The 43,197-nt window shown below is 67.7% G+C and carries 35 protein-coding genes, 1 tRNA gene and 1 pseudogene; 19 read left to right on the forward strand and 18 right to left on the reverse strand.

What is annotated here, in order from left to right:
• A pseudogene (locus A5712_RS31460) lies at positions 1–1,510 on the forward strand (PE family protein); the annotation flags it as partial.
• Between the two features lie 29 nt (positions 1,511–1,539).
• Here the strand turns inward: A5712_RS31460 and A5712_RS20570 are convergent.
• Positions 1,540–4,161 (reverse strand): LuxR family transcriptional regulator, encoded by a 2,622-nt coding sequence (locus A5712_RS20570; RefSeq protein WP_068108893.1) that lies wholly within the window; start codon positions 4,159–4,161, stop codon positions 1,540–1,542.
• A 71-nt stretch (positions 4,162–4,232) separates the two neighbouring features.
• Between A5712_RS20570 and A5712_RS20575 the strand changes: the two genes are divergently transcribed.
• Positions 4,233–7,466 (forward strand): adenylate/guanylate cyclase domain-containing protein, encoded by a 3,234-nt coding sequence (locus A5712_RS20575; RefSeq protein WP_082973552.1) that lies wholly within the window; start codon positions 4,233–4,235, stop codon positions 7,464–7,466.
• An 8-nt stretch (positions 7,467–7,474) separates the two neighbouring features.
• Here A5712_RS20575 and A5712_RS20580 read toward each other — a convergent pair whose 3' ends face one another.
• From A5712_RS20580 to A5712_RS20620, 9 genes are all read right to left on the reverse strand, one after another.
• Positions 7,475–8,254 carry an alpha/beta hydrolase gene (locus A5712_RS20580; protein WP_068108896.1) on the reverse strand — a complete coding sequence of 260 codons (780 nt, stop codon included), beginning with the start codon at positions 8,252–8,254 and terminating at the stop codon, positions 7,475–7,477.
• A gap of 25 nt (positions 8,255–8,279) precedes the next feature.
• The gene (locus A5712_RS20585; RefSeq protein ID WP_068108899.1) at positions 8,280–9,629 is read right to left on the reverse strand and encodes a PE domain-containing protein; all 1,350 of its coding nucleotides are present in this window, start codon (positions 9,627–9,629) and stop codon (positions 8,280–8,282) included.
• A gap of 380 nt (positions 9,630–10,009) precedes the next feature.
• Complete coding sequence (locus tag A5712_RS20590; protein WP_068108902.1) at positions 10,010–12,940, reverse strand: RND family transporter; 2,931 nt, start codon at positions 12,938–12,940, stop codon at positions 10,010–10,012.
• Positions 12,937–13,527 (reverse strand): MmpS family transport accessory protein, encoded by a 591-nt coding sequence (locus A5712_RS20595; RefSeq protein WP_068108905.1) that lies wholly within the window; start codon positions 13,525–13,527, stop codon positions 12,937–12,939. Before A5712_RS20595 ends, A5712_RS20590 begins: the two co-directional genes overlap by 4 nt.
• Positions 13,528–13,550: 23 nt before the next feature.
• Entirely contained in the window at positions 13,551–14,219 is a 669-nt protein-coding gene (locus A5712_RS20600) for a TetR family transcriptional regulator (RefSeq protein WP_068108909.1), read from the reverse strand.
• 275 nt (positions 14,220–14,494) lie between these two features.
• Positions 14,495–14,566, reverse strand: a tRNA-Val gene (locus A5712_RS20605).
• Positions 14,567–14,631: 65 nt separating this feature from the next.
• The gene (locus A5712_RS20610; protein ID WP_068108913.1) at positions 14,632–15,093 is read right to left on the reverse strand and encodes a peroxiredoxin; all 462 of its coding nucleotides are present in this window, start codon (positions 15,091–15,093) and stop codon (positions 14,632–14,634) included.
• Positions 15,093–15,515: a DUF3052 domain-containing protein gene (locus tag A5712_RS20615; RefSeq protein WP_068108916.1), complete on the reverse strand. Its 423-nt coding sequence runs from the start codon at positions 15,513–15,515 to the stop codon at positions 15,093–15,095. Before A5712_RS20615 ends, A5712_RS20610 begins: the two co-directional genes overlap by 1 nt.
• A 93-nt stretch (positions 15,516–15,608) precedes the next feature.
• Positions 15,609–16,199, reverse strand: coding sequence for a hypothetical protein (locus A5712_RS20620; RefSeq protein WP_068108919.1), 591 nt, complete (start codon positions 16,197–16,199; stop codon positions 15,609–15,611).
• A 116-nt stretch (positions 16,200–16,315) separates the two neighbouring features.
• Here A5712_RS20620 and aceE point away from each other — a divergent pair, with 116 nt between their 5' ends.
• The 8 genes from aceE (at position 16,316) to A5712_RS20660 (ending at position 27,091) form a co-directional block, all read left to right on the forward strand.
• Positions 16,316–19,105, forward strand: a complete 2,790-nt coding sequence (gene aceE / locus A5712_RS20625) for a pyruvate dehydrogenase (acetyl-transferring), homodimeric type (protein ID WP_068108923.1) — start codon at positions 16,316–16,318, stop codon at positions 19,103–19,105.
• 120 nt (positions 19,106–19,225) lie between these two features.
• Complete coding sequence (locus A5712_RS20630) at positions 19,226–20,551, forward strand: CdaR family transcriptional regulator (RefSeq protein WP_068108926.1); 1,326 nt, start codon at positions 19,226–19,228, stop codon at positions 20,549–20,551.
• A gap of 140 nt (positions 20,552–20,691) precedes the next feature.
• Complete coding sequence (locus A5712_RS20635; RefSeq protein ID WP_068108929.1) at positions 20,692–21,600, forward strand: ACP S-malonyltransferase; 909 nt, start codon at positions 20,692–20,694, stop codon at positions 21,598–21,600.
• 79 nt (positions 21,601–21,679) lie between these two features.
• On the forward strand, positions 21,680–22,027 hold the full coding sequence (gene acpM / locus A5712_RS20640) for a meromycolate extension acyl carrier protein AcpM (protein ID WP_068108932.1): 348 nt from the start codon (positions 21,680–21,682) through the stop codon (positions 22,025–22,027).
• Positions 22,024–23,274, forward strand: coding sequence for a 3-oxoacyl-ACP synthase KasA (gene kasA / locus A5712_RS20645; protein WP_068108935.1), 1,251 nt, complete (start codon positions 22,024–22,026; stop codon positions 23,272–23,274). The genes acpM and kasA overlap by 4 nt, the downstream gene beginning before the upstream one ends.
• A gap of 79 nt (positions 23,275–23,353) precedes the next feature.
• Positions 23,354–24,607, forward strand: a complete 1,254-nt coding sequence (gene kasB, locus A5712_RS20650; RefSeq protein ID WP_068108938.1) for a 3-oxoacyl-ACP synthase KasB — start codon at positions 23,354–23,356, stop codon at positions 24,605–24,607.
• A gap of 44 nt (positions 24,608–24,651) precedes the next feature.
• Positions 24,652–26,073, forward strand: coding sequence for an acyl-CoA carboxylase subunit beta (locus A5712_RS20655; RefSeq protein WP_068108940.1), 1,422 nt, complete (start codon positions 24,652–24,654; stop codon positions 26,071–26,073).
• Positions 26,074–26,203: 130 nt separating this feature from the next.
• Positions 26,204–27,091 (forward strand): hypothetical protein, encoded by an 888-nt coding sequence (locus A5712_RS20660; protein WP_068108942.1) that lies wholly within the window; start codon positions 26,204–26,206, stop codon positions 27,089–27,091.
• Between the two features lie 73 nt (positions 27,092–27,164).
• Here A5712_RS20660 and A5712_RS20665 read toward each other — a convergent pair whose 3' ends face one another.
• The 5 genes from A5712_RS20665 to A5712_RS20685 form a co-directional block, all read right to left on the reverse strand.
• Positions 27,165–27,908: a GDSL-type esterase/lipase family protein gene (locus tag A5712_RS20665; RefSeq protein WP_068108947.1), complete on the reverse strand. Its 744-nt coding sequence runs from the start codon at positions 27,906–27,908 to the stop codon at positions 27,165–27,167.
• The gene (locus tag A5712_RS20670; protein WP_068108949.1) at positions 27,905–29,515 is read right to left on the reverse strand and encodes an FAD-dependent monooxygenase; all 1,611 of its coding nucleotides are present in this window, start codon (positions 29,513–29,515) and stop codon (positions 27,905–27,907) included. Before A5712_RS20670 ends, A5712_RS20665 begins: the two co-directional genes overlap by 4 nt.
• Positions 29,516–29,593: 78 nt before the next feature.
• Positions 29,594–30,223 carry a TetR/AcrR family transcriptional regulator gene (locus A5712_RS20675; RefSeq protein WP_068108953.1) on the reverse strand — a complete coding sequence of 210 codons (630 nt, stop codon included), beginning with the start codon at positions 30,221–30,223 and terminating at the stop codon, positions 29,594–29,596.
• Positions 30,224–30,264: 41 nt separating this feature from the next.
• Positions 30,265–31,803, reverse strand: a complete 1,539-nt coding sequence (locus A5712_RS20680) for a glycerol-3-phosphate dehydrogenase/oxidase (protein ID WP_068108957.1) — start codon at positions 31,801–31,803, stop codon at positions 30,265–30,267.
• A complete protein-coding gene (locus A5712_RS20685) occupies positions 31,791–32,360 on the reverse strand; it encodes a TetR/AcrR family transcriptional regulator (RefSeq protein ID WP_068108960.1) in 570 nt (189 codons plus the stop codon). The genes A5712_RS20680 and A5712_RS20685 overlap by 13 nt, the downstream gene beginning before the upstream one ends.
• A gap of 66 nt (positions 32,361–32,426) precedes the next feature.
• Here A5712_RS20685 and A5712_RS20690 point away from each other — a divergent pair, with 66 nt between their 5' ends.
• Both A5712_RS20690 and A5712_RS20695 read left to right on the forward strand, forming a co-directional pair.
• Complete coding sequence (locus A5712_RS20690) at positions 32,427–34,007, forward strand: FAD-binding oxidoreductase (protein ID WP_068108990.1); 1,581 nt, start codon at positions 32,427–32,429, stop codon at positions 34,005–34,007.
• Complete coding sequence (locus tag A5712_RS20695) at positions 34,004–34,927, forward strand: diacylglycerol kinase (protein WP_068108962.1); 924 nt, start codon at positions 34,004–34,006, stop codon at positions 34,925–34,927. The genes A5712_RS20690 and A5712_RS20695 overlap by 4 nt, the downstream gene beginning before the upstream one ends.
• Positions 34,928–35,008: 81 nt before the next feature.
• Here the strand turns inward: A5712_RS20695 and A5712_RS20700 are convergent, their stop codons facing one another.
• From A5712_RS20700 to A5712_RS20710, 3 genes are all read right to left on the reverse strand, one after another.
• Positions 35,009–35,521, reverse strand: a complete 513-nt coding sequence (locus A5712_RS20700) for a DUF3145 domain-containing protein (RefSeq protein WP_067160110.1) — start codon at positions 35,519–35,521, stop codon at positions 35,009–35,011.
• Between the two features lie 123 nt (positions 35,522–35,644).
• Positions 35,645–36,469, reverse strand: a complete 825-nt coding sequence (locus A5712_RS20705; protein ID WP_068108965.1) for a serine hydrolase — start codon at positions 36,467–36,469, stop codon at positions 35,645–35,647.
• Positions 36,466–37,485, reverse strand: a complete 1,020-nt coding sequence (locus tag A5712_RS20710) for a class I SAM-dependent methyltransferase (RefSeq protein ID WP_068108968.1) — start codon at positions 37,483–37,485, stop codon at positions 36,466–36,468. Before A5712_RS20710 ends, A5712_RS20705 begins: the two co-directional genes overlap by 4 nt.
• Before the next feature lie 180 nt (positions 37,486–37,665).
• Here A5712_RS20710 and A5712_RS20715 point away from each other — a divergent pair, with 180 nt between their 5' ends.
• The 7 genes from A5712_RS20715 to A5712_RS20745 all read left to right on the forward strand — a co-directional run bounded on the left by A5712_RS20715 (position 37,666) and on the right by A5712_RS20745 (position 43,097).
• On the forward strand, positions 37,666–38,751 hold the full coding sequence (locus A5712_RS20715; protein WP_068108972.1) for an S-(hydroxymethyl)mycothiol dehydrogenase: 1,086 nt from the start codon (positions 37,666–37,668) through the stop codon (positions 38,749–38,751).
• Positions 38,751–39,374, forward strand: coding sequence for an MBL fold metallo-hydrolase (locus tag A5712_RS20720; RefSeq protein ID WP_068108974.1), 624 nt, complete (start codon positions 38,751–38,753; stop codon positions 39,372–39,374). Before A5712_RS20715 ends, A5712_RS20720 begins: the two co-directional genes overlap by 1 nt.
• Positions 39,375–39,463: 89 nt before the next feature.
• A complete protein-coding gene (locus A5712_RS20725) occupies positions 39,464–40,129 on the forward strand; it encodes an NAD(P)-dependent oxidoreductase (protein ID WP_197519457.1) in 666 nt (221 codons plus the stop codon).
• 44 nt (positions 40,130–40,173) lie between these two features.
• Positions 40,174–40,650 carry a MarR family winged helix-turn-helix transcriptional regulator gene (locus A5712_RS20730; RefSeq protein WP_068108978.1) on the forward strand — a complete coding sequence of 159 codons (477 nt, stop codon included), beginning with the start codon at positions 40,174–40,176 and terminating at the stop codon, positions 40,648–40,650.
• A gap of 130 nt (positions 40,651–40,780) precedes the next feature.
• A complete protein-coding gene (locus A5712_RS20735; protein ID WP_068108981.1) occupies positions 40,781–41,149 on the forward strand; it encodes a DoxX family protein in 369 nt (122 codons plus the stop codon).
• A gap of 2 nt (positions 41,150–41,151) precedes the next feature.
• The gene (locus A5712_RS20740) at positions 41,152–41,559 is read left to right on the forward strand and encodes a hypothetical protein (protein ID WP_082973553.1); all 408 of its coding nucleotides are present in this window, start codon (positions 41,152–41,154) and stop codon (positions 41,557–41,559) included.
• Positions 41,556–43,097 (forward strand): multicopper oxidase family protein, encoded by a 1,542-nt coding sequence (locus tag A5712_RS20745; protein WP_068108984.1) that lies wholly within the window; start codon positions 41,556–41,558, stop codon positions 43,095–43,097. Before A5712_RS20740 ends, A5712_RS20745 begins: the two co-directional genes overlap by 4 nt.
• Positions 43,098–43,197 lie beyond the last annotated feature (100 nt).

The following is a 43,197-nucleotide window of genomic DNA, read 5'->3' on the forward strand; positions in this document are numbered from 1 at the left end:
CGGTCCCGGCGTTGCCGCCGTTGCCGCCGTTGCCGAGCAGCAGGGCGTTGCCGCCGGCAACGGCGGCCTGGTTGGGCCGGGCGGGGCAGGCGGGGCCGGAGGGGCCAGCGTCCTCGGTGCCGGCGGCACCGGCGGAAACGGCGGCATGAGCGGCGGCCTGGGTAATGGTGGCGCCGGCGGCGCCGGCGGATCGAGCTTGGCCGCCGCGGGTGGTGCCGGCGGGGCCGGCGGCAATGCCCTGCTGCTCGGCAACGGCGGCAACGGCGGCAACCCCGGGACCGGCACGGTGCTGGGTACCACCGGCGCGGGCGGTACCAGCGGCCTACTGCTGGGGGTCGACGGCTTCAACGCTCCGGCAAGCACTTCGCCCGTGCATAGCCTGCAGCAGCAGGTGCTCCACGCGATCGACGCGCCGGTTCAGGCGTTTACCGGGCGGCCGCTGTTCGCCAACGGCGCCCCCGGCGCTGCGGGCACCGGGCAGCCCGGCGCGCCAGGCGGGTGGCTGCTCGGCGACGGCGGCGCCGGCGGCTCGGGTGCTTTGGGCCAAAACGGTGGCGCCGGCGGGGCAGGCGGGGTCATCGGTTGCGCCGGCGCCGGCGGGGCCGGCGGAAACTCGTCGACGGGCAACGCAGGCGCCGGCGGAGCCGGCGGGACCGCGGTGTTCGACCACGGCGGCGCCGGCGGCAACGGCGGGCTCACGACCGCAGCGGGCGCGGTCGGCGGCGCCGGCGGGGCCGGCGGACCTAGTGGGCTGGCTTCCTACGGCGGGACCGGCGGGGCCGGCGGAGCCGCATTCGGCACCGGCGGGACCGGTGGGGTCGGCGGGGCCGGTGGTACGGGCGGCCTGTTGGGCGGCTTGATCACCGCCGGCGGCGGTTTCGGCGGGGTTGGCGGATACGGCGATCTGGCCGGGGGTGCCGGGGGCGCCGGCGGCAATGGCAACCAGCTCTTCGGCCATGCCGGCGCCGGCGGGGACGGCGGGGCCAGCGCGACCGGCACCGGAGGCTCCGGCGGCGCCGGCGGCAACGGCGGTCTGCTGCTGGGCGCCGGCGGTGCCGGCGGGGACGGCGGGTTCGGGGCGATCGCCGGCGGGCACGGCGGCGCCGGCGGCAACGCGGTACTGATCGCCAACGGCGGCGGCGCCGGCGGTGCCGGCGGAGCCAGCTCGACGGGGACCGGCGGGGCCGGCGGGACCGGCGGCAACGCCGGCCTGCTGCTGGGGCCCGGCGGCAACGGGGGGGCCGGTGGAGCCAGTACTACTGGCGCCGGCGGCGCCGGCGGGACCGGGGGTCAGGGCAGCGCACTGCTCTTGGGCACCGGCGGGGCCGGCGGTGAGGGCGGCGCGGGCGCGGTGACTGGCGGTAACGGGGGCCACGGCGGCAACGCCGGCCTGCTCGGTGCCGGAGGCAACGGCGGCAATGCCGGGGTTGGCGCTGCGCTGGGCACCCCCGGCGCCGGCGGCACCGGCGGGCTGTTGTTCGGCGTGAACGGGATGGACGGCTCGCCGTAGCGTCGGTAGTCCCGCGCAGGGGCACTCAGCTACTTGGCGCCCTTTATGGTGGGCCGGCGTAGCAGCGCGGCGAGTTCGTCGCGCGTTGTGGTTCCGGTCTTCGACATCGCCCGATAGACGTGGCTTTCGACGGTTCGTGCGGACAGACTCAGTCGCCGGGCGATGTCGCGGCTGGACAGTCCCTCACCGATCAGCATCACGATCTCGCGTTCCCGATCGGTCAGCGGCAAGGGCTCGCTGCACTGACGAAGCGCCCACGTACTGGTGCCGCATTGCTCGGCCAGAGCGGCGGCGCGTGTCGAGCAACCCAGGGCCGAGCCCCGAAGGCCTTCCCGGTGATAAGCCATGGCGGCGTGGGCGGCCGCATCGACGGCCGCAATAAGATCGCCGAGCCGCTCGAATTCCTCTGACACCGAGGCCAATTGGCCGGCGCAGCCGTCGCGCATGGCGTCAGCGAACCGCGCGGCCACGCCAACACGGGGACCCTCGACGATCCCCTCGAGCTCACGCAACCGAGGTGCGCTCGAACGGTCGCCGAACTGTGTGGCGGTCTGCAGACAGATCACTTCCGCCGCGAATTGCCCCTTGGCGGCGGCCCTTTGGGCGGCCAACAGCAAGACGTCGATCGCCTCGCTGACCGCACCCTGGCTCGCGGCCACCCACGCCCTGGCCAGGCTCAACTCGTAGTCCAGCGACCGAAATGGCCGTCGTACCTTAGCGAGCGCCGTAAGCGCTGCGGCCGCTTCGTCGGTTGACCCGCGTGCGGCCAGCGCGGTCACGTACGGGATGTAGTAGCGGTACCCCCAGCCCAACGAGTGGGTCCCGAACATCCCTACCGCGGCCTGTTCCAGCAGCGCACACGCGGTGTGAAGGTCGCCCGCGCCCAGGGCGGCGCGACCCGCCACGGCGGCACCGAGTAATTGGGCCGCACCGGGAAGGTCGGACGCCTGCCGCTGCACGCGGTCGGCCACGTCAGCGGCGTCGCCGATCCGCCCGGATAGCACCAGCGCGCTCACGTGCGAATCGGCGATGTTGAACCGCATGTGCGGGGCGTCAAAGGCGCGAGTCGCAGCGGTGTATCCCGCTTCCGCAGTGTCCACAGCTACCGTGGTGTCCCCGGCGTCCGCGGCTATGGTGGCCAAGGCCCACGCTATCTCCGCACCCACGACGGCCGGCAGGTCATCGAGCGTGAGGCCTTTCGAAGCCTGCAGCGCCGTATCGGGCTGGTCCATCGCAAACCAGTAGACCGTGAGAAAGGCGTCGATGTAGCTATGAGCTTGCGGTGGCGTGGTGCGCGCCGCGTCATCGATGACCTTTTTCGCGCGGGCGGGGTCACCGAGCGCCCAAAGGAGGTTGCTCGCACGGAAGAACGCGAATCTCGCGCGGTCGCCGTCGCTCAACTGGCTGGTGTCGATGTCGGCGAGCACAGCGTCTGCCTCTTCGCCACGTCCGAGCCACGAAAGTGCATGCGCACGAACAAAGTTCGGTTCCGGTCCCGCCCCGGCACGGATTGCCGCCGCCGCGAGCCGATCGGCCAGGGGCAGGTCTGCTAGCCAGACGGCGCCCTGGGCTGCCCGAACGAGCAGCTCCGCGTCCGGCGCTAGGTCGGAGTCGAGACTCAGTGTGGCCCGCCGCACCGCGACCTGGATGTCGTCACGCTCGCTGGACTCGGCGAGTTCGGTGGCGACCAGGCCGCGGAGCCGCCGCAACTTCGTGGGTGGTGCGTCTCTGCGGCGCACCTCGGCGTAGAGCGGATGCGCCACTCGCACCTGGACACCGGCAACGCCGGGCTCGAGAGTGATCAAGCCGCGGAGGTCGGCTTCCTCGACCGCGGCCGGATCGGTGATTTGGCGCAACGCAGTCAGCTCGATCGGCTCCCCAACCGCCAGCGCGTCGACCACATCATTGACCGCGGCGGGTAGGTCCCCGATGCGGAGTTCGATCAACTCGACCAAACTGGGCGGCACGATCGGATCACCGATCCAGCGCCAGTACCCGTGCTGTTCCACGATGCGGCCGTCAGCAACCTCCTGCTCGACGATGTTCCGCAAGTACAAGACATTGCCACGTGTAAGCTTCCAAAGCCGCTGAGCGGCATCAAAATCCACCGAGCCGCCCAAAGTCGCGGCCAGCAGTGTGCTGGTCTCATCGAGCGACAGCGGCTGCAGATCAAGCCGCTCGAATCGGCCGCCCTTCCATATCTCCTGCACCGCAGCGGGAATGGGCGCACCGTCGAGAACGGTAAGCAGCGCTTTCGCGGCGCCGCGCTGAATGATCTGGTGCACGACGAATATCGACAAATCGTCGAGCAGATGCACGTCGTCGACACACACCACCACGGCGGCGTCCGAAGACGTTGCCGTCAGTGACTCGATCACCCCCCGCAGCAACTGGACGGTATCGGTGACGTCCGACGGCGCCCATGCGGCGAAAGCACCGAGTGGAATCGCCCGAGCCGAGGATGTGCCGACCACCCATCGGCATTCGCATCCGTGCGATTCGGCGACGGACAGGGCCTCCCGGGCGATCCGGCTCTTGCCTACGCCCGCCGCCCCGTAGACCACGATCCCCGAGGCATCCGAAGTCAAGATGGCGGCCTCGATAGCCTCCATCTCCTGCGAGCGGCCCACTAACGGCCACGGCAAACGCACGTCAAAAGCGTACGTGCGATCACGACAGACTCCAGCGCTTATGCACCGCATATTCGGCCGCGATATCGCGCATGCCGGCCGGCCAACGGTGCCACGATAGGGCGGTGAAACGGCAGTGGGCCGGCCGCGACGTGACGGCGGCAACTTTGGTCTGCGGATCCTGCGGTACCCAGCTGCCGCCGGACTCGAAGTTCTGCAAGAAGTGCGGCGCGGCGGTAACCGCGCACGATGCTCACGCTGAATACAAGCAGGTGACGGTGCTGTTCGCCGACGTGGTGCACTCAATGGACATCGCTGCGGCGGTGGGTGCCGAGCGAATGCGCGAGATCATGGCGGACCTCGCCGACCGCTGCGCGGCTGTGGTGCAGCGATACGGCAGCACGGTCGCACAGTGGACCGGCGACGGGATCATGGCGGTGTTCGGCGCCCCGGTCGCGTTGGAAGACCACGCCGTTCGGGCCTGTCTGGCCGCCTTGGGCATACAGGAGGAGGCCAAGCGGCTTGCCGTCGACATCGGGGACCGCGACGGCATCGACCTGCGGTTGCGCGTGGGGTTGAACTCCGGTGAGGTAATCGCCGGCGCAATTGGTTCGGGCCGGTTTGGCTACGCCGCCGTGGGCGAGCCTGTCGGGATCGCCCAGCGGATGCAATCGGCGGCCCCGCCAGGTGGGGTGATGCTCAGCGCGTCGACGGCGCGACTGGTGGAAGACGCGGCGAATCTCGGTGAGACAGAGTTAGTTCGGATCAAAGGAGCCGAGCAACCGGTGCCCGCCCGCCGGCTGCTGGGTATGGCTGACGGGCACCGCGCCGCCGGGCGTGTGGAGTCGAATCTGGTCGGGCGACGCTGGGAGATGGCAGCGATCGAGGGCCTGCTGAACCGCGCCATCAACGGCCACGGCGCGGTCGTCTGCATGGTGGGCTCACCGGGCATCGGAAAGAGCCGCCTGGCGCGCGAGCTAACCACCATGGCCGCCGCCCGAGGCGTGGAGGTGTTCGCGGCCTTCTCTGAGTCGCATGCCAGTGAGATTCCCTTCCACGTCGTGGCGCGACTGCTGCGTGCCGCCACCGGCGTGCGCGGGCTCGACAACGCGGCCGCTCGCGCGAAGTTGCGGGCTCAGTTCCATGATGCTGATGCCGAGGACGTGCTGCTGTTGGAGGACTTATTGGGCGTCGCCGAACCCGACGCGGGGCTGGCCAGGATCGATCCCGACGCGCGCCGCCGCCGGTTGACCGCGTTGGTCAATGCCGCGTCGCTGGCCCGCCGGGCCCCGACGGTATATGTCGTTGAGGACGCGCATTGGCTGGACAAGGTCAGCGAATCGATGCTCGCCGACTTCGTCGCGGTGATTCCAAAGACGCCCTCGCTGGTGCTGATCACCTACCGCCCCGAATATGGGGGAGCATTGAGTCGGATGCCCGGCGGGCAGAGCATATCCCTTGCACCACTGAGCAATTTGGAGACCACCGCACTGGTTACCGAGCTGCTGGGGCCGCACTCCACGGCCGGCGAGTTAGCCACCACGATCGTCGAAAGGGCCGCCGGCAACCCGTTTTTCGCCGAAGAGATGGTCCATGAACTGGCCGAGCGCGGGGTGCTGACCGGACACCGTGGCAATTATGTCTGCAACGTCGATCATGCCGACGCGGCGGTGCCGGCGACACTGCAGGCGACCATCACCGCGCGTATTGACCGGCTCGGATTCGCGGCCAAGCAGACCCTGCATGCCGCCGCTGTCATCGGCTTGCGGTTTGGTCCAGAACAGTTGGCGTTGCTCGACGGCGGGGCCGCGATGGACGAATTGATCGCCGGCGAACTCGTCGACCAGGTGCGTTTCACACCACAGGCCGAGTACGCCTTCCACCACCCGCTGATCCGGACCGTGGCCTACGAAGCACAGCTGAAGTCCGACCGCGCCGAATTGCATCGGCGTCTGGCGACCGCGATCGAACAGCACCACCCGGAGTCCCTGGACGAGAACGCCGCGCTGATCGCCGAACATTTCGAGGCCGCCGACGACCTGGGCGCCGCTTTCACTTGGCACATGCGCGCGGGGGCATGGGCGCAATCCCGCGATATCCGGGCCGCTCGCGTCAGCTGGGAACGGGCACGAAAGGTCGCCGACCGGTTGCCCACCGATGCCCCAGGCCGAACGTCAATGCGCATCGCCCCACGAACTCTGTTGTGTCTCAACACTATTCGGGTCGCCGGCAGTATCGCCGACACGGGCTTCGACGAACTGCGCGACCTCTGCGACGCCGGCGGCGACACGGTGTCGCTGGCGATCGGCATGGCCGGCCTGATGACAACGCTGATATTTCATAATCGCTACCGGGACGCAGCACCGCTTGCGTCGGAGTGCGCCCAGCTGCTCGAGTCGATCGCCGATCCGGCGTTGACGATGACGCCGATTCTGTTTGCGGTCCAATCCATGTGGCAGGGCGGCCGGGTAGCGGAAGGTCTACGTTTGGCGCAGCACGTTATCGACCTGGCCGGGGGCGATCCCACCAAGGGCAGTTTTGGTCCTATCGGGTCGCCATTAGCGATGGCGCTTATGTTGCGTGGCTCCTGTCGATATTGCCTTGGCATCCCAGGCTGGAGAGAAGACCTCGACCAGGCGACCACGATGGCCCGCGACATCGAATCGCCGTCGTCAACCGTCCCCGTGCTGTACAAGTACCGCTTCGCCCTCCACGCCGGGGCGGTTCTCCCCGACGCGGCGGCGGACCGGGACACCGCAGAGGCGATGAAAATGGCAGAGCATTCCGGCGACGACTTCGCCGTGGATGCCTCCAGGGTGAGTCGCGGCCTCGTCCTCATCAATCAGGGCGGTTCGCATCGCGCGGCCGGTTTCGCACTTCTTGCCGAGTTTCGTGAAGCTAACCTGCGCCATGGGTACGCGGAAGACGTAGTGCGGACCGTCGACACAGAGATCGCGAAGGAGAAAGCCAGGACCGGCGATATCGACGGCGCCATCGAGTTGGCACGCGCCGTTGTGGACTACACCTTCGACGCTGGCGACGCGCTCTCCCTTGGGGAGGCGGTGCGGGTCTTGGTGGAATCACTGCTGCAGCGCGGCACGCACGCCGACCTCGACGAGGCGCAGGCCGCGATTCACCGGCTGGCGGCCGAGCCGGTCGACCCTGGATTCGTCCTGTTCGAGGTTCCGCTGCTGCGGCTGCGCGCCCTGCTGGCGCGGGCTCACGGCGACGCCGCGACTTATGCACGGTTCCGGGATCGCTACTGCGACATGGCGAAAGCCGTCGGGTTCGAGGGGCACATCGCCCTGGCCGAGGCGATGCCGTGACGGATTCGCTACTCAAGGACCCGATGTCGAGCCATCCACTCATCGATATAGCTCATCGTGACCGGTAGCGCCGCACCCGAAAACACCATGTGGTCGCAGCGAGGAATCTCAACGCAGCTGGCCTGCCGATAACGGGCCGCGGTTCGGCGCACGACTCCAGCCGACACGATGCGATCACTCTCGGCCCCGATCACCAACACGGGGGCGTTGACCGCCGCGAAATCGACAACGTTGGCCGTCGAAAGCCTCGGCACCGATAGGAGCAGTTCCCATAGATAACGCCCGGATTCGCAAACCAAACCGTCATGAATCTTTCGGGCGGTGTCCTCGGTCTGCGTGTTGGCGATCCAACGTCGAAATTGCTCGTATGTCGGGGGATGCCACGGCTTGTTCCAGGACAGTGGACGCAGGACGTGCGGAAGGGACATCCGCAAGCTTGTGCGGGTCCCGCCGAGGACCCCCGCGGCCGGGCCCGGGCATGCCGCCACCAAGCCGGCCGGGCGGGTGCGCGCGGCGACCAACTGCGCCACCAGGCCGCCCATCGAATGACCCACCAAAAGCGGTTGGGAATCCAGCGAATTCACGAGCGCCACCAGGTCGTCGGCGTAGTCGCGAAGGCTCAGCGAGGCCACTTTCGCCGCGCCCTGGTGCGAGGGAAGTTCGTGATGGCGCAGCGTCGGCGTGTGCGCCGTGTAGCCCCGCTCTTCGAATGCGGCGCGCGCGTTGGCCAATTGCTCCCCACGGCTCCATGCTCCATGGACGAGGACGACGTGCTTGGTGGCGTACATGCAAGAAATGATGACAGCCGCGTGGTTAGGCACCCAGTTCCCGGTAGATCTGCGGCCAGTACTGCAACGCGTCCGGAGTGATGAATGCCCAGTCGTGAGTTTCGCCGGCGGCCAGTACGAAGCTGATCGGGGCGCCTTGCGCGACTGCTTGTTGTTGCAGGCGAAGCACATCGGGCGCGACTATGTCCTGGGTACCCGCGTAGACGGTCGTCGGCGGGAGTCCGTTGAGCGGCCCGTTCAGCGGGCTCACCTCATAGTTGCCTAAGGGAAGATTGCCCGCCCACTCCCTGTCGATCTGTTGAATGGTCGAGATTGGCGGCAGCCAGGAACCTCGGATGAACCCAGTGTTCGGATTGCTGAAGGACGCGTCCAGCCCTGGAGAAAGCAGCACCATCGACGCCGGTACGGTCTCGTTGTTGGCCACCATGTATTCGACGGAGGCGAGGGCGATGTCGCCGCCCGCCGAGTCACCCAGGACGCTGACGTGGGAAGCGCCGTGTGCGGCGATCTCCGAGGAGATCAGACCCGCCATCTTGGGCACCACGACGCCGGCGGTTCCGCCCTGCTGCACCAACGGGTAGATCGGCACTTCGATGGTCGCGCCCGTCTGGTAGGCCATGGCCGTGTAGGCGATCCAGTGGAAGATCAGCGGCGGAAAGATGCCCGCGCCCCCATGAATGGCCACCACGTAGTTGCCGTCGGGATGAGCCGGGGTAATCTGCACGACGCTCATTCCGTCATATGTGGTGTGCTGCACCGTTTCTCCCAGCAGCAGCGGCAACAGCTTCGGCGGGGAGTTACCGAGCACCAGCGACAGTGGCGGGACGTTGCTGGCGAGCAGCGCCAACAGGGGGGAATTTGGCATCGCAAACTGGTGATCGATGATCGGCAGATCCATCAAATCCTTCACCAGCGGGAACAACACCGCGTTTTCGAGCCTGGTCAGCAGCGACGGTGCGCCGGCGAAGGTCGGATTGCCGGTGGCCGGAATCGGTGCGAGGGGTGGTGCTCCGATGATGCCGGCGAGCCCGTTTCCCACGCGCATTAATCCCTGCTCGAGGGTCTGGACCGGACTGGCGGCAAACGCCGCCACATTGGCGGCCTCGGCGCGGGCGTAGGAGCCCGCAGCCGCGGTCAGCGCCTGCACGAACTGTTCCTGGAACGCCGCCGCCCGAGTGACAACGGCCTGAAAACTTTGACCCTGGGACGAGAACAGCTCGGCGATGGCGGCCGACACCTCGTCCTCGGCGGCAGTGATCACGTTGGTGGTCGAAGCCGCGGCCGCCGCGTTGGCATCGCTGAGCGACGAGCCGATGCCCGCCAGATCAGTCGCCGCCTCCGCCACAAACCCAGGCGCCGCGATCACAAAAGACATGTCGGTCCACCCATCAGCTCAGCCTCATGCGAATCGATGGGGCCGTCTGCAGTATTCGCCTACTGAATGACGGTCGGGCCCGGACGGTGGGCTACTTAACCGGAATGGTTCGCGGTGACACGACAGTGCCGTGGAACGGCGGTGGGCTGTCGTGTGAGATGACGTCGGACGCCTTGGCTTGCAGGTCGTGCGGTGCCCAGCCGCCGCCGCGCCCGAAGCTTTGTCCTAGGTACCGCACCCGTTGGCTGGCCAGCCGCGCCGAACGCACGGGTGCTACCCCCAAAGTCGAGCCGCCAGCTTAGTCCCATGACCACTCGACCCAAGTCGGGCAACGATCGAACTCGTTGTCCCGCAATGGGTCTCGACGTCCCCGTCGATTCCTAACGCGGTTGTACCACTCCGCCCGCCGGGCGCTCCTCGACGCCGCTGAGAATCAGCTCCCGCACGGCGGGACGCGGTCCGTACGGTCGCAGCATGGTGCTGGCCGGCCGCGGACGCACGTGCTGTGGCCACCAGAACCAGCGCCCGAGCAAGGTGGCCAGCGACGGCGTCATGAACGACCGCACGATCAAGGTGTCGAACAACAGACCCAGCGCGATCGTCGTACCTACCTGGGCCATCACCAACAGCGGGCTGAACGCGAACGTGGCCATGGTCGCGGCAAACACCAGACCGGCGGAAGTCACCACCGAGCCCGAACCGGCCATCGCGCGGATCGTCCCCGTCTTGAGCCCGGCGTGGATTTCCTCCTTGAACCGCGATATCAACAGCAGGTTGTAGTCCGAGCCGACCGCCAGCAGCAGGATGATCGCCATCGCCAGCACCATCCAGTGCAACTTCATGCCCAGGATGTACTGCCATAGCAGCACGGAGAGTCCGAATGAGGCGCCCAATGACAGCAACACCGTACCGACAATGACAACGGCCGCCACGACGCTTCGGGTGATCACCAGCATGATGATGAAAATCAGTGTGGCCGCGGCAATTCCGGCGATCAGCAGGTCGATGTCAGAGCCGTCGTGCATGTCCTTATACGTCGCGGCGGTACCGCCGAGATACACCTTGGAGCCCTCCCAGGGCGTGCCCTTGATCGCCTCGTGCACGGCCTGCTTGATCGGTTCGATGTGGCTGATGCCTTCGGGACTCGCCGGGTCGCCTTCATGGGAGATGATCAACCGCACGGCGTGCCCATCCGGCGAGATGAAGTTCTTCAGACCCCGCGCGAAATCCGGGCTCTTGAACGCCTCCGGCGGAAGGTAGAAGGTGTCGTCATTTTTAGCTTTATCGAAGGCATCGCCTTGGGCGGTGGCGTTGTCGGACTGCGCTTTGGCCTGTTCGTTGAGACCCATCTGGGTCGCGTAGTTCGACATGATGGTGTCGAGGTTGTGCTGCTGGCTTTCGATCTGCGGCGGTATCAGCGCCACCAGCTTCGGCTGGATCCGATCCAGCTTGTCCAGGTTCGCGCTGAGGTTCACGATGTTCTGCGCCACCTGGTCGATGCCATCGAGCGCGTTGAAGATCGACCGGATCGCCCAGCAGGCCGGAATGTCGTAGCAGTGCCGCTCCCAGTAGAAGTAGCTGCGAATTGGCCGGAAGAAGTCGTCGAAGTTGGCGATGTCGTCGCGCAATGATTCGGTTATCTGCACGGTTTCCTTGGTGAGCCTGGTGGTTTCGTGCGTGGTGTTGCTCAGGTCTTGGGTGACCTGCATCTGCTCATGCAGCGTTGCCATTGTCTTGCGCAGCTCGTCCGCCTGCTTGAGCAGGTTTGCCGCCTGCTCGTCTTGATAGTGCTGGGTCTGGATCCGCCCTGCGGCTTGCGCACCCATCTGAAAACCGAGGGTGCTGTGGTCGAGCGGCGTGCCCAATGGTCGGGTGATGGTCTGCACCCGTCCGATACCGGGGATGTGGAAGACCGCCTTGGCCACCTTGTCCAGGATCAAGAAATCGGCCGGGTTACGCAGGTCGTGATCGGTCTGGATCATCAACAGCTCGGGATTGAGCCGAGCCTGGTCGAAGTGCCGGTCCGCGGCGGCATAACCGACATTGGCCGGGGTGTCCGCCGGCAGGAAGTGGCGGTTGTCGTAGTCCGTCTTGTAACCGGGCAGGGCGAGCAGACCAACCAATGCGATCCCGATGGTCACCGCGAGAACCGGCGCGGGCCAGCGGACGACCGCGGTGCCGATGCGACGCCAGCCCTGGGTCGCCAGCTTGCGCTTCGGATCCATGAGCTTGAAGAACGAAGCCACGGTCAGCACCGCGGGGCCCAGCGTCAACGCCGCGAGCACCGCTACCAACATGCCGATGGCGCACGGTGCACCCAATGACTGGAAATACGGCAATCGGCAGAAGCTCAGGCAGTACATCGCGCCGGCGATGGTCAGGCCCGACCCGAGCACGACATGCGCGGTGCTATGGAACATGGTGTAGAAGGCTTGTTCGCGGGTCTCGCCCAGACCGCGGGCCTCGTGGTAGCGGCCGACCACGAAAATCGCGTAGTCCGTTCCCGCGGCGATCGCCATCAACACCAACAAATTGTTGGCGAAGGTGGAGAGTCCGATGATCTCGTTGTTGGCCAGGAAGGCAACGACGCCTCGAGCGGCAGCCAACTCGATGAACACCATCGCCAGCATGATCAGCATGGTGGTGAACGATCGGTAGACGAACAGCAGCATCACCACGATCACCACAAAAGTGACGAGGGTGACGAGCGCGACGCCCTTCTCGCCGGCGTGGGACTGGTCAGCGAACAGCGGACCGGCGCCGGTGACGTATGCCTTGATTCCCGGCGGCGCTGGCACCGAGTCCACGATCTTGCGGACGGCCAGGGCAGATTCGGTCGCCTGCCCGCTGCCCATGTTGCCGGCGAGGTACACCTGGACGTACGCGGCCTTCTGGTCGTGGCTCTGGGAACCCGCTGCCGTCAGTGGATCACTCCAGAAATCCTGGACGTGCTGAACGTGTTTCTTGTCCTGCTCGACGCGCCTGACGATTTCGTCGTAGTAGCGGTGTGCATCGGCCCCGAGTGGCTTGTCGCCCTCCAGCAAGATCATGGCCGAGTTGTCGGAGTTGAACTCCTTGAACGTCGACCCGACCTTCATCATCGACTGAAAGGACGCCGCGTCAGTAGGACTCATCGACACCGAGTGGTTTTTGGCGACGGCCTCCAGCTGCGGGGCCGCGGTGTTGGTGATGAACACGATGGCCAACCACACCAGGACGATCGGCAGGGCGAGCCGGTGGATCATCCGCGGCAGGAACGGCGGGATGAGCGGCTGGTCGACGCGCGGCGGTGCCTGGGCTGGCTCGCTCATGCGGACTTGTCCAGGCAGTAGACGAAGGGGTTCACGGTTTCGTTGGGATCTGATCGGTTCGGAGTCTTGATGACGTCACCGCTCCCGTCGTGCTTGTTCACCACGAACTGGCAAGCGATCCAACTGCCGTCTCCTTGCGCCACCAGGTTTGCCGGGATGCCTGGCTTGGTTGAACTCAATACTTTGCTCCAGGGCAAGGGCACGTTGAGAGCCTGCTGCGGATGGGAGTTTTCGTCGAGGTAGTTGATGGTTGCGGTGCTGCCCGGTGAGCCCCAGACCTGAAGCGTGATCGTCTTGGCGTTGAACTCGTCGAGGACCTCGCCCGAGGTGCCACCACCGAACGAGCCCTTATGAACGCCAAAGACACCGTGCAATCGGAATACGACGAAGCCCGACACCGCGACGACGGCTGCGATCGTTAGCACCAACCAGAAACGCCCCAGCAGCCCCTTTTTCTTGGCGCGCCGCGGTGCGACATCGTCGCCCGCCCGGCCGGCGGAGCCGGCAGCGGGTTGCGCGGTCGGCTCAGGCCCCGAGCGCTCAAAGAGTTCGGGACCGTGTTCACCGGTTGCAGTTCGCCAAGCCACAGGGCTCCGGCTCCTTTCCGAGTTCATGAGGATTCCGAGATCAGGCCGATGCAGGTGGCCGTCAGCAGGCGGGTGAGGGCGGTTGCGAAGTCCAGATTCCACTCGGGCGGAACCACTTCGGGCTCCTCGGCGTAGACGTTCGTCAGGTGCTCCGGGGGGTTCGCGACTTGCCAGAGCGTCGCCGCCAGCGAGTAGGCGGCCAGCAGGATGTCGAGTGAGCCCGATCGTCCGAGTTCGGGCAGCGCGGATGCGATCGAATCGGCCAGCGAGAGTGTGGCCGCGGTGCTGATCCGCCTGACCTCGATGACCCGCTCGGCGTTCACCTCGTGTTCCAGGTGCAGGTGCAGGTTGGCAAGCAGGTCGCAGAACAACGGGTCCTCGGCCAGGGCTTGGGCCAATGTCTCGGCGATGCGCGAGGGCGACTTCGCTCCGGGCTCGGCCAGCTTCTCCGACACGGTAGTGGACCACCGCACCCAGCCCTCCGCGGACAGATGTAGCAGAACTTCCTTGTACGAGGTGAAGTAGCGGCGGACCGCCGAATAGTGAATTCCGGCGCGGCTGGCGAGCGCGGTCAGGGTGACCGACGCGACGCCCGTTTCCATTGCCAGCGAGCGTGCGGCTTCCACGAGGGCCTCCGCACGTTGGCGCTTCTCTTCCTCGGTGCGAGCGCGTTGGAATGTCAGTTGCGCCACCGACCGAGCCTAACGCACATTGTGTGATTTGCATAACGCACACGGTTTGCGTAGGCCGACACTCGCGTAGGAGTGCACGGCCTTCTCCGCTTGGTCCGCCCGCCACATGAGTAGATGCGCCGGCCAAGTGAGAACGTACGCAACCGCTGATCGCGTCAGCCGTCAGCGCCCGCGCGTCAATCGTTGTTCAAATAGGTTTGCACTCAACATGATTCGCGATTGTGCTCAGGGCCCGCCAGACGGGAGTTCGGCGTTCGAACGTGTCTAAACAGCCGTGGGCGCGGACGGTATCGAACCGCCGACCGCTGGTGTGTAAAACCAGAGCTCTACCACTGAGCTACGCGCCCTGGACCCCGAGGGGTAACCCGGGTCCGCCGCAGGTTACACGCCTGAAGGCCGTGAACCCAAACATTCAGGCGCGCAACGCCGCCAACGCTTGCGTCCACAGCCGCTGGTCGCGCGATTCCCCGGGCTGTTTCATCTCCGCGAATCGGATTATCCCGGACCGGTCGACCACGAACGTCCCGCGATTGGGGTAGCCGGCGTCGGCGTTGAACACGTCGTAGGCCTGGCTGACCTCGCCGTGCGGCCAGAAATCCGACAGCACGGGAAACGTGAACCCGCTCTCGAGCGCCCAGATCTTGTGCGTGGGCGGCGGACCCACCGAGATCGCCAACGCCACGCTGTCGTCGTTCTCGAACTCGGGCAGGTGATCGCGCAGCAGATCGAGCTCACCCTGGCAGATCCCGGTGAAGGCGAGCGGGAAAAAGATCAGCAGGACGTTTTTGTCGCCGCGGTACGAGCTCAGGGTGACGGGCTGCTGGTTTTGGTCGCGCAATGTGAAGTCGGGGGCGGTGGTGCCGACGGGCAGCATCAACGCTTCCCGGTCCGCGACTTCGGCTGCACCAGCTGGCTGGCGCTCCAGTCGCCCAGGTTGACCGACGAGGTCGGCATCAGGCCGGCGGTGGGGGCGGCCTCGGCGATCTCGGCGGGCAGCACGTGGCCAGGCTTGCCGGTCTTGGGCGTCAGCACCCAGATCACCCCGTCCTCGGCCAGCGGGCTGATCGCGTCCATCAGGGTGTCCACCAGGTCGCCGTCCCCGTCGCGCCACCACAGCAGCACGACGTCAATTACCTCGTCGCTGTCCTCGTCGAGCAACTCGCTGCCGCAGGCCTCCTCGACCGCGGCCCGGATGTCGTCGTCGGTGTCCTCGTCCCAGCCCCACTCCTGAACAACCTGGTCCCGTTGGATGCCGAGTTTGCGAGCGTAGCTCGGGGCGTCATCCGCCGCGACCACCGTGGAGCCTCCTTAAGCCATTCGCGCGCCGTGTGATGGGAATTATCGTCGCATAGCCGCGACGCGGTCCATACCCGTCCCTCACCAGGGGCCTCAGTAGGACGCCAGGCAGAGTTTCAGCGCCTTCGTCTTGGTGTCGTTGAGCTGGTCAACCCGCCTGTTGAACTCCGCTATGGACGCGTGCGTGCCGATGGCGTTGGCCACCCCGCGGGCCGCGTCGACATAGGCGTTGAACGCGTCCTTCAGCTGCTGCGACAGGGCATCACTGAAGCTATTGGAGACCGTGGTGGCGCTGTCGTTGAGCGCGCCGATCGCCGGGCCCTCGTTCGGGCCGGTGTTGCGGCCGGCGTTGAAGGCCGCGACGTAGTCGTTCACCCGGTCGATCGCGTCCTTGGCCGACGTGGCCAGCGTGTCGCACGAGGTGCGCACCGCCCTGGTCGTCAGCGACTGCTGGCGCTGCGACTCCTTCACGCGCGACGTGGCCGACGAGGCCGACACCGACGCGGACACCGACTGCCGGTAGGCCGGGGCGACATTGGTGTCGGGCGTGGCGGTCCCCTTGGTGACGCTGGTACACCCCACGATCCCGATGGTCACCGCCGCGACACAGCCAAGCGCCAGCGCGCCTCGCTTGGGGATCTCCCCCAGGTGCATGCGAGGGACGGCACGCCATCCGATGAGCACGAGTGGAGACGTTACCGGGTCCGGATCCTCACCGCGGCTACCCGGCCGAAACGTCGGTGCGGCACGATAGGGAGGTACAACGCACGACGTTGCCCCGCCGACTACAGGAGCGGAAGTTGACCACCGAGTTCGCGCGCCACGATCTGGCGAAAACCCCAAGTAGCGCAAGCGAACCCGACCGCGTTCGGGTGATCCGCGAGGGCGTGGCGTCCTACCTGCCCGACATCGACCCCGACGAGACGTCGGAATGGCTCGAGTCCTTCGACGAACTGCTCGAGCGCTCGGGGCCAGCGCGGGCACGCTACCTGATGCTGCGGCTGCTGGAACGTTCCCGCGAGAAGCGCGTGGCGATTCCGTCGCTGACGTCGACCGACTACGTCAACACCATCCCGACCGAGTTGGAGCCGTGGTTCCCCGGCGACGAGGACGTCGAACGCCGCTACCGGGCGTGGATCCGGTGGAACGCCGCGATCATGGTGCACCGCGCCCAGCGCCCGGGAATCGGCGTGGGCGGCCACATTTCGACCTACGCCTCGTCGGCGGCGCTGTACGAAGTCGGCTTCAACCACTTCTTCCGCGGCAAGTCGCATCCCGGCGGCGGGGACCAGGTCTTCATCCAGGGCCACGCCTCCCCCGGCATCTACGCCCGCGCCTTCCTGGAGGGCCGGCTCAGCGAGGACCAGCTCGACGGCTTCCGCCAGGAGCACAGCCACGCCGGCGGCGGGCTGCCCTCCTACCCACACCCGCGGCTGATGCCCGACTTCTGGGAGTTCCCCACCGTGTCGATGGGCCTGGGCCCGCTCAACGCCATCTATCAGGCGCGGTTCAACCACTACCTGCACGACCGCGGCATCAAGGACACCTCCGACCAGCACGTGTGGTGCTTCCTGGGCGACGGTGAGATGGACGAGCCGGAGAGCCGCGGCCTGGCCCACGTCGGGGCGCTCGAGGGCCTGGACAACCTGACCTTCGTGATCAACTGCAACCTGCAGCGCCTGGATGGCCCGGTGCGCGGCAACGGCAAGATCATCCAGGAGCTCGAGTCGTTCTTCCGCGGCGCGGGCTGGAACGTCATCAAGGTGGTGTGGGGCCGCGAGTGGGACGCCCTGCTGCACGCCGACAAGGACGGCGCCCTGGTCAACCTGATGAACACCACGCCCGACGGCGACTACCAGACCTACAAGGCCAACGACGGGGCCTACGTGCGCGACCACTTCTTCGGTCGCGACCCGCGCACCAAGGCGCTGGTGGAGCAGATGACCGATTCGGAGATCTGGAACCTCAAGCGCGGCGGGCACGACTATCGCAAGGTGTACGCCGCCTACCGCGCCGCCGTCGACCACCAGGGGCAGCCGACGGTGATCCTGGCCAAGACCATCAAGGGCTACTCGCTGGGCGCGCACTTCCAGGGCCGCAATGCCACCCATCAGATGAAAAAGCTTGCGCTGCAAGACCTCAAGGACTTCCGCGACGCCATCCGGATCCCCATCAGCGACGCTCAGCTCGAAGAGGATCCCTACCTGCCGCCCTACTACCACCCGGGCCCCGACGCCCCGGAGATCCGCTACCTGCTCGACCGGCGCCGCGCGCTGGGCGGCTTCCTGCCCGAACGCCGGACCAAGGCCAAGGCGCTTTCGCTGCCCGGCCGCGACACCTATGCCGCGCTGAAGAAGGGGTCGGGCCACCAGGAGGTCGCCACCACCATGGCGACGGTGCGAACGTTCAAGGAAGTGTTGCGGCACAAGGAAGTTGGGCCGCGCATCGTGCCGATCATTCCCGACGAGGCGCGCACGTTCGGGATGGACTCGTGGTTCCCGTCGCTGAAGATCTACAACCGCCTCGGCCAGCTGTACACGGCCGTCGACGCGGAGCTGATGCTGGCCTACAAGGAAAGCGAAGTCGGCCAGATCCTGCACGAGGGCATCAACGAAGCGGGCTCGGTGGGCTCGTTCATCGCGGCCGGAACGTCGTATGCGACGCACAACGAGCCGATGATCCCGATCTACATCTTCTATTCCATGTTCGGATTCCAGCGCACCGGCGACGGGCTGTGGGCCGCGGCCGACCAGATGGCGCGCGGCTTCCTGCTCGGCGCGACCGCGGGGCGCACCACGCTGACCGGTGAGGGCCTGCAGCACGCCGACGGCCACTCGTTGCTGCTGGCCGCCACGAATCCGGCGGTGGTGTCCTACGACCCGGCGTTCGCCTTCGAGATCGCCTACATCGTGGAGAGCGGGCTGGCCCGCATGTTCGGCGACAACCCGGAGAACGTGTTCTTCTACATCACCGTCTACAACGAGCCGTACGTGCAGCCCCCCGAGCCGGACAACTTCGATCCCGAGGGCGTGCTGCGCGGCATCTACCGTTACCGCGCCGCCACCGAACAACGGGCCAACAAGGCGCAGATCCTGGCCTCCGGGGTGGCCATGCCCGCGGCGCTGCAGGCGGCCGAGATGCTGGCCGCCGAATGGGACGTCGCCGCCGATGTCTGGTCGGTGACCAGTTGGGGCGAGCTGAACCGCGACGGCGTCGACGTCGAGCGGTCCCGGCTGCGCCACCCGGACCAGCCGGCCGGCACCCCCTACGTGACCCGCGCCCTGGCGGACGCCAGCGGCCCCGTCATCGCGGTGTCGGACTGGATGCGCGCCGTTCCCGAGCAGATCCGCCAGTGGGTGCCGGGCACCTTCGTCACGCTGGGCACCGACGGGTTCGGCTTCTCCGACACCCGCCCCGCCGCGCGGCGCTACTTCAACACCGACGCCGAGTCGCAGGTCGTCGCGGTGCTCGAGGCGCTGGCCCGCGACGGCGAGATCGACCCGTCCGTGCCGGTCGCGGCCGCCCGCCAGTACCGCATCGATGACGTCATGGCCGCGCCCGAGCAGACGTCGGACCCCGGGGTGGCCTGAGACCCAAGCCCCGCCAGCGCCCCGCCGGCCGGGCGCTGAGCCGCGAGTGGCCGGCCAGCCGGGCCCCGACGCACCCGCCGCTTTGGCGAATACTTCCAAAAAATGGCGTAGGTTTTAGGGGTGAATGACAACCCCTTCGCCGGCCCGTTCGCCAAGCACCCGCGATCACCGCTTGAGCTGCTCGACACGGTCCCGGAGTCTTTGCTGCGCCGGCTGAAGCAGTACTCCGGCCGGCTGGCCACCGAGGCGGTGTCGGTCATGGGCGATCGGTTGCCGTTCTTCGCCGACCTGGAGGCCTCCCAGCGGGCCAGCGTGGCCCTGGTGGTGCAGACGGCCATCAACAATTTCGTCGAGTGGATGCAGGACCCGCACAGCGACGTCAGCTACACCGCGCAGGCCTTCGAATTGGTGCCCCAGGACCTCGCCCGCCGCATCGCGCTGCGCGACAGCGTGGACCTGGCCCGCGTCACCATGGAGTTCTTCGAGGAGGTCGTGCCCCTGGTGGCCCGCTCCGAGGAGCAGCTGACCGCCCTGACCGTGGGCATCCTGAAGTACAGCCGCGACCTGGCCTTCACTGCAGCCTCGTCCTACGCGAACGCGGCCGAGGCGCGCGGCACCTGGGACAGCCGGATGGAGGCCAGCGTCGTCGACGCGGTCGTCCGCGGCGATACCGGCCCGGAGCTGCTGTCCCGCGCCGCGGCGCTGAACTGGGACACCACCGCCCCGGCGACGGTCGTCGTCGGGATCCCGGCCCCGGATCGTGACGGCTCGAACGGCGACGGCGGCACCCGGCGGGCCAGCCAGAGCGTCCGTGACATCGCCGCGCATCACGGCCGGGCGGCGCTCACCGACGTGCACGGCACCTGGCTGGTGGCGATCGTGTCCGGCCAACTATCGCTAACCGACAAATTCCTGGCGGACCTCTTGAATGCATTGTCGGACGGCCCGGTGGTGATCGGGCCGACGGCGCCCATGCTGACCGCGGCCTACCACAGCGCCAGCGAGGCGATCTCGGGGATGAACGCCGTCGCCGGCTGGCGGGGGGCGCCGCGGCCGGTGCTGGCCCGCGAACTGCTGCCCGAGCGCGCCCTGATGGGCGACGCGTCGGCGATCGTGGCGCTGCACACCGACGTGATGGGGCCGCTCGCCGCGGCCGGGCCGACGCTGATCGAGACGCTCGACGCGTACTTAGATTGTGGCGGCGCGATTGAGGCTTGTGCCAGAAAGTTGTTCGTTCATCCAAACACCGTCCGATACCGGCTCAAGCGCATCACCGACTTCACCGGGCGTGATCCCACCCAGCCACGCGACGCATACGTGCTGCGTGTGGCGTCGACGGTGGGCCAGTTGAACTACCCAGCACAGCCGTCCAGCATCGACAACAACGTCTTGACGCCGGTCCCGCTGCCGGTCAGGACTGGTGTGGCGGGTACGGGCGAGCGATAGTGATTCAGGCAACAGATCGCAGGCCGGTATCAAAACCGTAGCTTACGGGGCGATTTTGTAGGATGCTCACAAAAACCTAAGACGAGGTTCATAATCTGTTACACCCGCCAAAACCGTTTCCACAGTGTTCTCTTAAACACGTGATTGCATTGCTTGCGCCCGGACAGGGTTCGCAGACGGAGGGGATGCTGTCGCCGTGGTTGGAGCTGCCAGGCGCCGCAGACCAGCTGGCCCTGTGGTCCAAGGCCAGCGGCCTGGACCTGGTTCGGCTCGGGACCACCGCATCGACCGAGGAGATCACCGACACCGCGGTCGCCCAGCCCCTGATCGTCGCGGCCACGCTGCTCGCTCATCAGGAGCTGACCAGGCGTGAGCTGCTCGCCGGTGAAGAATTCATAGTCGCCGGCCACTCCGTCGGGGAAATCGCGGCCTACGCCATCGCGGGCGTGCTGGCCGCTGATGACGCCGTCGCGCTGGCCGCCACCCGCGGCGCCGAAATGGCCAAGGCCTGCGCCATGGAGCCCACCGGCATGTCCGCGGTGCTCGGCGGTGACGAGGCCGAGGTACTGAGCCGCCTCGAGGAGCTCGACCTGTTCCCCGCCAACCGCAACGCGCCCGGGCAGATCGTCGCCGCGGGCCCGCGGGGCGCGCTGGAGAAGCTCGCCGAGGACCCGCCAGCCAAGGCCCGCGTCCGCGCGCTCGGTGTCGCCGGGGCGTTCCACACCAAGTACATGGCTCCGGCCCTGGACGGTTACGCCGCCGCGGCGGCCGCCGTCGCGACCGCCGAGCCCACCGCCACGCTGCTTTCCAATCGGGACGGAAAGCCCGTCGCCTCGGCGGCGGCAGCGATGGACACGCTCGTCGCCCAACTGACCCAGCCGGTGCGCTGGGATCTGTGCAACGAGACGATGAGTGCGCACGAGATCGCGGCGATCGTGGAGTTTCCCCCGGCGGGGACGCTCACCGGCATCGCCAAGCGCGAACTTCGGGGGGTTACGGCCCGTGCCGTGAAGTCACCCGCAGATCTGGACGAGTTGGCAAGCCTCTAGACCGCCGGCTTTCGCCAGGAAATAAAAATTGCAAACGTCAATCCGATTTGCACACAACACATTACGAAGGGAATAGGCCGTGGCCGTCACTCAGGAAGAAATTATCGCCGGTATCGCCGAGATCATCGAAGAGGTGACCGGTATCGAGCCCTCCGAGGTCACCCCGGAGAAGTCGTTCGTCGACGACCTGGACATCGACTCGCTGTCGATGGTTGAGATCGCGGTGCAGACCGAGGACAAGTACGGCGTGAAGATCCCCGACGAGGACCTGGCCGGCCTGCGCACCGTCGGTGACGTCGTCGCCTACATCCAGAAGCTCGAGGAAGAGGACCCCGAGGCCGCCGCCGCGCTGCGCGCCAAGATCGAGTCCGAGAACCCCGAGGCCGTTGCCAACGTCAAGGCGAGGATGGAAGCGGACAGCAAGTGACCAAGCCTTCCACTGCTAATGGCGGTTACCCCAGCGTTGTGGTAACCGCCGTCACGGCGACGACGTCTATCGCGCCGGACATCGAGAGCACGTGGAAGGGTTTGCTGGCCGGCGAAAGCGGCATCCACGTACTCGAAGACGAGTTCGTCAGCAAGTGGGACCTGCCCGTCAAGATCGGTGGACACCTCAAGGAGCCCGTCGATAACCACATGGGCAGGCTCGACATGCGCCGGATGTCCTACGTCCAGCGGATGGGCAAGCTGCTGTCCGGTCAGCTCTGGGAGAGCGCCGGCAGCCCCGATGTCGACCCCGACCGGTTCTCCGTCGTGGTCGGCACGGGCCTGGGTGGCGCCGAGCGGATCGTCGAGAGCTATGACCTGATGAACGAGGGCGGCCCCCGCAAGGTGTCGCCGCTCGCGGTTCAGATGATCATGCCCAACGGCGCCGCCGCCACCGTCGGCCTGCAGCTCGGTGCTCGCGCCGGCGTGATGACCCCGGTCTCGGCGTGTTCGTCGGGCTCGGAAGCAATCGCGCACGCGTGGCGTCAAATAGTCATGGGTGACGCTGACGTCGCCGTGGCGGGCGGCGTCGAGGGTCCCATCGAGGCGCTGCCCATCGCGGCGTTCTCGATGATGCGGGCCATGTCGACTCGCAACGACGAGCCCGAGCGGGCCTCGCGTCCGTTCGACAAGGACCGTGACGGCTTCGTGTTCGGCGAGGCCGGTGCGCTCATGCTCATCGAGACCGAGGAGCACGCCAAGGCCCGCGGTGCCAAGCCGCTGGCCCGGCTGTTGGGTGCCGGTATCACTTCGGACGCCTTCCACATGGTGGCGCCCGCCGCGGACGGTGTTCGTGCCGGTCGTGCGATGACGCGGTCGTTGGAGCTGGCGGGCTTGTCCGCCAAGGACATTGACCACGTGAACGCGCACGGGACGGCGACCCCGATCGGTGACGCCGCGGAGGCCAACGCGCTCCGTGTCGCCGGTTGCGAGCACGCCGCGGTGTATGCGCCAAAGTCGGCGCTGGGCCACTCGATCGGCGCGGTAGGCGCGCTGGAATCCGTTTTGACGGTATTGACCCTTCGGGACGGCGTCATACCGCCCACGTTGAACTACGAAACACCCGATCCCGAGATCGACCTTGATGTGGTCGCGGGCGAACCTCGCTACGGCGAATTCCGTTACGCGATCAACAACTCGTTCGGCTTCGGTGGTCACAACGTGGCGCTCGCGTTCGGGCGCTACTGAGGCAGGACGTCCGGCGACCCCGCGGCCGAAGGCGGCCGCGGAGGAGCCGGACAACACGGAAGGAACGATCGCTAAAGCCATGACGGAGCTGGTTACGGGGAAAGCGCTCCCCAATGTAGTGGTTACCGGCGTTGCCATGACGACCGCACTCGCGACAGACGCGGAGAACACGTGGAAGCTGTTGTTGGACGGCCAAAGCGGCATCCGCACCCTCGATGACCCGTTCGTCGAGGAGTTCGACCTGCCGGTCCGCATCGGCGGGCACCTGTTGGAGGAATTCGACAGTCAGCTCACGCGCGTCGAGCTGCGCCGGATGGGGTACCTGCAGAAGATGTCCACCGTCCTGAGCAGGCGGCTGTGGGAGAACGCCGGCAACCCGGAGCTCGACACCGACCGGTTGGCGGTGTCCATCGGCACCGGGCTGGGCTCGGCCGAAGAGCTCGTCTTCAGCTACGACGAGATGCGCGCTCGCGGCATGAAGGCGGTCTCGCCGCTGGCGGTGCAGAAGTACATGCCCAACGGCGCCGCCGCGGCGGTGGGACTGGAACGGCACGCCAAAGCCGGTGTGATGACGCCGATCTCGGCGTGCGCGTCCGGCTCGGAGGGCATCGCGCGCGCGTGGCAACAGATCGTGCTCGGTGAGGCCGACGCCGCGATCTGCGGTGGGGTGGAGACCAGGATCGAGGCGGTGCCCATCGCCGGGTTCGCCCAGATGCGCATCGTGATGTCGACCAACAACGACGACCCCGCCGGTGCGTGCCGCCCGTTCGACAAGGACCGCGACGGCTTCGTGTTCGGCGAGGCCGGGGCGCTCATGTTGATCGAGACCGAGGAGAACGCCAAGGCTCGTGGCGCCAACATCCTGGCCCGGATCATGGGGGCCAGCATCACCTCGGACGGCTTCCACATGGTGGCGCCGGATCCCAACGGCGAGCGCGCCGGACACGCGATGACGCGGGCCATCCAGCTCGCGGACCTCACGCCCGGCGACATCGACCACATCAACGCCCACGCCACCGGCACCCAGGTCGGTGACCTGGCCGAGGGCCGCGCCATCAACAACGCGCTGCGTGGCCACAAGCCGGCGGTGTACGCGCCCAAGTCCGCTCTCGGCCACTCGGTGGGTGCGGTCGGCGCGGTGGAGTCGATCCTGACCGTGCTCGCGTTGCGGGAGCAGGTGATCCCGCCGACACTGAACCTCGTCAACCTCGATCCGGAGATCGATTTGGACGTGGTGGCGGGCAAGCCGCGGCCGGGCAACTACAAGTACGCGATCAACAACTCGTTCGGATTCGGCGGTCACAACGTGGCGATCGCTTTCGGGCGGTACTAAACCCGCCCTATAGCCCGGGCACACTCGGAATCAGGAGACCTGCGATGACAATCATGGCCCCCTCGTCGGTTGGTGAGTCGCTCGACCCCCGAGACCCGTTGCTGCGCCTGAGCAACTTCTTCGACGACGGCAGCGTGGAACTCCTGCACGAGCGTGACCGCTCGGGCGTGCTGGCCGCCGCGGGGACCGTGAACGGTCTGCGCACCATCGCGTTCTGCACCGACGGCACCGTGATGGGCGGCGCGATGGGCATCGAGGGCTGCACGCACATCGTCAACGCCTACGACACCGCCATCGAGGAACAGAGCCCGATCGTGGGCATCTGGCACTCCGGCGGCGCCCGGCTGGCCGAGGGGGTCCGGGCGCTGCACGCGGTCGGGCTGGTGTTCGAGGCCATGATCCGCGCGTCGGGCTACATTCCGCAGGTTTCGGTCGTCGTCGGCTTCGCCGCCGGCGGCGCCGCCTACGGACCGGCGCTGACGGACGTCGTCGTGATGGCGCCCGAAAGCCGGGTGTTCGTCACCGGACCCGACGTGGTGCGCAGCGTCACCGGCGAGGACGTCGACATGGCGTCGCTCGGCGGCCCGGAGACGCACCACAAGAAGTCCGGGGTGTGCCACATCGTCGCCGACGACGAGCTCGACGCCTACGAGCGTGGCCGCCGACTGGTCGGATTGTTCTGCCAGCAAGGACATTTCGACCGCAGCAAGGCCGAGGCCGGCGACACCGACATCCACGCGCTGCTGCCCGAGTCGGCGCGGCGGGCCTACGACGTGCATCCGATCGTGACCGCGATCCTCGACTCCGACACACCTTTCGACGAGTTCCAGGCCAACTGGGCGCCGTCCATGGTGGTCGGGCTGGGCAGGTTGTCGGGCCGCACCGTGGGCGTGCTGGCCAACAACCCGCTGCGGCTCGGCGGCTGCCTGAACTCCGAAAGCGCCGAGAAGGCGGCACGTTTCGTGCGGCTGTGCGACGCGTTCGGCATCCCGCTGATCGTGGTCGTCGATGTGCCCGGTTACCTGCCGGGTGTCGACCAGGAGTGGGGTGGCGTGGTGCGCCGCGGCGCCAAGTTGCTGCACGCGTTCGGCGAGGCCACCGTGCCCCGGGTCACCCTGGTCACCCGAAAGACCTACGGCGGGGCCTACATCGCGATGAACTCCCGCTCGCTGAACGCGACCAAGGTGTTCGCCTGGCCGGACGCCGAGGTCGCGGTGATGGGCGCCAAGGCGGCCGTCGGCATCCTGCACAAGAAGAAGCTGGCCGCCGCGGCCGACCACGAACGCGAAGCGCTGCACGACGAATTGGCCGCCGAGCACGAGCGGATCGCCGGCGGCGTCGACAGCGCCATCGAGATCGGGGTGGTCGACGAGAAGATCGACCCGGCGCACACCCGCAGCAAGCTCACCGAGGCGTTGGCCCAGGCGCCGGCGCGCCGCGGACGCCACAAGAACATCCCGCTGTAACTCACCTCTTTACCGCGAGCAGACGCAGAATCGCACGAAAGCGCGCTGCGCAGTGCGATTCTGCGTCTGCTCGGCCCTCTATCCCCAGCGGTGACTCGCCAATACGGCGTGCTCCTCGCATGCTCTGGCGGTGCATACTGGAGCGCTCGCAGTCCTGCAGCAGGCTGGCGGATTCGCCACCACCGCACAGTTGCTGACGGTAATGACCCGGCAGCAGCTCGACGTCCAAGTTCGAAACGGTGGCCTCAAACGCGTCTGGTACGGGGTTTACGCCGCTGAGGAGCCGGATCTTTCACGTCGCCTGACCGCGTTGGACATGTTTATGGGGCAGCACGCCGTTGTCTGCATGAACACAGCCGCGGCCCTGTACGGCTTCGACACGGAAAACGCGACCGCAATCCACATCCTCGATCCTGGCGTACGAATGCGTCCCACGGTCGGCCTGATGGTTCACCAACGTACTGGCGCCCCATTGCAACGGATAGCAGGCCGTCTCGCGACCACACCTGCCTGGACCGCTGTCGAAGTCGCGAGGCAGTTGCCACGTCCCCGGGCAATCGCAACACTTGACGCCGCATTGCGTTCGATGCGTTGCAGCCGTGCAGAACTCGTACGTGCGGTCACCGAGCAGCGGGGCCGTCGCGGGATAGTGGCCGTGCGGGGACTTCTTCCCTTCGCCGACGGACGTGCGGAATCCGCGATGGAAAGCGAGGCTCGACTCGTAATGATCGACCACGGGCTCCCCCTTCCAGAACTTCAATATCCAATTTATGGTCGCGACGGTGAATTGTGGCGAGTCGATTTTGCATGGCCGGAGATGCGCCTAGCGGCTGAATATGAAAGCATCGAGTGGCATGCGGGACGCAGCGAGATGCTCCGAGACAAAACAAGATCCGGCATCATCCAGGAACTCGGATGGACGATCATTCCTATCGTCGTCCACGATGTAAGACGCGAGCCCGAGCGACTTGCCATGCGAATCGCCACCCATTTGGACCGTGCACGCAAAGCCGGCTAATTATGGCGAGCAGACGCAGAATCGCATAAAAGACCGTCGCGCAGTGCGATTCTGCGTCTGCTCGCGGGGTAACTCAGGAGTCCAGGAACCGCTGAACTGCCTCGGTGAGGATGCGCCCGCCGTTGGTGTTGAGATGAATGCCGTCGATGTGGAACTGCCAGCCGTTGCGCCGCGCGATCTCGTCAAAGCTTTGGCGTAGCACCATTTCTCGCCACAGGTAGTCACGGTAGAGCGCCGCGAAGGAGAACCGGGTGAACGGTTTGGTCGTCGCCTCCGCCGTGAGGCGCTCCTGGAATGCTTCGTAGAACGGAATGTAGTCCGTGGACTCCCGCGCGGCCGCTTCGCGGATGATGCCGTTGTACATGGCGAACAGGTCGTTGAGCCGCGCCTGCACCGGATGGCGTGAGCCGGGCGCTTCCCCCACCGGGGCAAGGGAACTCAGCGCGACCCTGGCGTTGGTCTCCCGTTGCAGCCGGCGCACGATGACGGCCAGGTTCTCCTCGAACCGCGCCGGCGACTGTTCTTCGCGAAGCCCCTTCCACACGCGAACAAATCGCCGGAAGTTGGGAAAGACGCTCGCCATGATGTCGTTGCTGCCGATCAGCACGATGACCCGGTCCGGCCGGCGCGCGATCACCCGGTCGAGGCGCCGGACGGCGTTGGCCGACAGATCCCCGCCGACACCGAGGTTGACGAAGCGAAACCGGTTGTTGCGGGGCCGCTTTTCCAGCTCGTCGATCCATTTGTAGGTTTCCCTCGACGCGGTGGTGCTCGACCCCAGGCACGCCACCGTTTCGGAACGCGGCGGGTCGGTCATGGCGCGCGGCCGAGGATGCGGCACAGCACCCGACCGAGCTCGTCACCCGGTGAGCGCGGGACCTCGTCGGCGCGCCAGGCGACGAAGTCGTCTGGTCGCACCAACAACGCCCCGTCGGGCGCGAGTCCCGTCGCGGCGGACCACGAGCGGTCGACGTCAACCGCGGTCCCGATGCGCCGCACGGTGATTGGGACGCCGGCGGCCTTGGACGCGCAGGCCGCGGCGTCCGACCACGCGGCGTCGTCGTCTCCGGTGAGCAGCGTGAAACCGGGCCCGAGCAGGTCGAGGGTCGAGACCCGCTTTCCGCCGTCGACGACCCAGGCGTGCGGGACGCGGGTGCCGGGCTGCCCGCGCAATTCGTCCACCAGCGACACGGCGTCGGCATCCGGCGGAACGGGATCGTCGGAAACCACTGCGGCAGAACGGTATCGGTATCCGATCAGCAGCGCGAACATGGGCGCCTCTTCGTCCGGCGGCAATAGCGGGCGGTCGTCGTCCAACCGCAGGAAGGCCAGCGACGGCCCGGTGAGCGACTGGCGCGCGTTGAAGCGCCCGACCGGGTGCCGCTCGGCATGGTAGGTGTCCAACAACGCCGTGCCGGCGGTCCCGTTCAAGACGCTGGCCAGCTTCCAGGCCAGGTTGTGCGCGCTCTGGATAGCGGTGTTGGCTCCGCCGGCCTTGAACGGCGGCATGGTGTGCGCCGAGTCGCCGACGAGAAACACTCGGCCGCAGCGGAATTGGTCGGCGACTCGCTCGTACGGCTGCCAGGGTGCGACGTCGATGACTTCCACGTCGATCGGCTCGCCGATCGCCTTCGTCAGCATCTCGCGGCACCGCTGCGCGGTGAACTGTTCGGCGGATTCGCCGCGGGCGGGAAAGTACGTGTTGATGAACATGCCGAAGTCGTCGCGCACCGGCAGAAAGATGCCCTCCACGTCCGGGTTCTTAACCTGGATGCCGTCGCCCGCGCCGAGGTCGCCGACGAATTTTCGCCACGGCGCCCGGAAGTAGACGAACACGACATAGATCGGCAGTGCCCCGTAGCCGGAGGTCGTCACGCCCAGCGCGTCGCGGATCGGGCTGTGCACACCGTCGGCGGCGACGAGATAGTCGGCGCGTACCGCCTCGGTCGCGCCCGACTCGCGATCGCGGATGACCGCGATGACGCCGCTTTCGTCCTGTTCGAACGAGTCCAACTCCGTGTTGTAGCGCGCCTCGCTACCGTGCCGGCGGATGAGGGTAAGCAGGATCGGTTCGAAGGCGCTCTGCGGGCAGTACTGGCCGCCGGGCTCCGGGCTCAGATCCTTGAACGGCGCGAAGATCGCGTTGACGTCGAGCGCCTGACGCTGTTCGGCACTGTTGAGCGTCGGCTTGCTCACCATGTCGGAAACGCCATGGGCGATCGCATGGACCTCGTCGGCCAATCCAAGCCCGCGCAGGATCTCCAAGCTGCGGAAGCTCAGGTTGCGCGCCTTCGGGTAGATGAACACCTCACCGCGCCTTTCGACCACCAGCGAGCGAACACCGTGTTTGGCGAGCAACGCAGAGGTGGCCAGGCCGGCGGCTCCCGCGCCGACGATCAACACCGGGACGTGTTTGACGTTCATCGCCGCCTCCCATCTATACGGAACTGACTAGTTCCGCTTAGCCTCCAATGTGGCACGGCGCGGCGGGATACGCAACAACTACGGCGCCGGTTCCCCGGCCATCGGCAAGATCACGTCTTCGAGCATGCGCCGCACGTAGACCCGGTCGATCGGACGCCCGGTGATCACCCGCAACACGTTGAGGCCCAGCGCGACGTCGGGGATCAGGCTGAGGTCGCGGTCGGCCGGGATTTCCCCGCGGGCCACCGCATGGTCGAGCACCGCGCGGACAACCTGTCGCGGGGTGGACAGCACCAGGTCGTCCAGAGCGGCCGCCAGGACGGGGTTGTGCATAGCCGCCGTCGCCACGCCGACGACCACCCGAATCATGTGCGTGTCAGCATCATTCAAGTCTGGAGTGGCCGCAACCAGCGCGTCGATGTCACCACGAAGGCTGCCGGTGTTGGGCGGTTCGATGGGCCCCAGCCGCCGCCTCCAGTGCGCGATCGCGTCGGCGACGACCACCTCCTTCGACGGCCAGCGGCGGTAGATCGCCGCCTTCCCGACGCCGGCGCGCGACGCGATGTCGTCCATGCTCAACCGGTCATAGCCGACTTCGGCGACGCCCGCCAGGGTCGCGTCGAGGATGGCCGCGTCCAGCGAGCGATCGAGGCGTCCCGGACTGCGGGTCCGGCTCGACGTGCTTGCCTGGTCGCTTTCCCGCTTCATATGCTCCTAACGATACGGGCTAGTTCCGTTCGATGATATCCTCAGCCGAAGTTCGTCACGAATTCCTTGGCCACCGACACGACGCGCTCGCGATCGCGCGCAACCAGACCGATCCGGGTTCGCCGGTCGAGAATGTCGTCGACGTCCAGCGCGCACTCGTGGGTGACGGCGTACTCGAACTCCGCGCGGGTCACGTCGATGCCCTCGGCGACGGGCTCGGTCGGCCGGTCGCAGGTCGCCTGAGCGATGACGTGGGGCGCCTCGGCGCCGTAGCGCGCCACCAGCGACGCCGGGAGTCCCGCGCTCGAACCCGCGCCCGGCCCGGGATTGCCCGGCGCCCCGATCAGTGGCAGGTTGCGGGTCCGGCAGTCGCCCGCGCGCAACCCCCGCCGGCCGACGGCGAAGTCCAGGACGTCCTCCGCCATGTAGCGGTATTCGGTCAGCTTGCCGCCGATCACGCTGATGGCTCCCGACGGGGCCTCGACGACGGCGTGCTCGCGCGACACGTCGGCGGTGCGGCCCTCGCCGGTGTCGATCAGCGGCCGCAGACCCGCGTAGGCGCCGATCACGTCGGCGGTGCCGAGCTCGCTGCCCAGCGCGGTGTTCACGGTGTCCAGCAGGAACGCGATCTCCTGCTCGGACGGCTCCGGCACGTCGGGAATCGGGCCGGGCGCGGCCTCATCGGTCAGGCCCAGATACACCCGGCCCAGTTGCTCGGGCATGGCGAACACGAAGCGATTGAGCTCACCGGGAATCGGAATGGTAAGCGCCGCAGTCGGATTCCCGAACGCACTCGCGTCGAAAACGAGGTGCGTCCCCCGGCTGGGCCGCAGCCGCAACGAGCCGTCGATCTCCCCCGCCCACACCCCGGCCGCGTTGATGACCGCGCGGGCGGACACGTCGAACGACTGCCCCGTGCGCTGATCGGTCAGCCGCACCGAGGTGCCCGACGCCTCGGAGGCCGCGACGTAGGTCAGGATGCGCGCGCCGTGCTGCGCAGCGGTCCGCGCGACCGCGGTGACCAGCCGGGCGTCGTCGATCAGCTGCCCGTCGTAGGCCAGAAAGCCGCCGTCCAGGCCGTCGCGCCGAACCGTGGGCGCCATCTCCAGGGCACGCTGCGCCGAGACGCGCCGCGACCGCGGCAGCACCGACGACGGCGTCCCCGCCAGCGCCCGCAGCGCGTCGCCGGCCAGGAACCCGGCGCGGACCAGGGCCCGCTTGGCGTGACTGAGCGACGGCAACAAGGGCACCAGCTGCGGCATCGCGTGGACGAGATGGGGGGCGTTGCGCGTCATCAGGATTCCGCGCTCGATGGCGCTGCGCCGGGCGATGCCGACGTTGCCGGTCGCCAGGTAGCGCAGGCCGCCGTGCACCAGCTTGGAGCTCCAGCGGCTGGTGCCGAACGCCAGGTCGTGCTTTTCCACCAGCGCCACCCGCAGGCCCCGCGACGCGGCGTCCAACGCGATCCCCACCCCGGTGATGCCGCCGCCGATCACGACGACGTCCAGCGGCTCGCCGTCGGCCAGCGCCGTCAGGTCGGCCGTGCGGCGCGCCGCGTTCAAGGCGGTCACGACAGGTATCCGTTCAGCGAGTAGGCGAGTTCGGCGGCCAGCGCGTCGGCGTCGAGGATCGGGCGGACGATCCGCTCGGACTGGATGGTCGACTGGGCGATGAGCAACACCATCGTGGCCATCTGCAGCGGGTCGCCGGCGCGGACGCTGCCGTGCCGCTGGGCCGCGCGCAGCCGCTCGGCCAGGGCGTCGATCAGCATCTGCTGGCTCGCGCCGAGGCGCTCGGTGATGTAGATCGGCGCCAGCTCCGAATGCATCACCGACATCACCAGCTCGTCGTGACGCAGCAGGTCGGCGACCGTAACGATCTGTCGCACAAGCGATTCCCGGTCGTCGCCCTGCAGCGGCGCGTCGCGCATCACGCCGACGATGCGCTGGGTCAGCAGCGCCGCGACGATCGACTTGGTGTCCGGCCAGCGCCGGTACACCGTCGGCCGGCTGACACCGGCCCGCCGGGCGATCTCCGCCAGGGTCACCCGGTCCACCCCGAAGTCCACGACGCAGCTGGCCGCGGCCGACAGGATCCGGTCGCGGGTGTCCGGCCGTGCGTTACTGATTGACAGCATGTGTAATACTGTAACGCATGTGTAATACTGTAACGCATGACGCACGCCGAGCAACTCCTCCCGCCGATGAAATGGAACGCGTGGGGGGATCCCGCCGCCGCGAAGCCGCTCTCCGAGGGCATCCGCTCACTGCTGAAACAGGCGGTGGGACTGCAGGATTCGGACCAACCCGACCTCGACGCCGACGAGGTGAAGCTGCGCCCGTCGGCGTTGTCGCAAGCCGACAAAGACGCCCTGGCCGGCATCGTCGGTGCCGAGCACTGCCGCACCGCCGACCGCGACCGCCTGCTGCGCGCCGGCGGCAAGTCCACGCTCGACCTGCTGCGCCGCAAGGATCCCGGGGTGCAGGACGCGCCCGACGCCGTGCTGCTGCCCGGAGATGACGACGCCGTCGGCGCCATCCTGCGCTACTGCTCCGAGCACCGCATCGCCGTGGTCCCGTTCGGCGGCGGCACCAGCGTGGTCGGCGGTCTCGACCCGACCCGCGGCGAGTTCGGCGCCGTCGTGTCGCTCGACCTGCGCCGCTTCGACCGGCTCATCGAGCTCGACGAGGTGTCCGGCCAGGCCGTCTTCGGGGCCGGGGTCACCGGCCCGGACGCCGAACGCCTGCTCGGCGAACGCGGATTTTCCCTCGGGCACTTCCCGCAGAGCTTCGAGTACGCCACGATCGGCGGCTTCGCCGCGACGCGGTCCTCCGGTCAGGACTCGGCGGGCTACGGCCGGTTCAACGACATGGTTCGCGGCCTGCGGATGGTCACGCCGGTGGGCACGATGGAGCTGGGTCGCGCGCCGGAATCGGCCGCGGGTCCCGACCTGCGCCAGCTGCTGCTCGGCTCGGAGGGGGCGTTCGGCGTCATCACCCAGGTGCGCCTGCGCGTGCACCGCGTCCCCGAGGCCGTGCGTTACGAGGCGTGGTCGTTCCCCGATTTCGAGACCGGGACCGCCGCGCTGCGCGCCGTCACCCAGAATGCGACCGGCCCCACCGTGATTCGGCTCTCCGACGAGGTCGAGACCGGGGTCAACCTCGCCACCACCGAGGCGATCGGCGAAAGCCAGGTCACCGGCGGCTGCCTGGGCATCACCGTGTTCGAGGGCACCAAGGAGCACGTCGAGAGCCGGCACGCCGAGACCAGCGCGCTGCTGGCGGCCCGCGGCGGCACGTCTCTGGGCGAGGCGCCGGCGCAGGCCTGGGAGCGGGGCCGGTTCGCCGCGCCGTACCTGCGCGACTCGCTGCTGTCGGCGGGCGCGCTCTGCGAGACCCTCGAGACCGCCACCGACTGGTCGAACGTGCCGAGGCTGAAAACCGCTGTCACCGAGGCGCTTACGAGCGCGTTGGCCGAATCCGGCACACCCGCGCTGGTGATGTGCCACATCTCGCACGTCTACCCCACCGGCGCGTCGCTCTACTTCACGATCGTCGCAGGGCAGCGCGGCAACCCGATCGAGCAGTGGTGGGCCGCCAAGAAGGCCGCCTCGGACGCGATCATCGCCGCGAGCGGAACCATCACCCACCATCATTCGGTCGGCGCCGACCACCGGCCCTGGATGCGCGACGAGGTCGGCGAACTCGGCGTGCAGGTCCTGCGCGCGGTCAAGTCGACGCTCGACCCGGCCGGAATCCTCAACCCCGGCAAGCTGATTCCGTGACCGCTCAGCGCGAGATCGGCAAGGTGACCGCGCTGACCAATCCCGTCTCGGGTCACGGCGCCGCGATCCGTGCCGCGCAGGTCGCGATCGCCCGGCTGCACGAGCGGGGCGTGCAGGTCACCGAGATCGTCGGCGACGACGCCGAGGACGCGCGCCACCTGGTCGCCGCCGAGCTCGAGCGGGGCACCGACGCGGTGATGGTCACCGGCGGCGACGGCGTCGTCTCCAACGCGCTGCAGGTGTTGGCGGGCACCGACGTTCCGCTGGGCATCATCCCGGCCGGCACCGGCAACGACCACGCCCGCGAATTCGGCATTCCCACAAAGGATCCCGAGGCCGCCGCGGACGTCGTCGTCGACGGCTGCACGCAGACCATCGACCTGGGCCGGATCCGGTGGGGTGACACCGAGAAGTGGTTCGGCACCGTCGCGGCCACCGGGTTCGACTCCCTGGTGACCGACCGCGCCAACCGGATGACCTGGCCGCACGGGCGGCTGCGCTACTACCTCGCGATGCTCGCCGAGCTGTCGCAGTTGCGGCTCTTGCCCTTTCGCATGGTGCTCGATGGCACGCGGGAGATCGACGCCGACATCACGCTGGCGGCGTTCGGCAACACCCGCAGCTACGGCGGCGGCCTGCTGATCTGTCCCAACGCCGATCCCACCGACGGCCTGCTCGACATCACCATGGCGCATTCGGCGTCCCGCACCAAGTTGGTGCGCCTGTTCCCCACCGTCATGAAGGGCACGCACGTCGACCTCGACGAGGTGACCACGGCGCGCGCCAAGACCATCCACGTCGAGTGCCCCGGTATCAACGTCTACGCCGACGGCGACTTCGCCTGCGCGCTGCCCGCCGAGATTTCCGCGGTCCCCGCCGCGGCGCACGTGCTCCGTCCACGCGCGTCTGGGGACCATTAGGCGGTTCTGGAATCCGATAGCGCATGCGCTATCAAGTTTCGGGATCGCCTAATGGTCCCGAGATCCCGCGGCCAGCGAGGCCTATCCGACGCCCCGGCTGAGCCAGGTCACTTCCCCGGCGTCGCCGCCGTCGCGATACACCTCGAGCGCCTCGTCCCACGCCGTGCCCAGGACCGAGTCCAGCTCGGCGGCCAGATAGTCGGCGCCCTGCGCCATCATCGACCGAAGCCGCATTTCGCCGACCATGACGTCGCCGTTGGCGCTCATCGACCCGCTCCACAGGCCGAGCTGCGGGGTGTGGCTGAACCGCTGGCCGTCGACCCCCGGGCTCGGGTCCTCGGTGACCTCGAACCGCAGCACCGACCAGGAGCGCAGGGCGTTGGCCAACCGGGCGCCGGTGCCCACCGGCCCGACCCAGTTGGTGACCGCGCGCAGCTGCCCGGGCATCGCCGGCTGCGGCGTCCAGACCAGGTTGGCCTTCGACTGCAGGGTTGACGACAACGCCCACTCGACGTGCGGGCACACCGCCGCGGGCGAGGCGTGGACGTACACCACACCCGTCGTCACGTCGGCAAATTGGTTCGACGCACGCATCTCCTGCTCCTTCGGTTCCACGAGGGACGTCTTCCCCAACGACCTGGTGAACCCGGACAAGCGGGATGCATATAAAGTTTTGTGTCCTGCGTGTCTATTGTGCCCTCTGATGCCCCTGTTGCGCTAGTGTGCGGAGTGGTCAATTATGACCGCATCCGAAATCGCCGGCCACGGCTCTAACGCCCACTCGCCGAAATCGCGGTCGGTCAGCACCACCAGCGCCAGGTCGGCCTCGGGATCGACCCAGATAAACCCGCCCGATTGGCCGAAATGGCCGTACGTCCGCGCCGAGTTGCGCGACCCCGTCCAGTGCGGCGATTTGCCGTCGCGGATCTCGAAACCCAGGCCCCAGTCGTTGGGCCGCTGCACCCCGTAGCCGGGCAGCACCCCGTCCAGGCCGGGAAATTGCACGGTCGTGGCCTCGGCGTGCAGCTGCGGCGACACAACGGCCGGCCGCAGCAGCTCACGGGCGAAGGCCGCCAGGTCGGCGACGGTCGAGGTGGCGCCGAACCCGGCGGCCGCGGCGCCGCCGTTCAACCGGGTAGTGGCCATGCCGAGCGGCTCGCACACCGCCTCGGACAGGTAGCGGCCGAACTCGATTCCCGACTCGGCCTCCAGGGTTCGGGCCAGCACGGTGAAGCCCTGGTTGGAATACATCCGCCGGGTGCCGGGCTTGGCCAGCACCCGATCGTTGTGCATCGCCAGGCCCGACGCGTGCGCCAGCAGGTGCCGGACCGTGGCGCCGGGCGGGCCGGCGGGGGTGTCGAGCTCGACGACGCCCTCCTCGATGGCGATCTGCGCGGCCCGGGCCACCAGCGGCTTGGTGACCGAGGCCAGCTCGAAGACCCGCGCGGTGTCGCCGTGGCTGGCCAGGACGCCGGCCGGCCCGACGACCGCGGCGGCCGCATTGGCCACCGGCCAGTCATCGAGCGCGTCGAGGGCGGTCACTTCCTGGCGATGTAGTAGCTGTTGATCGGGTCGCCCTCGATCTCGGTCACCCGGACGTCGGCGAACCCGGCGTCGGCGAGCATCGACGTGGCCAGCTGCGTCCCCCAGGCGGTGCCCAGCCCGACGCCGTCCAGCGCCAGCGACACCGTCATGCAGTGCATCAGCGAGACCGTGTAGAGGTAGGTGCTCATCGGGACGTCAACGTTGTCTTCCAGCCGGCTCGACGCCTTGATGTCGGCCATCAGGAAAACGCCGCCGGGGCGCAGCGCGCGGTAGATGTTCTCCAGCACCCGGGCGGGCTGTGCCTGATCGTGGATGGCGTCGAATGTGGTGATGACGTCGTAGGCCTCGGTCTTGTCCAGGTCGGTCAGGTTGTGCGCCTCGAAGAAGGCGTTGGTCAGGCCGAGCCGGGCCGCCTCCTCGACTCCCGTCGCGATGGCCTCTTTGGAAAAGTCGATGCCGGTGAACCGGCTCGCCGGGAACGCCTGTGCCATCACGTTGATCGCGTGGCCGCTGCCGCAGCCGAAGTCGGCCACGTCGGCCCCGGCGCGCAGGCGGTCGGGCAGGCCGTCGACCAACGGCAGCACGACGTCGACGAGCGCGATGTCGAACACCGCGGCGCTCTGCTCGGCCATCAGCGCGTGGAAGCGCGGGAACTCGCTGTAGGGCAGCCCGCCGCCGTCGCGGAAGCAGCCGACGATCTTCTGCTCCACCTCGCCGAGCTGCGGGAGGAACAGGGCCACCAACGCCAGGTTGTCGGGCCCGGCCGCGCGGGTGAGAGCGGCCGCCCGGTGGGCGGGCAGCGTGTAGGTGGCGGCGGCCGGGTCGTAGTCGACGACGTGCGCGGTGGTCATGCCGGCCAGCCATTCGCGCACATAGCGTTCGTTGAGGCCGGCGGCCTCGGCGATCTGCGCGCTGGTGGCCGGCGGGAGCCCGGCCATCGTGTCCAGCAGGCCGGTCTGGTGCCCGATGCTCAGCAGGATCGTGAGGCTCGCGCCGTCAATGGCCGCGACCATTCGCCCGGCGAATTCCTCTGTGGTCTCGGAGGTTGTCTCAGGTGCCGTCACGTTCTGCAGACGCTACACCGGGTCCCGTCGCGCCGAGTCTGCGCTCAGCGCGTGCGTTTGACCCAAGTGGGCGATCTCAGCGCAGACTCGACGCAACGACGCGCAAAGCCCGCCAGTAGGTTGGTGCCTATGAGTCAGACAGTGCGCGGAGTGATTTCACGCAAGAAGGGCGAACCCGTCGAGCTGGTCGACATCGTCGTCCCCGACCCGGGGCCCGGCGAGGCGGTGGTCGACGTCATCGCCTGCGGGGTCTGCCACACCGACCTGACCTACCGCGAAGGCGGCATCAACGACGAGTATCCGTTCCTGCTCGGCCACGAGGCCGCCGGCCGCGTCGAAGCGGTGGGGCCGGGCGTGACGGCGGTCGAGCCGGGCGACTTCGTGATCCTGAACTGGCGCGCCGTGTGCGGGCAGTGCCGGGCCTGCAAGCGCGGCCGCCCGCACCTGTGCTTCGACACGTTCAACGCCACCCAGAAGATGACACTGACCGACGGCACGGAACTCACCCCGGCGCTGGGCATCGGGGCGTTCGCCGACAAGACGCTGGTGCACTCCGGCCAGTGCACCAAGGTCGATCCGCAGGCCGACCCCGCCGTCGCCGGCCTGCTGGGCTGCGGCGTGATGGCCGGCATCGGCGCCGCGATCAACACGGGGGCGGTGACCCGCGACGACACCGTCGCCGTGATCGGCTGCGGCGGCGTGGGCGACGCCGCGATCGCCGGGGCGGCACTGGTCGGGGCCCGGCGGATCATCGCCGTCGACACCGACAACACCAAGCTGGACCTGGCCCGCAAGTTCGGCGCCACCCACACGATCAACGCCCGCGAGTTCGACGTGGTGAAGACGATCCAGGACCTCACCGACGGCTTCGGCGTCAACGTGGCGATCGACGCGGTGGGCCGCCCCGAAACCTGGCAGCAGGCCTTCTACGCCCGCGACCTCGCGGGAACCGTTGTGCTGGTTGGTGTTCCGACGCCCGACATGCGCCTGGAGATGCCGCTGGTGGACTTCTTCAGCCACGGCGGATCGCTGAAGTCGTCGTGGTACGGCGACTGCCTGCCCGAGCGCGACTTCCCCACCCTGATCGACCTGTACCTGCAGGGCCGGCTGCCGTTGGACAAGTTCGTCTCCGAGCGCATCGGGCTCGACGACGTCGAGGAGGCGTTCCACAAGATGCATGGCGGCAAGATATTGCGATCGGTGGTGCTGCTCTGATGGTGGACATCGATCGGGTGGTGACCCACGGCACGTTCGAATTGGACGGCGGCAGTTGGGAAGTCGACAACAACATCTGGCTGATCGGCGACAACTCCAACGTCGTGGTGTTCGACGCCGCCCACGATGCGGCGCCGATCGTCGAGGCCGTGGCCGGCCGCCACGTGGTCGCGGTGGTGTGCACGCACGGCCACAACGACCACGTGACGGTCGCGCCCGAACTCGGCGAGACGCTCGACGCGCCGGTGTTGCTGCATCCGGCCGACGAGGTGCTGTGGCGAATGACGCACCCGGACAGCGACTTCCGCTCCATCTCCGACGGCCAGACACTCAGCGTGGGAGGCACGGAGTTGCGGGCGCTGCATACCCCGGGCCACTCCCCCGGATCGGTGTGCTGGTATTCGCATGACCTGGGCGTCGTGTTCAGCGGCGACACCCTGTTCTCCGGCGGCCCCGGCGCCACCGGCCGCTCGTACTCCGATTTCCCGACGATCCTGCAGTCCATCTCGGAGCGCCTCGGCACGCTGCCCGGCGAGACGATCGTGCATACCGGCCACGGCGACAGCACCACCATCGGCGACGAGATCGTGCACTACGAAGAGTGGGTGGCCCGCGGCCACTAGGCCGCCCGATCGACCCTGCTCGACCTCCTCGATCCGGAGTCCAAAACTCGACCGGTCAAATCCGTCTTATTGCTGTATTGTCACGTGCAGTGATAATCATCGCGGAAGGCGGACTCATGCAGATCACGGTATTCGGAGCGACCGGCGGCGTCGGTCGCGAGCTGGTAAAGCAAGCGCTGGAACGGGGTTACGGCGTGGTCGCCGTCGTACGCGATGCCGGCCGGCTGGGCGTGACACGTCCAGCGCTGGACGTCGTCACGGTCACCGCGCTCGACGATCCCGGCACCCTCATCCCGGCGATCCGCGGCAGCGACGCCGTGCTGTCGGCTCTCGGCCCGCGTGGACGCAAAGACGGGCCCGTCGTGAGCAGCAGCACCCGCGCGATCCTGGCGGCGATGAACGCCTGCGCGACAAAGCGATTCGTCGCCGTCAGCGCACTGCCGGTGGGTCCGACAGCCGAAGGCGAGCGTCTGATGACGCGCTGGGTGTTGCTTCCTGTCCTGAAAACCGTTCTGGGAAACGTCTATGCCGACCTTGCCGACATGGAATCCCTCTTGCAGCACAGCGACGTCGAGTGGACCGTCGTGCGTCCGCCCCGGCTCGTCGACCGGCCCCTCACCGGCGATTACCGCACGGTGGTGGGCGCCAACGTGGCCCGCGGCTCGGCCATCTCGAGGGCCGACGTTGCGCACGCCATGCTCGACGCCCTGGCGTCGGCGCAGACGATCCAGCAGCCAGTCGGCGTGTCGTACTGATTATCCTGACCCGTGACAATCCCGGCCGGTGTTAGCCTTAGCCGATGACTGAACAGGGCTCCGGCATCACCGAACTCGACGAACGGATCCCGTTTCTGCTCTCGCAGTTGGGCGCCCATGTCAGCAGCGATTTCCAGCGGCGGCTGGCGCCGATCGGAGCCGACCCGCGCACGTACGCGGTGCTGTTGGCCTTGGCCGCCGCCGACGGCCAGTCGCAGCGCCAGCTGTCCGAACGCCTCGGCATTCACCGCAACGCCATGGTCATGGTCATCGACAACCTTGAGCAACGCGGGCTAGCCAAGCGGTTGACCCATCCCGACGACAGACGGGCGGTGGCCGTGACCCTTACCGCCAAGGCCCGCCGCCTGCTACCGGCCCTGCACGACCAGGGCCGTGAGCTGGAAGACGAGATCGCCGCACCGTTGTCCGCGACGGAACGCGCCACGCTGCGGCGACTTTTGCAGCGGGTCGCGGCCGGAGCGGGCCTTATCCCGGGGGTCCACCCGGGCCTGACGCGCTGACACGCGTTCTGCAACCGCTCCGACGAGCTTCACCGAGACCGGTGCAGGGTCTGGCACTCCGCATGATTGTCACATATAGTGATGATCATAATCCGTGACTAACCTGCCTCTGGCTCGATAGGAGCGCGTCGTGCACACGACATATCTCGTCATAACCCTCATCGCGATCGCCTTCGATGGCTTTTCCGGCGTCGCGGCACTGGTTCACTTCGCGCCGATCCTTCCGGGGATGGCGAGCGCGGGCGTGCCGGTCTCGTGGTTGAGGTTTCCCATCGGCACGTTGAAGACGCTGGGGACCGTCGGACTCGTTGTGGGTCTGTGGGTTCCGGCTATCGGCATCGCGGCCGCGGCAGGGTTGGTGATGTTCTTCGTGTGTGCCGTCTACACCCATGTGCTCGCCCACGACATCACCGGTCAGATGATGTTCGGCGCGTTTCTGCTCGCGCTCAATTGTGCCACCTTGACCGCCGCGATCGCGGCCCACCCCGGGGTCTTGTGACCATGAAACAGGCCGCGCGTGCGCCATTGTTGTTGGCGCGCTTCAGCACCGCCTTGATGGTCGCCTGGGCCGTGACGCAGGCGATCTTGGCCGGCAACTTTCTCGGCGGCCAGTACGACGCGCTGCGGCTGCACGCGCTTGACGCCAGAGCGATCACCGTCACCTCCGCGGTGCAGATCGTGATCCTGGCGTGGGTCTGGCGCAGCACAGGCCGCCGGGGACCGTTCTTCGCGGGCGTCGTGCAGACCCTGCTGCTCGTCGCCGAGTTCGCAACCGGCGAACTGCGCCTCACCGCCCTACACGTCCCGCTCGGTGTGCTGCTGGTCGCCGGGATTGTCCAACTGGTGATGATGATCTGGCGCATCCCCCTGCCGATGCGCGCCGGCGCGGACCTCGAGGCGACACGATGAACCGCCGCGCCGTGCTGCGCGCGGGGCTGCTCACCGCGGGCGCCGGCGTCGTCGGAGCCGCGTTGCCGGCGGCGCAGACGGCGCTGGGGCCGGCCGAGCCGGGCACGCTGCTGTCCAGCCGCACGCCGCTGCCGCCGCGTTACCAGACGCCGCTGCCGATACCGGTTCGCCTGGCCCCCAGCGAAACCGACGGCACGACGGACTACTACACCATCACCCAGCAGGTTACTGACTTGGCGATACTTCCCGGCCTGACCACGCGAGCGTGGACCTACGGGGGGACGTTTCCCGGGCCGACGATCGAGTCGCGGTCGGGTCGGCGAACCGTGATCCGCCATCACAATGCCCTGCCCGTACCGGTGGCGGTGCACCTCCATGGCGGCCACACCCCGCCGGACAACGATGGGTACCCGCTCGACCTCATCGAGCCGCATGCGCCAGATGCCGCGGCCGGCCACACCGGCATGTCCGGCATGTCACGCAATTCGGTTGTCGGGCAACGTGACTACGTCTATCCGATGCAGCAGCGCGCGGCCACCCTCTGGTATCACGATCACCGCATGGGCTACACCGGTCAGGCCGTCTGGCGGGGGCTCGCGGGGTTCCACATCGTGCACGACGACGAAGAGGACGCCCTGCCGCTGCCGCGCGGCCGCCGCGACATACCGCTGATGATCACCGATCGGTCATTTGGCGCCGACGGCTCATTCCAGTACCCGACCACGGAGGGCGGCGACGTCGCCCATCCCTACATGAACGGTGTGCTCGGTGACGTCGTCTTGGTCAACGGGGCGCCGTGGCCGGTGCTGGAAACCGACCCCGCGCGGTACCGATTCCGGGTGCTCAATGCCTCCAACGCGCGCCGGTACCGGCTGCAACTCGACCCGCCGCCGCCCGGCGGGTCCGCATTCACCCAAATAGGAAGCGACGGCGGCCTGCTGGCCGCACCGATCAACCACGACGCGGTCGACATCGCCCCGGCCGAACGGTTCGACCTCGTCGTCGACTTCTCCCGCTACCCGTCGGGAACCCGGGTGCGACTCACCAACGCGCTTGGCGCCCAGTCCACCTCGGAGATCATGCGCTTCGACGTCGTCGGCACCGACCGATCGGACGAAACGACGATTCCCGAGAAACTCGGTGAAAGCTATACCCCGCTAGAGCGTGGTCGCGCCGTGTCCACCCGCACCTTCCTGTTCGGGCAAGGCCGCGCGGGCATGTGGACGATCAACAACAAGCCGTACCAGCCGGGGGTTCCGCTGGCCAGACCGCGCCTGGGTGACATCGAAATCTGGCGGTTCATCACAGACATCCGGCACCCGATCCACGTGCATCTCAATCACTTCCAGGTGCTATCCCGCAACAACAGGCCGCCGGGCCGCTTCGATCGCGGATGGAAAGACACCGTCGATGTCGCGCCGTCCGGGGCGGTGGAGGTCGCCGTCCAATTCACCGACTATCGCGGAACGTATCTCGTGCATTGCCACAACCTCGAGCACGAAGACATGGCCATGATGGCCGACTTCGTCACGCTCTAGGTCGCCCGGCTCGCTCAGCAGAAACCGCCCCGGCCAACGACAATGAATACGTGGACGATAGGGCCGAATCCGACCTGGCGTGGGAACTGGCTGATGCGGT

The sequence above is a fragment of the Mycobacterium sp. E2327 genome (genome assembly GCF_001672675.1).
GTDB lineage: Bacteria > Actinomycetota > Actinomycetes > Mycobacteriales > Mycobacteriaceae > Mycobacterium.

Bases quoted from the DNA above. Each gene is read 5' to 3' on its own strand.
- A5712_RS20730 (WP_068108978.1), top strand. From the start codon at position 40,174: ATGACTGAACAGGGCTCCGGCATCACCGAACTCGACGAACGGATCCCG.
- A5712_RS20590 (WP_068108902.1), bottom strand. From the start codon at position 12,940: ATGAGCGAGCCAGCCCAGGCACCGCCGCGCGTCGACCAGCCGCTCATC.
- A5712_RS20715 (WP_068108972.1), top strand. From the start codon at position 37,666: ATGAGTCAGACAGTGCGCGGAGTGATTTCACGCAAGAAGGGCGAACCC.
- A5712_RS20685 (WP_068108960.1), bottom strand. From the start codon at position 32,360: ATGCTGTCAATCAGTAACGCACGGCCGGACACCCGCGACCGGATCCTG.
- A5712_RS20690 (WP_068108990.1), top strand. From the start codon at position 32,427: ATGAAATGGAACGCGTGGGGGGATCCCGCCGCCGCGAAGCCGCTCTCC.
- A5712_RS20675 (WP_068108953.1), bottom strand. From the start codon at position 30,223: ATGAAGCGGGAAAGCGACCAGGCAAGCACGTCGAGCCGGACCCGCAGT.
- A5712_RS20665 (WP_068108947.1), bottom strand. From the start codon at position 27,908: ATGACCGACCCGCCGCGTTCCGAAACGGTGGCGTGCCTGGGGTCGAGC.
- A5712_RS20585 (WP_068108899.1), bottom strand. From the start codon at position 9,629: ATGTCTTTTGTGATCGCGGCGCCTGGGTTTGTGGCGGAGGCGGCGACT.
- A5712_RS20745 (WP_068108984.1), top strand. From the start codon at position 41,556: ATGAACCGCCGCGCCGTGCTGCGCGCGGGGCTGCTCACCGCGGGCGCC.
- A5712_RS20610 (WP_068108913.1), bottom strand. From the start codon at position 15,093: ATGCTGCCCGTCGGCACCACCGCCCCCGACTTCACATTGCGCGACCAA.
- A5712_RS20575 (WP_082973552.1), top strand. From the start codon at position 4,233: ATGCCGGCCGGCCAACGGTGCCACGATAGGGCGGTGAAACGGCAGTGG.
- A5712_RS20580 (WP_068108896.1), bottom strand. From the start codon at position 8,254: ATGTACGCCACCAAGCACGTCGTCCTCGTCCATGGAGCATGGAGCCGT.
- A5712_RS20710 (WP_068108968.1), bottom strand. From the start codon at position 37,485: ATGGTCGCGGCCATTGACGGCGCGAGCCTCACGATCCTGCTGAGCATC.
- kasB (WP_068108938.1), top strand. From the start codon at position 23,354: ATGACGGAGCTGGTTACGGGGAAAGCGCTCCCCAATGTAGTGGTTACC.
- A5712_RS20670 (WP_068108949.1), bottom strand. From the start codon at position 29,515: ATGAACGTCAAACACGTCCCGGTGTTGATCGTCGGCGCGGGAGCCGCC.
- A5712_RS20700 (WP_067160110.1), bottom strand. From the start codon at position 35,521: ATGCGTGCGTCGAACCAATTTGCCGACGTGACGACGGGTGTGGTGTAC.
- A5712_RS20740 (WP_082973553.1), top strand. From the start codon at position 41,152: ATGAAACAGGCCGCGCGTGCGCCATTGTTGTTGGCGCGCTTCAGCACC.
- A5712_RS20720 (WP_068108974.1), top strand. From the start codon at position 38,751: ATGGTGGACATCGATCGGGTGGTGACCCACGGCACGTTCGAATTGGAC.
- A5712_RS20655 (WP_068108940.1), top strand. From the start codon at position 24,652: ATGACAATCATGGCCCCCTCGTCGGTTGGTGAGTCGCTCGACCCCCGA.